The sequence below is a fragment of the Corynebacterium sp. L4757 genome (assembly GCF_043673995.1).
Classification (GTDB): Bacteria; Actinomycetota; Actinomycetes; order Mycobacteriales; family Mycobacteriaceae; genus Corynebacterium.
The window spans coordinates 1-57,671 of the sequence record NZ_JBIMEN010000007.1; the positions used below are offsets into that span (position 1 = coordinate 1).

Sequence of the window (57,671 nt, forward strand, 5' to 3'; positions counted from 1 at the left end):
GTTGTTTGTCTTTTTTAAGTTAGGTTTGGGCTTTTCACTAGCCTTTTTGTGGAGAGTTTGATCCTGGCTCAGGATGAACGCTGGCGGCGTGCTTAACACATGCAAGTCGAACGGAAAGGCCTCTAGCTTGCTAGGGGTACTCGAGTGGCGAACGGGTGAGTAACACGTGGGTGATCTGCCCTGCACTTTGGGATAAGCTTGGGAAACTGGGTCTAATACCGAATATGACCATTGTTTGGATGCGATGGTGGAAAGCTTTTGCGGTGTGGGATGAGCCTGCGGCCTATCAGCTTGTTGGTGGGGTAATGGCCTACCAAGGCGGCGACGGGTATCCGGCCTGAGAGGGTGTACGGACACATTGGGACTGAGATACGGCCCAGACTCCTACGGGAGGCAGCAGTGGGGAATATTGCACAATGGGCGCAAGCCTGATGCAGCGACGCCGCGTGGGGGATGACGGCCTTCGGGTTGTAAACTCCTTTCGCCAGGGACGAAGCGTTTTTGTGACGGTACCTGGATAAGAAGCACCGGCTAACTACGTGCCAGCAGCCGCGGTAATACGTAGGGTGCGAGCGTTGTCCGGAATTACTGGGCGTAAAGAGCTCGTAGGTGGTTTGTCGCGTCGTCTGTGAAATCCCGGGGCTTAACTTCGGGCGTGCAGGCGATACGGGCATAACTTGAGTGCTGTAGGGGAGACTGGAATTCCTGGTGTAGCGGTGAAATGCGCAGATATCAGGAGGAACACCGATGGCGAAGGCAGGTCTCTGGGCAGTAACTGACGCTGAGGAGCGAAAGCATGGGTAGCGAACAGGATTAGATACCCTGGTAGTCCATGCCGTAAACGGTGGGCGCTAGGTGTAGGGGGCTTCCACGTCTTCTGTGCCGTAGCTAACGCATTAAGCGCCCCGCCTGGGGAGTACGGCCGCAAGGCTAAAACTCAAAGGAATTGACGGGGGCCCGCACAAGCGGCGGAGCATGTGGATTAATTCGATGCAACGCGAAGAACCTTACCTGGGCTTGACATGTACAGGATCGGGCTAGAGATAGTCTTTCCCTTGTGGTCTGTATACAGGTGGTGCATGGTTGTCGTCAGCTCGTGTCGTGAGATGTTGGGTTAAGTCCCGCAACGAGCGCAACCCTTGTCTTATGTTGCCAGCACGTTATGGTGGGGACTCATGAGAGACTGCCGGGGTTAACTCGGAGGAAGGTGGGGATGACGTCAAATCATCATGCCCCTTATGTCCAGGGCTTCACACATGCTACAATGGTCGATACAGTGGGCAGCGACATCGTGAGGTGGAGCGAATCCCTGAAAGTCGGCCTTAGTTCGGATTGGGGTCTGCAACTCGACCCCATGAAGTCGGAGTCGCTAGTAATCGCAGATCAGCAACGCTGCGGTGAATACGTTCCCGGGCCTTGTACACACCGCCCGTCACGTCATGAAAGTTGGTAACACCCGAAGCCAGTGGCCTAAACTTGTTAGGGAGCTGTCGAAGGTGGGATCGGCGATTGGGACGAAGTCGTAACAAGGTAGCCGTACCGGAAGGTGCGGCTGGATCACCTCCTTTCTAAGGAGCTTTATTATAAAAAATCCATCTCTTAACAGTTGTTAATGATGGTGGTGATGGTGGTTGATGGCCCGAGTGTGGTCATGCCACGAGATTGAATCGGAGTGGAAACACACCGCCAGTAAAAGATGCTGGTAATAACATCTAAAACATATAACTAAGACTTGAATATGTATGTTGGTGCACTGTTGGGTGTCTGGGACAACAATCCAGTATTTTGGGTTGGTCCTGATGCTCACACACGATAATGGCAGCACGGTACAGCTTTTGCTGGGTGTTGTGGTTGGGTGTGTGGGGTGTTGTGTGAGAACTGTATAGTGGACGCGAGCATCCACCACATAATGATTCTTCCTTTGTGTTGGGTTGTTGTGTGGTGTGTGTAATTTTTCTTATTTTTTCTGTGAGAACGCGCAGCCAGGTGTGAGCCTGGTTGTGTTTAGTATTTTTCTTTAGTTATGGTTGTTCACCCACATAAATAAGATACTGCTAGAAAGGCTGTTGGTTTTTCTTCGCGGTTTGTTTGTGTGTGGTGTGTGTTCGTTATTTAAGGGCGCATGGTGGATGCCTTGGCATACTGGGCCGATGAAGGACGTGTAAGGCTGCGTTAAGCCTCGGGGAGTTGTCAATTGAGCGTTGATCCGAGGATGTCCGAATGGGGAAACCCGCCTGCCGTTATGGGTAGGTACCCACTAGTGAATTCATAGCTGGTGTGGGGGTGATACGTGGGGAAGTGAAACATCTTAGTACCTGCAGGAGGAGAAAATAAATTAATGATTCTGCTAGTAGCGGCGAGCGAACGTGGATGAGGCTAAACCGTGTGTATGTGATACTTGGTAGAGGTTGTGCATGCGGTGTTGTGGGGCCATGATTTTTTGTTCCTACCAGGACAAAGCGCGCAGTATGATGTTAGTCGAAGTAGGTTGGAATGCCTGGCCGTAGAAGGTGAGAGCCCTGTAGGTGAAGACATTGTGGTGTGTGTGTTGTGGTGCCCGAGTAGCAGCGGGCTCGTGGAATCTGCTGTGAATCTGCCGGGACCACCCGGTAAGCCTAAATACTCAGTGTGACCGATAGTGTATGAGTACCGTGAGGGAATGGTGAAAAGTACCCCGGGAGGGGAGTGAAATAGTTCCTGAAACCATGTGCTTACAATCCGTCAGAGCACCGTTTGTGTGTGATGGCGTGCCTTTTGAAGAATGAGCCTGCGAGTCAGCGGCATGTCGCGAGGTTAACCCGTGTGGGGTAGCCGTAGGGAAACCGAATCCTAATGAGGGTGTCAAGTGGCATGTTCTGGACCCGAAGCGGGGTGATCTACCCATGGCCAGTGTGAAGCGATGGTAAGACGTCGTGGAGGCGCGAACCCACGTAGGTTGAAAACTGCGGGGATGAGTTGTGGGTAGGGGTGAAAGGCCAATCAAACTCCGTGATAGCTGGTTCTCCCCGAAATGCATTTAGGTGCAGCGTCGTAGTAGCTTGGTGGAGGTAGAGCTACTGGTTGGTTGAGCGGGACTATCATCTTAGCAACATCAGCCAAACTCCGAATGCCATCAATGTGTTCTACGGCAGTGAGACTGTGGGGGATAAGCTTCATAGTCGAGAGGGAAACAGCCCAGATCGCCGGTTAAGGCCCCTAAGGGTGTGCTAAGTGGAAAAGGATGTAAGATCGCGAAGACAGCCAGGAGGTTGGCTTAGAAGCAGCCATCCTTGAAAGAGTGCGTAATAGCTCACTGGTCGAGTGGTTTTGCGCCGACAATGTAGTGGGGCTCAAGCACACCGCCGAAGCCGCGGCAATAATTTTTGTTATTGGGTAGGGGAGCGTCGTGCATGGGTTGAAGCAGTACTGTAAGGAGCTGTGGACTGTGTGCGAGTGAGAATGCAGGCATGAGTAACGAATTGGACAGTGAGAATCTGTCCCGCCGGATGACTAAGGGTTCCTGGGTCAAGTTCGTCTTCCCAGGGTGAGTCGGGACCTAAGGCGAGGCCGACAGGCGTAGTCGATGGACAACCAGTTGATATTCTGGTACCCGTATATGCGCGCCCGTGGTAAAGCATTGATACTAACCACCCACAAACACCTCACTTAGGCCTTCGGGCCGCGGTGGTGTGTGCGTGCGTGGGGCCTGAAATGTGGTCCAAGCGATGGGGTGACACAGGGAGGTAGCCATGCCACTTATTGGATTGTTGGTGTAAGCGTGTGAACCGGTGTATAGGTAAATCCGTACACTTTTATGGTCAAGGCGTGATGCGTAGCCGTTATGGTGAAGTTGGTGATCCTGTACTGTCGAGAAAAGCCTCTAGCGATGTGTGTATATGGCCCGTACCCTAAACCGACACAGGTAGTCAGGTTGAAAATACTAAGGCGTTCGGGATAACTGTGGTTAAGGAATTCGGCAAAATGCCCCCGTAACTTCGGAAGAAGGGGGACCTGCAATGGTGAGAGGATTTACTCCTTTAGCTGGTGTGGGTCGCAGAGAATAGAGGGAAGCGACTGTTTATCAAAAACACAGGTCCATGCGAAGACGTGAAGTTGAGGTATATGGACTGACGCCTGCCCGGTGCTGGAAGGTTAAGAGGACCGGTTAGCTTTTATGAGCGAAGCTGAGAATTTAAGCCCCAGTAAACGGCGGTGGTAACTATAACCATCCTAAGGTAGCGAAATTCCTTGTCGGGTAAGTTCCGACCTGCACGAATGGCGTAACGACTTCTCTGCTGTCTCAACCACAGGCCCGGTGAAATTGCACTACGAGTAAAGATGCTCGTTACGCGCGGCAGGACGAAAAGACCCCGGGACCTTCACTATAGCTTGGTATTGGTGTTCGGTTCGGTTTGTGTAGGATAGGTGGGAGACTGTGAAGCATTCACGCTAGTGGGTGTGGAGTCGTTGTTGAAATACCACTCTGATCGGATTGGATACCTGAACCTTGGCCCATGATCTGGGTTGGGGACAGTGCCTGGTGGGTAGTTTAACTGGGGCGGTTGCCTCCTAAAATGTAACGGAGGCGCCCAAAGGTTCCCTCAGCCTGGTTGGCAATCAGGTGGTGAGTGTAAGTGCACAAGGGAGCTTGACTGTGAGACTGACAAGTCGAGCAGGGACGAAAGTCGGGACTAGTGATCCGGCACCTACTTGTGGAAGTGGTGTCGCTCAACGGATAAAAGGTACCCCGGGGATAACAGGCTGATCTTCCCCAAGAGTCCATATCGACGGGATGGTTTGGCACCTCGATGTCGGCTCGTCGCATCCTGGGGCTGGAGTAGGTCCCAAGGGTTGGGCTGTTCGCCCATTAAAGCGGCACGCGAGCTGGGTTCAGAACGTCGTGAGACAGTTCGGTCTCTATCCGCCGCGCGCGTTGAAACTTGAAGAAGGCTGTCCCTAGTACGAGAGGACCGGGACGGACGTACCTCTGGTGTGCCAGTTGTTCCGCCAGGAGCATCGCTGGTTGGCTACGTACGGAAGGGATAACCGCTGAAAGCATCTAAGCGGGAAGCCTGTTTTAAGATGAGGTTTCTGTTGAGGTTCCCTACAGACTATAGGGTTGATAGGCCAGACCTGTACGCATTGTAAAATGTTAAGGCTACTGGTACTAATACACCAACAAACAAACACAACCAACACACATAATGATGTGCGGTTTGGTTTACGCAATCGTAACGAGAAAAACACTCACAACATAAGAAAACACGACAAGACACAGTCTTGCCCGTGCCACCGCGTCCACTATGCAGTATCTGACACAACACCCACAGCATCAGAACACTATTGTTCCGATGATTTGTCGGTGGCCATAGCGGCAGGGAAACGCCCGGAACCCATTCCGAACCCGGAAGCTAAGCCTGCCCGCGCTGATGGTACTGCACCCGGGAGGGTGTGGGAGAGTAAGTTACCGCCGACATAAAACAACAACAACTACATACACCAAGAAGAGGCTAGAACCCATAGGGTCCTAGCCTCTTCTTCTGCGTTTTGCAGTCACCAGCTTTTCTCGAGACTCTAGACTATTGAGTTGGAAACTCCGGTTGGCGTTGCGCCAGTCTTCGTTTGATTATTCTCTTGTGCTTATTCAGCACAGTGCCCCTAATGCCTAGAAGCCATCTGAGCCACTTTAGTTCTCGTGGTGAGTTCTTTACGGGGATAAATTGCAGTTGGCCTAATGCTTCGTGAAGGGCTTTTGTCCTATTCGCTTTCTTCGTTCCACGCCCGGATAAGAGCGGGCCTACTTCAGGGGAGCGGAAGGATTCGAGTTAGACAATGGGGTCGGCAATAGCTTTAAGAACAAGGAAGACGACGGTAAAAGTAATCAGTCCAGCAAGGACAATAAGTCCGGTCGAGATATTACGGCTGGTCTTTTCCTTTTGATATGCCAGTCCTAGCCCGGCGTAGAGGGCAAGGGTACCTGCAACAAAAATGGTCGAACCAACCACAAGACCAGGAACCGGTACAGAAATAGCAACGAGGAACGCAATGACAGAGACCGCCAAGAGTCCTTCGAGATTGCGAGATTGAGTCGCGATACTGATATCCATGACGAAGGCGTCCCTTCTATTCCGTCGATGGGATTTATTTATATCGTCGACAGTATCACGGGAACTAGAGCCTGAATAGAGGAGTTTGCGCTAGGCGTTCAGATGCCTCTCGTAAAACATCGTGGCGTTTACAGAACGCGAAACGTACCAGAGGTTTCCAATCTTCAGGATGGTCGCTAAACCCTGCGAGAGGGATAGCTGCGACGCCTTGGAGCTCTGGTAGACCTAAGCAATAATCGGTGCCATCAGCAAAGCCCAAGGGGCGGACATCGGCCACAATGAAATAGGTGCCGGCAGTGTCGTAGACCCTTAGTCCAGCATTGCGGAGACCATCGGCAAGAATTTCTTTGCCCACAGCAAGGCTATCGACCATACGGCGAAGCCATTGACGCTCATTATTGATTGCGTGGGCGACAGCTGGTTGGAAAGGCGTGGCGCCCACATAAGACATAAACTGCTTGGCTTTAATAACACCATCCAGCAGTTCGGGCTGTGCAATAGCCCAGCCGGTTTTCCAGCCGGTCGCGTTAAAGGTTTTCGCTGCTGAAGATGCAGTTACCGTACGGGGCTTCATTCCTGGGAGCTCGCCGACGCGGGTATGGCTGAGACCGTCAAAAATTAGGTGCTCATAGACTTCATCGGAAAGCACCAGCAGGTCATGCTTCACGCAAATGCGCGCGAATTCTTCCATCGCCTGAATACTGAATACCGAACCAGTGGGATTATGCGGGGAATTGATGATGACCATCGAAGTCTTATCAGTAATGGCTGCCTCGAACGCAGCTGTATCTAAGTCCCAAGTGTTTCCCACTTGTCGCAGTGGCACTGAGACGCGCTGCGCGCCCGCGAGCGCGATGGCAGCAGCATAGGCGTCATAGTAGGGGTCGAAGACAATGACCTCGGAGCCGGGCTCAACGAGGCCTAAAACTGTCGCTGAAATGGCTTCGGTTGCGCCAACAGTAATCAGCACGTCATCTATGCTGACATTGCGGGAGGAGGCTACAGCCTGACGGAGTACCTCAACGCCCTTACCGGGAGCGTATTGATTATTGCCGCGGGCAATCTCACGCTGGGCGATCTCCAACATGCGGGGTGGGCCATCGGTGTCAGGGAAACCCTGCCCCAGATTAATAGCATTATGCTTGGCCGCTGCAGCGGACATGGTGAGAAAGATCGTTTCACCAAAGGGCTGCAACCTGCGAACTGTCATGCAGATTAGAGTACCAAGAGGTCGAACTTAGTTGCCTTAACATCGGTGAGTCGCTTACGTGCGCGTTCCAGTTGCTGCCATTCCTCCTGTGGAATGGACTTTCGAGCAATAGACACGACTTCCTGGTCCGGAGTTCCCCATGCAATTGGCATTGGGGTGATTTGCTGCCAGTGGTCACGCTCATTGTTATTGACCTGGCCAGAAACCGCCGCCACAGGAACTTTTGTTCCCACCGTACGGCTGGTGAGGCCTGGAATGCCTGATACCGTACGCAGCGCAGCACCCCGGCGAGGAGGCAACTGCGGGTCAACGTTGGTGTTAACCAACGCCATCAACACCATGTCACGCTCATTGACTTCAACGATGACAGCAGGCGCAAGCGGGTAGCGGTCATACAGCTCCTGCGCCGTACCAACCTTGCGTGCAGCGAGGACGCCGACGATGGCGCACATAATGCCAAAGAGACCGAGGCCAATACCGACGGTGATACGCCAAGCAGCTTCTAAGAACATATATGTTGCTACGCCAGCGATAACCAGCAGCAGACCCATGATCAATCCGGAAAGACGGAGGCGCTGCGAGTCACGCAATAGTTCATTGTGCTTTTTCGCAAAAGCCTCGTCGACCTCAAACTTAAAAATCTTCATCGAGTCTCATTTCTAGGTTCAGTTGCCTCAGTATAAATTTGGATCCGTCGGTGGATTAGAGGTCGCTCGCGTCTAACAAGCGGTAGGCGTAGCCCTGTTCCGCCAAGAAACGCTGGCGGTGCAAAGCATATGTTGCGTCAATACTATCGCGAGTTACCAGCGTGTAAAACGTAGCTTCACCGCCGTCAGCTTTCGGACGTAGCAAACGGCCTAAGCGTTGCGCTTCCTCCTGGCGGGAACCAAAAGTACCCGAAAGCTGAATAGCCACAGCGGCTTCAGGCAGGTCAATGGAGAAATTCGCTACCTTTGATACCACTAAGACTTGGATTTCTCCGTTGCGGAACGCATCGAAGAGCTTCTCGCGCTGCGCATTGGACGTCTTGCCATGAATCAGTGGCGCGTCTAGGCGTGAAGCGATGTCTTCGAGCTGTTCGACATAGCCGCCGATGATCAGCATTTGCTGGTTGTCATGCCGGCTGATGATTTCCTTGACCGCCGTGAATTTCGCATCCGCAGTTGCTGAAATACGGTAGCGGTCACGGGTTTCCGCGGTGGCATACACCATGCGTTCTTCTGCATTCATGTCCACGCGGACCTCAACGCAATCGGCGGTGGCAATGAAACCGGACATCTCCAGCTCCTTCCACGGTGCGTCATAACGCTTGGGGCCGATGAGAGAGAAGACATCGCCTTCGCGGCCATCTTCGCGCACCAGCGTGGCGGTCAGACCCAGCCGACGGCGCGATTGCAGATCCGATGTCATGCGGAATACCGGAGCAGGAAGTAGGTGGACCTCGTCATAGATGATAAGACCCCAGTCGCGGGAATCGAATAGCTCAAGCGCGCGGTATTCACCCTTAGTCTTACGGGTTACGACTTGATAGGTCGCGATGGTGACCGGCTTGATTTCTTTCTTCTCCCCGGAATATTCACCGATTTCATTTTCGGTCAGCGTGGTCCGGCGCAGCAGCTCATCACGCCACTGACGCCCGGCAACGGTGTTGGTCACCAAGACGAGTGTGGTGGCTTGCGCCTTCGCCATGGCAGCAGCACCGACGATGGTTTTGCCTGCACCACAAGGAAGGACAACGACACCTGAGCCGCCTTCCCAGAAAGAATCCGTGGCGTATTGCTGATAATCACGCAGCGCCCAATCAGTTTCATCGAGCGCTATCGGGTGAGCCTCACCATCGACATAACCAGCGAGGTCTTCGGCTGGCCAACCGACTTTGAGCAGCTCTTGCTTGATGCGGCCGCGCTCCGAAGGAGGGACGGACACCGTGTTGTCATCAATCCGGGCTCCCAGCATGCCGGAGACTTTCTTATGCCGGGTTAGCTCCTCAACAATAGGCTGCTCATCAGATTCCAGAATCAAGCCATGGGCAGGGGACTTGAGAATTCGGACGCGGCCATAGCGCGACATGGTCTCAGCGACATCGACAAGCAATGCTTGTGGCACGGGGAAGCGGGAGAACTTTTCTAAAACATCAACAGCCTGCTCTGCGTCATGCCCAGCGGCACGTGCATTCCATAGAGCCAGCGGGGTGATGCGGTAGGTGTGGATATGCTCAGGCGCACGCTCAAGCTCCGCGAAAGGAGCAAGGGCGGCGCGTGCTTCTGGCGCCTGGGGATGATCGACTTCGAGCAACACCGTCTTATCAGACTGCACAATCAGTGGACCATTCATTCGTCCCAGTTTAGGTGAGGTTTCCGCAAAGTTCCTAGTCCATGACGACCGTGGAAATTCGGTGCAGCGGGAAACGAACGGTTTTGGTGCCCACGAGGGCATCAACTTGCCCGGCATCCACGCGCAATGGGGTAGCACTGACCGAGGTAGGCTCACCGTGTTTATTGGCGTAGGTGATTTTTACCTGGTGACTGCCGCGTACCGCAGCGCGTAACAGCGCTGTATAGTCCTCGGCGTTAGCATTAGTTTCGGTGTTCGGCTCAGTTGACGGCGCTGCACCTTTTGCATTGGTCTGGGAAATCAGGTGAGCGACGGCGCGCTCGACATGGTCTTCTCCGACTTCACCCTGGGTGGTGTGTCGTACACGGGATGGTTTGGCTGCAGGCACAAGGGCTGGCTCGGGGCGGACATCAATGGAAACGCCTGAGTCATCCTCAGCAACCGGGCTAAAACCGGCATCACGCAGCTGCTGGAGGATTGTGGCCAGCGGGAGATGCGAGACTGCCACGGTCGGTGCGATGGAACGAAGCTCTGGGACAGCAGCAACAGACTGAGCAAGCAACGCCTCATCATCGCTGCGGACATAACAACTAATCGCTGATGAGCGCAGCGTGCCGTGACTGCGCGCTACATCATCAATGAGAACCGTGATTGCCTGTGGCACCTCACCCCAGGTGTGTGCTTGGAGGAAGTTTTTCATCTCCGATGCAGTAAGCGAGGAGTCGAGCCCACGGCGAATTGAATCATGGTCAAAGCGATACACGCTGGCTAGCCCGGGGGATTCCAAGGTGGCGAAGGAAGACAGAATCTTCTGTAGCTCTGGGGTTAGCGGTCCAGGAGCCATGACAGTGTGGTCAGCTTGGATGATGAATTGCTCGATAGGCTCCGGGCAAAGTTCCTCGGCAGCCGCGAAAGAATCCCGGATGACGGCGGTGGCGCGACCGTGAGAGACAGCGCCTATCCATTGGGCTTCCTGGCGCAACTGAGTAATGGTCTCACCGTGGGTATGCGTGGCGGCTAGCGGATGGAGATAGCTAAAGAGCTTGTTAAAGAGCTCATCATCCAATGCTTGTGCTGCAGCATTAAAGGTGTGGGTGACCATGGCGCGCAGCTCCGGCAGCCGGGCGTTCGTGCTTTCCGGATCAATGCCGCGCTGGGAGGACCACCATGCGGTGTCCATGCGTTCCCAGCCTTCAAGGAGCGCCTGCCAGCGCTCGGAAAGTGGCGCATCCAGCCACTGGATTGCCAGCGGGGTAGGCGCTAAGAAGTTGCCCTCGTGGCCTTCTGGCTCACCGCGACCTAAAAGCCGCGACGACATACCCAAAGCGAGCAGTGCCTGGGCTTCGGATTCTTCGCGCCCAATTTCTTGCGCAATCGATGTCACCTGACGGATTCCCAGCGCTTTATTCTTCAATAGCGCTTGGGGTTTACGTGATAAGGATTCAATGACGCGGTCCATGGCGTACACAACATCCAGTCCGGTGGCTGTACCCGACTGGTCTGCTTTGGTTTCCTGCTCGTCAACATTGGAAGCTGTGCTTGAAGAAGTCGTGAGAGCAACGGGCGCTTCGAGCGGAACAACCACAGGGGTATGGCCCTTCATCGCTTGCAGCACGGTGCGCGGCAAGCGAATCATGCGGCTGCCGTCCTCTATGAGCAGACCCATCTCCAGCAACTCTTGGAGGGCATCACTAGCTGCCATCGTGGAGTGCGTCCCGACGGTAACGATCGAGCCACCCGCACGCGCGATGGTCGCAAGCACCTCACGCTTGTCCTTATCTAAAGCGCGGACTTCATCCACAGTGACATCTGGCTGGTGCAGCAGCATCAAATCCGAGGGCAGGGCCTGCATGATGCGGGGGAGAAGACACCAGCCAGTTTTGGGCTCCGGACCGTTTGCATCGGAGTTATCGTCCAATGGCGCCTGGAAGATGAGGGCTTTGCGGGAAAGGGCGAGAGAGGCATCGGCAGGCGCGAAAGGCATAGCTTGGGCCAGAGCGTCGTCGGATACCGGCGCCATCTCCGCACCGAGTTGCGCAAGGGTTTCAATAACAGCTAGTTCTGCCGCCGTACACGTAGCTAGAGCCCGCGCCAGTGATCCCGGAAGCATCATGCGCGTGGACAATGCAGTGATATCCGGGGGTACCGGAACGGCGGTATCCAAACGATTGGACAGCACGGCATGCAAGTCCTCTTTTGGCAGCGTGGCCAGCCAGTTTCTAAAATCTTGGGCTAAAGTGGTGCCGTGCTTGGGCGAATTTTGGGCAGCAGACATAATAACTTCCAAGTTTAGCCACCATTGAGTTACGTTTTCTCCCCGGGTTTGGCACAATAAGAGGTATGTCGAATGTAGAGAAGAAGGGTCACGTATCCCCTGCATGGCCAAAGGATACGGAACGTGAACACGCTATTACTGAAATCATCGCACCGTGGACCGGCGCACCAAGCCCATGGGGCGATGACACTGTGCTTCCAATGCCATATGAGAAGCTCAACTACGTTCACCCATACACCCGCGTTAACCGCTAAATAGTTTCTATTTACCGGCTTTAATGCCGCTCAGCCTCACACCATTAGGCAGCCATATAGGCGCTATTGGTGTGGGGCTATTTGTGTTTGTGTTGGTCCGTGGCTCTTCGGCGAGATGCTAGCAGCGACGACTTTGTTGGATTCTTGCTGCCGATGCGATCGAAAAAGGGGAACAGTTCACAATGAACTGTTCCCCTTTGTTCTTTGGCCAGTGGTTAGCTTAGGCCGAATGCTTCAAGGCTGTATTACTGAGCCAATGCGACGATTGGGTCAATGGTGCCGCGGTTAGCGCTGTAGAAAGCGTTGAAGTCGCTGCGGTTTGCCTTGTATGCCTCAGTGACGGTGGAAGGAACCTCGACGCCGTAGGAAGCCAAGGTGTCAACAACCAGGCTGTAAACAGCGTCAGAAGCTACTTCATCAGAAGAAGAGTTCTGAGCGGACTGCTGAACTGCCTCAGGTGCGTCAGCTGGAACAGCTGGAGCAGAAGATTCTTCCTGTGCTGCTGGTGCGGTGCGCTCAGTTGCAGCGGAGTTCAAGCCCAAAGAAGCGGAGCAAGCTGGCCATGCGCCCCAACCCTGGCTAGCCAAGGTGCGCTCTGCAATGACGATCTGCTCTTCACGAGAAGCCTGATCAGCGGTTGGTGCGAACTCGCCGCCACCATGTGCCTGCCAGGTGGAAGCAGAGAACTGCAGACCACCGTGGTAGCCGTTGCCAGTGTTGATGGACCAGTTGCCACCGGACTCGCACTGTGCGAGGCGGTCCCAGTCAGAATCTGGTGCGGCAGCCGCGGTCGGTGCCATCAGTGCTGCAGCTGCGCCGAAAGCGACGGTGGATGCTGCAAACTTTGCGCCAACGGAGTTGGTCTTAGCGGAGTGGCGTCCCATTAAAGTGTTCCTCTCTTACCCGCAAGATTTATGTCCGGTTCGAATTGATAGTGTTCAATCTTGAAAAGTCTTTCGCACTTATATCAAAGCCACTACGTTTGAAGTGCAGGGTCGGACTCTTGTGCGGGAGTCCCTGCCATAGCGGCTTTCAAAGTGCCTGCCGAACACTGTAACGCTTTATAACGAAACAGTCACGTTAACTCATCTTTTTGTTACAATTGGGAATTTTTTCTTCACAGCTAACGTTGAGATTGAGTGGATTCCGCCAGTTCAGCGGCATTCAGCAGATTGCCAAAAATTGAACGTGAAATGGATCACTTCATGTAACAGAATTACGTTTTAAAGGCGATTTAGAGTACTTTTAGCTCTCATAATTGCCAGCCATAAGCGCTTATAGGCGATTTCCCGTTATCTACCCATCAAACTTGAGCGGTGGGTTGGGTAAATGCCTGCGCACGCGGTAAAATATCTCTTTCCCTAAACGATTGAAAGTGGTGAGCCCTCATGCCAATTGGCAAAGTTAAGTGGTTTGACGCTGACAAGGGTTTTGGCTTCGTCTCCAACCCTGGTGATGAAGACGTCTACGTCGCGCGAAACGTCCTTCCGGAGGGCGTCAAGGAGTTGGTCCAAGGCCAGCGTATTGAATTCGACTTCGCTGCTGGACGTCGTGGCCCCCAAGCCCTGCGCGTCAAGGTGCTTGAAACCCCCAAGCGAAATAGCAAGCCGGCCCGCAAGCCAGATGAGCTCGCGAGCATGCTCTCTGACGTCATGACGCTTCTGGAGACCCAAGTCCAGCCTGTTCTGGCCCAGGGGCGCTACCCGGAGCGCAAGACCGGGCGCCAGGTTGCAGAAATCTTGCGCGCCATCGCGAAGGACCTCGACAGCTAGAACCAGGCTTTCGCTCCTTTGAAGCGAGTCCTTTATTAATAAGGAATAAGAAAATAAACAAGGTATCCGCCAAGCAGTACACTCTGCTCGGCGGATACCTTGTTTATATTGTTGCTCTTGCTGTTAGCTAGACGTGGTTGCCTGTGGTTGGGAGCTATTCTGCGTCCGACGCTGCGTCTGCGGCTTCGGACGCGGGTGGGCCGGACTCGGCGGCGTCTTGCTCAGCGAGTTCTTCTTCGCTCATGGTGGAAACGGACCAGATGGAGGAGTAGGGGGCTTCTTCGCCCTCATCATCGGTGCCCACGAGGACGGCGGAAACTTCCACCACCATCAGCTGCGGGCGTTCATCGCTACCCGATGCCTCGATTGGGTCCACAGAACCGGGAATTTCAACGGTCTCAGTCTGTCCAGCACCATGCAAGGTCTCATCATTGGCAGCCGGATCATCATAGATGCTCAACACCTGCCACTGGTAGCGGCTGATATCGTTCGGAATATCGAGCTTCAGCGTCTCATCCGGGCCGACCTCAATATTGGGAACTTCGCCCTCGGGGCACTCAGTGCCGGGCATGCAGACAAGGTACGGGGCAACCTCAATTGATTCATCGCCCACGGTTGCGGTGACGCGGATATCCTCCGGTTCTGCACCTGGGCGGTTATTCGCCCAAGATTGAAACAGAACAACGGCGACAACAATGACGACGACGGCGATGAGAAGCGCCAGTACCTGAATGAGCGTTTGTTTTCTTGCCTGCTTGCGAGTGGCCATGGGTTGTGATTCTACAGCAGCTCATCCGCACCACGAACCCCGGCATTCCTGTGACAGGGCAGCTACAGGGGATTTTAAGAAACCGGGTCGAAGCTCACACGGTACATATCCGGCCAGCGCTTGCCGGTTAGATAAAACTCGTCGGTACCTGGAATGTGCGCAATGCCGTTGAGAACGTGGTCGGGGTCTTCTTCAGCATTATTTGCTAGGCCAGAGGCATCCACGATTCCGCTGACTTCACCGGTTGCCGGATCGATGCGCAAGATATCCGTGCTAAACCACACGTTGGCATAAACCTCATCACCAACGCATTCGAGTTCATTAATATTGTCTATGGCTTCACCATTCAAGGTCACCGGAACCCGGTCTTGCTCATCAAAGGTGTCGCCGTCCAGGTGGCGCAGCTCATTGGTACCGTCGGACATGATGAGAGCCGAGGAATCATCCATGCTGCATAGACCCCAGCCCTCACCGGGGTACGTGGCTGTATCAAGTAGCTCATAGGATTCGGCGTCATACTTAAACGCCTGGCCAGAATCCCAGGACAATTGCCAGATGACCGGTCCATCAGCGCCGTCATATTGGGTAATGCCCTCGCCGAAGATTTCCTCATCATTGGCAACGTGCTGGTGCGCGGTATCGCTTCCAACTTCCAGGGTAAACAGGCCCGATTCACCATATTGACCGGTACCTACTAACACCTCACCATTGGCGGTGACCTCAAGTCCTTGGGTAAAGAGGGAGTCATCAAAAGGGGCGCGCTCAAGCTCGGTAGCTTCAATATGCTCCACCGCTGAATCTTTGGATTCTCCGGAAGCTGCGCCGGAGGAATCTCCTGTGGAGCTGCCGGTGGAAGAACCAGAGACAGCGGAGGATTCAGGTGCGGACTCAGTGGAAGAACACGCAACGAGAGCGAGCGGTAGGGCAATTAAAGCCGCCAATGCGGGCGAGGTATGGGAGGGCATGTGTCTATTGTGCAGGAAATGATCCATAATGTGAACGTGTCTTCAAACAATGAAAGCTTCGAGTCGCGTCCTCGCCGCCGCCGAACCAGGAGCTCATCGAAGAGCTCACGAGCGACTGGCGGACGCAACACCTCAACTCATTCGGCGTCACACGCAGCAGATAATGCGCGACATTCCCAGTCGAATAGGAATAGAGGAAGTCAATCTTCTCCCTTGATGGCCACGGAAGCCGTCGAGCGTGCCCGTTGGGCCCTGGAAGAATTTGGTGAAGGCGACATTGGTGAGCACATCGGTATCACTGGCATCAGCGCCGATAGTGCCACGCACCGCTTTGCTGCCGATGTTCCTGGCTACTCCGGCTGGGAGTGGCATGCGGTTGTCGCCTGCCCACCGGGTGAGACTGAAGTAACCGTCAGTGAACTGGCGCTAGTGCCGGCTGCGCAGGCGCTGCAGGCCCCAGAATGGGTGCCATGGTCTGATCGTATTCAGCCAGGCGACTTGGGCCCTGGTGATCTGATGCCGCCAGAGCCCAATGATCCGCGCCTTAACGGTGATGAACTTTCTGACCTCGGATTGGAAGAATCACTGCAGCGCTGGCGAACGGGTGACTATGGACCGAACTCCAAGATGGCAGAAAAAGCGCCTTTGCAGTGCACCACCTGCGCATTCTTTTTGCCCTGGGACCGCGGTTTCGGTGTATGTGCCAATGAATATTCCGCAGATGGCCGCGTGGTGCACTCGCGCTATGGCTGCGGTGCACATTCACGTACCCGCGTGGTTGATACTGAATCCCTGCCGCAGCACAGGCCATTTGATGATGAAGGCCCCATCTTCTAGAAGCTTGAGTACCTACCTCGTGCGAGCTGGAAGTGAAAGTCAACGCGAGGGGTGCGCGAGTGCTGCGCGAAGGGTGCGCGAAAGTGTGGCCCAGGCAACCATGGGTGCAGATAAGTCTGTTCTGACATAAACAACCATTAAAAATGACTGGGGAATTGCAAAAATATTGCTGAGAGGGCCACAATATTGATTGTCCATCCAGCATTATTGCTGCCTACTTTCTAAAGCGCACAAGCGCATGTAGGCAAGTAAGCCGGGCCAACATCGCAGTCGCCACACCGTTAAATGACGAGCCTTTACCCTCATTCCATCGTCATTTGGTGCGCGGGCTGTTAGTAAAATGAATAAGGGGCCACATACGTGAACGACGTACTTGACCGATATTTTAAGATTTCTGACCGCGGGTCCAGCATTGGAACCGAAGTCCGAGCGGGAACGGTGTCGTTCTTCGCCATGGCATATATCATCCTGCTGAACCCGCTGATTATCGGCACAGTAGAAGACGTCAACGGAACCACACTCGGCATTCCACAGGTTGCGGCAGCAACCGCATTGGTTGCCGGTGTGGTCACTATTTTCTTCGGCGCACTGTCCAATTATCCATTCGCTTTTGCGACAGGTTTGGGTATTAACTCATTCGTGGCCGTGACCTTGGTTGCTGGTGAAGGCTTGACCTGGCCACAAGCCATGGGCCTGGTGGTCATTGAAGGTATCATCATCGTCATTTTGGCGATTACCGGTTTCCGCAGCGCTGTTTTCTACGCCATTCCGGCCTCAATGAAGGCAGCGATTGGTGTTGGTATTGGTCTCTTCATCGCCATGATTGGCTTCGTCGACGGTGGCTTTGTCACCCGTGTGCCAGATGCTGCGATGACCACCGTGCCCGTCGGCTTGGGCCAAGGCGGCTCTATCTCAACCTGGCCTGCATTCATCTTCGTCATCGGCCTGATCATCTGTGGTGGCCTGGTAGTCCGGAACGTCAAGGGCGGCTTATTCATCGGCATCGTTGTCACCACCATCATTGCTCTGATTGTTCAGGCTTTCACCGACTCTGAAGATTGGGGCATGGCAACGCCTGCCGTTCCATCCTCTTTGGGCGGTCTGCCAGATTTGTCCATCGTCGGCAAGGTTGATCTCTTTGGTGCATTCGTCAATATCGGTGTGCTTGCCACCGTCTTGCTGATTTTCGCGCTGCTGCTCACCAACTTCTTCGACGCCATGGGTACCTTTACCGCACTGGGTAAAATCAGTGGCTTGGCTGATAAAGATGGCGTGCTGCCAGATATGAAGAAGGCCCTGGTTCTTGAGGGCATGGGCGCTGTTGCCGGTGGTTTGGGTTCGGCCTCTTCCAACACTGTCTTCGCGGATTCCTCGGCAGGCGTGGGCGATGGCGCACGCACGGGCCTGGCTAACATCGTCACCGGCACGCTCTTCCTCCTGGCTATGTTCCTGACCCCGCTCTATGAGGTCGTTCCAATTGAGGCCGCATCCCCAGTCCTCGTCATCGTCGGTGTGATGATGGCAGGCCAGCTGACCTCCATTGAGTGGAATAAGATGGAGATTGCCATTCCATCGTTCCTCACGATCGTTATCATGCCTTTTACCTACTCCATTGCCAATGGCATCGGTGTTGGTTTCATCGCATACGTGGCCATGATGACGTTTAAGGGCAAGGCCAAGGAAATCCACTGGATCATGTGGCTGGTGGCAGCGCTCTTCGTTGTCTTCTTCGGAATGGATCCGCTGCTTGAAGCAATCGGCTAGTGCCATAAAATAGGCTGCATGTTGATTGCAGACCCCACAGACCCTCGCCTGGATGATATTCGGGACTTGAATAAGTCCGATAAATCCGGTGAGGGTCTTGTCATTGCTGAAGGTCACTTGGTGGTCTCACGCCTCGTGGCATCGCGTTTCCCGGTGCGTTGCATCGTTGGATTCGCCTCCAAGCTTGAAAACTACGTCGCTGAATATGGCGATCCGGGCTGCCCCATGTATGAGGTGTCTAGAGAGACGCTGGCTGAGGTCGCGGGTTTTGACATGCACCGCGGGCTGGTCGCTGCAGCCGATCGCATCACGCCCTTAGAGGTCTCTGATGCCATCGCGGATGCCCAGACCGTGGTCATCCTGGAGGGCGTTGGTGACCATGAGAATATTGGTTCGCTCTTCCGTAATGCCGCCGGGATGGACGTCGATGCCGTATTACTAGGCGCAGGTGCGGCAGATCCTCTTTATCGCCGCAGCGTGCGCGTATCTATGGGGCATGTTTTGCGCTTGCCTTTCGCGCGGTTTGATGGCGGATTTACTACGTGGCAGCGCTCTTTAGCATTGCTTGCCGATGCCGGCTTCCACCTGGTTTCTCTTACCCCCGATGAAGACGCCGCACACTTGGCTGATGCCCTGGCGGGTCAAAAGAAAGTTGCGCTCATGGTGGGGGCGGAAGGCCCTGGGCTGACTGAACACGCTATGCGCGCCACGCATGTGCGTGCGCAAATCCCCATGGCGCCGGGAACAGACTCGCTCAATGTTGCAACCGCTGCGGCGATTGCCTTTTATGAACGCCAGCGTTCTTTGCGGAGCTAAGAAATAGCGCGGGGAATATTATCGATTCCGGAAATCTGAAATCGCGTCACGGGCCCTATCCGTGGCATTACGCAGGAAATTACCCGTGCGGCGAGAAGCTTTCTTGGCAAAGTCTGTTGAGGCATGCAAGACCTTCTTGAAGTCCTCACCCGTTGTCGTGGTCGGTTCATCCTCCGGGGTTTCATAGTCATCATAATCGGCATTGGAAGGCCCCATGCCGAGCTTGAATGCCGCATCAGAGGTCATTTGGCTGACGGACTTAATGGGGGCTGCAGAATCCACCTTGGGCTCAGGCCGGCCGTCGACGGCATAGCCCACGACGTGTAGGTCGGGGCCTTCACTGTTGATGCTCACACCCAACCAGTGCGTTTGGGCTGCCTCCATGAGATCGCGGGGTTCAAAAGGCAAGGAGATTCCCCCCAAGGGCTCGGCCTTTTCACCGGCCCAGAAGGGAGTTTCAAAAAATAGGGGGAGCCCGGTATCTTCCATGAGCTCAAAGCGGGTTCCGCTGAATGCTCGTTTGAGCTCATCATTATTCCAGTGGGCAAAACCCGCCCAGCCTTCGTCTTCATTGACCGCGCAAGCATAAACATTCTCACTTGGAACTGCTTGGCGCAGCTTCGGGCTCAGCTCAGCGATGCGAAGGGGTCTATCCTCATTAGCATGGATAACGGTTTGAACCACGGTGATACCTGGGTAGCCGCCGATATAGAACTCATTATCATCGGCCTGTGCCGAACGATTCAGAGGGAATTGCCCAATCGGGGTCACCGGGAAGAGGGGATTGAGCTGGGCTAAGTACTTACGTCCATAACCACGGTCTGCCTTCGGCTCAGTTGCCAACACCGCGGCAGGGTTTTCACAATTGACGTACCAAATGGTCAACACCGCGCGGTTCGAAGGCACCGTGGTCTCCTTAAAAATCGTGGACGATAATTAGCTGCGTGGACGTTTCGTGTTGGCGCGAACACCCAGAAGGACATCTTCCCAATGCGGGGTGACAGCCTTGCGGCGACGCTTAGTTGGCTTCTTTTCTGGATCTGGGTGCTGCAAGAACTCTGGGTCCTCAGAATCAGAAGACTGAGCAGAATCAGCGGTGCCGGCAGAGCTCTTCTCAGCTTCATCGCCGCGCTGCTTTTCTGCAGGGGTGTCCTCGGAGGTCATGTCTACTTCTTGGTCATAGACGCCAGATTCCTCCATCTCACGCTCGCGTTCGCGCTCCAGCGCCTCGGCTGCGTCATAGTCCTCATTGACAGACGCCAGACGTGGACGGGCATCAGCGGGGCCATCAATGGCTTCGTCATAGCGGGAGCCACGGCCAATGGAAGTCAGCGTGCGAACCGGCTGCACAAAATCAGGATCTGTGAGGTCAGCTGCAACAGAGTTGCGCGCCTCCACTGTCGATGGGGAAGACATGGACTGTTTAAAGGTCCACAGAGCTTCATTCTCAGAGAGACCAGCCGTCCAGGTCACCTTGATGACCCAGGGCTGAGCCTGCTCGCGATAAGCGGTCCATTCGGCATCGGAAAGCGAATGCCCACGTGCTGCAAAAGCGGTGGCGAGGATTTCCCACAACGTCAGCTTCGCAGGGCCATCTTCGCGCACTGGGTGCGCCTGCTTGGCCAAATCCGCCATGTTATTGCGTTCCAGCATGACTGGGTACGCAAATGGTTCAACGCGGGACTCTGCCACGCCCATTTCTTCCGCCAAGTCAGCTGCGGAAGCACCAGCTCGCACACGAGCCTGAATCTCAGCAGGGCGCATGCTCATCGCATCAGAGTAAGGGCGAGAGCCTGACTCAGCTGCCGGCTTATTTACCGGGCGTGGTCCATGTGGAGCAGTCATCGGGCGCTGGTCGGTTTCAGCGTCTTCGACGATTTCAGCATCCACGATGTCCTCGTCTGCATCAGTTGCGTGAAGTTCCGAGACTCCTGCGCTTTCCTGCTCGGCCTCGCCGTCATTCTCTTCTGAGCTGTCCCTGACGTCAGAGCTGTTCTGTTCCTCCGATCCGTTCTCGGACTCTGCGGCTGTTGAAGCAGGTGTCAGGGGAGTGATAGAGGACAGTCCGAAATGCGATCCAGAATCGGAGGAACCGTTGATGATGGACTCAAGTTCCTCGGTGACAGCGACGAAGAACTCGTCGCCTTCCTCGGTTTCAAAAACCAGGGAGGTCTTCGTGGAGTCGCTGTAGTTGATGAACAACTCACGCATGATCTTCGCGCTCCTTCAAGCTTGCGGGGGACATCAGGACACATCCACTGTGAAGCAGATAATAACCATCACCTTAACGCAGGAATGCGCCGAAGCTTGGCAGCGACGGCGCATGTTAAACGTCAAACGGGCAAGAAGCGACTGATGTTGCCCTGAGAGATAGTTGAGGGAGGCGCAAGGTAGAACTAAGGCCGCCTCAGAAGTGAACTACTTGTTAGCAACTCCTGCATCCAGCACGGCGTCAATGGCGCGGGTAAGGATTTCAATATCGGTCGGCTCAATCGCAGGGAACATACCAATGCGCAACTGGTTGCGGCCCAGCTTGCGGTAAGGCTCAACATCGAGGATGCCGTTGGCACGCAAGACCTTTGCGATGACAGCTGCGTCAATGGAGTCATCAAAATCGATAGTGCCCACAACCAGGGAGCGAAACGCTGCGTCGGCAACATAAGGTGTGGTCTCCTCACGAGCCTCAGCCCAGGAGTACAAGGTGTTGGAAGAGGTGGTGGTGCGCTCAACCATGCCAGCCAGTCCGCCATTGTTATTCATCCACTTGACCTGGTCTGCGAGCATGAGCAGGGTCGCAACAGCGGGGGTGTTATAGGTCTGGTTCTTGCGGGAATTATCCACTGCCGTCTGCAGATCCAAGAATGCCGGGATGAAACGGCCGGATTCCTTAATGGAAGCGATGCGCTCAATCGCCTTCGGGGACATAGCTGCGAGCCAGAGACCACCATCGGATGCGAAAGACTTCTGTGGGGAGAAGTAGTAGGCATCGGTCTGAGCGATGTCTACTGGCAAGCCGCCTGCACCGGAGGTCGCGTCAATGACCACCAGCTGGTCATCGGAAAGACCTGCTGGGCGTTCAACCGGAACCATCGCGCCGGTGGAGGTCTCATTATGAGCCCATGCCACAACATCGGCATCGGTATCTGCCAGTAAGGAAGGGGAAGGGGAAGTACCGGTTTCACCTTCGTGAACCTCTGGATCTGCCAACCAAGGTGCCTGCTTGGAAGCCTTAGCGAACTTGGAAGAGAACTCGCCAAAGCTCAAGTGCGCGGACTTGTTGTTGATGAGACCGAAGGTCGCAGCATCCCAGAAGGCCGTTGCGCCACCGAGGGAGAGGACGATTTCATAGCCTTCAGGCAAGGAAAACAGCTCTGATAGGCCATCGCGTACTTCACCGACAACGTTCTTCACCGCTGCTTGGCGGTGGGAGGTACCGATGACGGACTGTGCGCCGTTTGCGACGGCGTCAATCTGGGACTGGCGAACCTTTGATGGGCCGCAGCCAAAGCGTCCGTCGGAAGGAATGAGGTCAGGGGAGAGCTTGAAATCCGGGTTAGTCATGGCTGGATTATACGGTTATCAAAATATTATGCGACACCCAAAGTGTCATAGATCATTGATATAGGTCACATGTGAAGTGATGCGCAATATGTAGTAAAGGTGTCAAAAATGGCCGAAACGCGTGTTTCGGTGACGTATCCCCTAGCCACAAATGGGGTTAGGCGTAACGGAAACGGTGCAGGCTAACCGGACGATCGTTCTGCTAGCAACGAGAAATTCGCAAATCTTGCTAGAGTGGTTAAGGAATTACTAGCGATGCACAGTATAAGTGTTATGGCGCAGCTAGTGTTATATGCGGCGAAACGCTTAACAATAAAGTGAAAGGACACCTACGTGGCTTCCGAAGAGAACAAGGTAAAGCTGTCTTACCCGGGCGGCGAGTACGAAATGGATCTAGTCCCTTCTACCGAGGGCGATTCCGGTTTCGACATTTCTAAGCTTCGCAATGAAACTGGCCTGGTCACTTTCGACCCTGGCTACACCGCGACCGGTTCTACCGAGTCCAAGATTACTTTCATTAACGGTGAGGAAGGCATCCTGCGCCACCGCGGTTATGACATCGCTGACCTGGCGCAGAACGCAACCTTCAACGAGGTTTCTTACCTGCTGATCAAGGGCGAGCTTCCAACTGAGGAGCAGCTCAGCAAGTTCAGCAACGACATCCGTCGCCACACCCTCCTTGATGAGGACTTCAAGGCTCAGTTCAACATCTTCCCACGTGATGCTCACCCAATGGCGGTTCTGGCATCTTCTGTAAACATCCTGTCTACTTACTACCAGGATCAGCTGGATCCACTGAATGAAGAGCAGCTGGATAAGGCAACCGTTCGTCTGCTGGCGAAGGTTCCAATGCTGGCCGCTTACGCTTTCCGTGCGTCCCAGGGCAAGCCTTATATGTATCCAGATAACTCTCTGAATGCGCGCGAGAACTTCCTTCGCATGATGTTCGGTTACCCAACCGAGCCATATGAGGTTGACCCAATTGTCTCCAAGGCATTGGACAAGCTGCTTATCCTGCACGCTGACCACGAGCAGAACTGTTCTGCATCAACCGTTCGTATGATCGGTTCTGCACAGGCAAATATGTTCGTCTCCATTGCGGGCGGCATCAACGCGCTGTCTGGCCCACTGCACGGTGGTGCTAACTCCGCTGTTCTTGAGATGCTGGAAGACATCAAGAACAACCACGATGGCGATGCAACCGAGTTCATGAACCGCGTGAAGAACAAGGAAAAGGGCGTTCGCCTGATGGGCTTCGGCCACCGCGTGTACAAGAACTACGACCCACGCGCTGCGATCGTCAAGGACACCGCACATGAGGTGCTGGAGCACTTGGGTGGCGACGAGCTGCTGGATCTGGCGATGAAGCTGGAAGAAATCGCTCTGGCTGATGATTACTTCGTATCCCGCAAGCTGTACCCGAACGTGGACTTCTACACCGGCCTTATCTACCGTGCGATGGGCTTCCCAACTGAGTTCTTCACCGCACTCTTTGCTATCGGCCGTCTCCCAGGCTGGATTGCACAGTACCGTGAGCAGCTGGAGATCAACACCAAGATCAACCGACCTCGCCAGATCTACACCGGTGAGACCGCTCGTACCTTCGTTCCTCGTAACCAGCGATAGGACAATCTGAAGCCAAACATGGCTAAATAGTAGAAATGCGCCGCAGTATAAGCTGTGGCGCATTTTTTGATCTGAAAGTACTTTGGTTACTTATGTAGCCTGATTGATAACATTTGCATTAATAATCTGGTATTTGCCCTAGACGATTAAGCCCAAATGGCTTCCTCCTTTATAATTAGAGAAGCTTGATTCGACTATTTCAATTTCGGGGCGAGTTTTGCGAATAATTTCATCCATTATCAACTTCGGCACAATTACTAAAGACTACGTCCTCGCCTTCAAGCTAGGAATAAAACTGTGCTGTGGTGTTTAACTACTTAACCTGAACGTGTATGTCCCCATGACGTCGTTCAAAAATGGATGAGGCTGTTTGCAAGTCTAAGTTCGGAAAGCCCGGATACGTCAGTTTCTGACGCATTTAGACGTAACGTCAAGGAGATGTTTACTTTATGGATAAGCCAATCATTGAAGCTTCAACTGAGTCAGCGCCAGCAGACCTGGTGATTGAAGATATCGTTGTCGGTGACGGTGCTGAGGCACAAGCTGGCGGAGTTGTTGAAGTTCACTACGTTGGCGTCGAGTACGAGTCCAACCAGGAGTTTGACTCTTCTTGGGATCGTGGCCAGTCCATCGAATTCCCGCTCACCGGCCTCATTTCTGGTTGGCAAGAAGGCATCCCAGGAATGCGTGTTGGCGGTCGCCGTCAGCTGACCATTCCACCAGAAAAGGCATATGGTCCAGCAGGTGGCGGACACCCACTCTCTGGTCGTACCTTGGTTTTCGTTATTGACCTGATTAACGCAGGTTAATTCTTCCTTCGGAGCAAGATTTCCTCTCCAGCCCCCACAGCAGCACTTCATTAAGAATAGTGAAGCTCGCAAGCACGTAGGGCAGGGGAGGATTTTTGATCGCTCTGCCCAGTGACTTTTGCCCCTTTGTTCTCAATGCAGCAACATGAACGATGATTTCAAGGCAGAATGGGAATCATGAATTCTGATTCTCACAAAGTATCCGTGCCATCTTTGACCATGAATGATGAGCGTGAGATCCCGCAGATCGGCTTGGGAACCTACAAACTCCGTGATGATGAATGTATCCGAGTTGTGCGTGAAGCAATTGAGGTTGGCTATCGTCACTTTGATACCGCGACGCTATATAAGAATGAAGAGGCTTTGGGTAAGGCCCTCAATGATGCAATCGCCGCCGGCGATGTCACCCGTGATGAACTGTTTGTCACCAGCAAGGTCTGGCACGATAGCCACGGTGCTGACAATGTCCGTGAAGCATTCCAGACGTCCTTGGGCAAGCTCGGTTTCGATTATCTCGACCTATACATGATCCACTGGCCATGGGAGCAGGGCGGAAAGTACCTCGAGACGTTTGAAGAGATGGCTCGCCTGCAGGGGATGGGACAGATTGCCAGCATTGGCGTGGCCAACTTCTATGAAGAAGTCTTGGAAAATCTCATTCAGGAAACTGGAATCGTTCCAGTGGTGAATCAGGTTGAGCTTAATCCTTCCTTCCAGCAGCCGGAGCTGCTTGAGTTCCACAAAAAGCACGGTATCTTGACCCAAGCTTGGTCGCCTCTTGCTCGTGGCCGTGTTCTGACTAACCCAGATATCAAGGGAATTGCCGCGCAGCTGGAACGTCCCGTAGGGCAAGTCGTGCTGCGCTATTTACTGCAGAAGGGCATCATCGTCATCCCGAAGTCTGCACGCCGCGAGCGCTTAGAGGAAAACCTCGGGTCTTTAGAATTCGAACTTTCCCGTGCACAGATGGAGATTATGGAATCTCTGCATTCTCCAGACGGTCGTAGCGGTAATGACCCACGAATCTGGCCAGGCGAAGACGCCTAGATACTCCCTTATTGCTTCAACCCCGCAATGCACATCAGGTGTGTATTGCGGGGTTCTTTGCTGCCTTGTTGGGAGTCGCCGAACTCTTGGCAGAAGCCTGAGAGGAAGGTGTCAAAAGCTTCATGGAAACCCTTGGGAAAGTTTGGAAATCCGTCAATTTGTGGTGATCTCCAATGTGAAAGCGCTATTAACAAAATTGGCAAAGTGTTATATCTGGCCATTCGGGGGTGATTTGCTAGTTGTAACAATTGCAGGTGACAGCGCTTTTCGGGGGTGTAATTTTCTGTTAAGGGTAATTAGCCTAACTTTCTCTTCACCCTAACAAGTCTTGTTCGGTAGTTTACTTAGGAGGCCGGATTGTGACCCCTGGCATAAATGGGTGTGACGAATTCGACTAAATGAGAAAGCCTATCTAGTCGCTGGCTAGATATGACTAGATGAAAGTTCAAGGAGAAACCAATGACTGGTGCTACAGCCTCTCCGCGCAAGCGCCGCGAGCCATCAGCTGATGAGTTCGTCGCTATGCAAAAGAGCCCGCAGTTTGAGAAACTGCGGAGTACTTACCGTAAATTTACTTTCCCAATGACCGTGGCCTTCATGGTCTGGTATTTGCTTTACGTGGTAACCGCAGTTTTCGCACATGATTTCATGTCGATTGAACTCGGCGGCGGATTTAACGTTGGCCTGGTCTTTGGCCTGCTTCAGTTCGTAACCACATTCCTAATTACCTGGCTGTACATCCAGTACGCCAATAAGAACATTGAGCCTCAAGCGGCTGCAATCCGTGAAGAAATGGAGGGTTAAGAACAATGAACCCAATTATTCTTGCCCAAGAGGCTGAGGAGTTCTCGACCGGTAACCCGATTCTTAATATCTCGGTCTTCCTAGTATTCCTGATCGTGACTATGTGGTTGGTTTTGCGAGCAGGTAAGTCTACCAAGGAAGCATCTGACTTTTACACCGGTGGCGGTACATTCACCGGACGTCAGAATGGTCTTGCTATCTCCGGTGACTACCTTTCTGCAGCATCATTCCTTGGTATTGTAGGCGCTGTCGCCCTCAACGGCTATGACGGATTCCTTTACTCCGTAGGTTTCTTCGTGGCCTGGCTTGTTGCTTTGATGCTCGTCGCTGAGCCACTGCGTAACGTCGGTCGCTTTACCATGGCGGACGTTCTGTCCTTCCGTTTGAAGCAAAAGCCAGTCCGCGTGGCTGCTGCTTTGGCAACCATGTTCGTGTCCCTGTTCTACCTGATTGCTCAGATGGCCGGTGCCGGCTCCCTGGTTTCCGTTCTCTTGGATATCCATGAGTTCGTATGGCAGGCAGTTGTTGTTGGTGTCGTTGGCGTCGTCATGATTGTCTACGTTCTGATCGGCGGCATGAAGGGCACCACTTACGTTCAGATGATTAAGGCAGTTCTCCTGGTTTCAGGTGTTGTTGTCATGGGCATCTTAGTCTTCGTCGCAATCAAGGGTGGCTTTGGCGCCCTCTTCGAAAAGGCGATTGAGACTCACGCGAATTCTCAGGCAATTGTCGATGGTGGCTACGAGGCCTCCCAGATTATGGAGCCAGGTCTGAAGTACGGTGCTACCACCACCACCAAGATTGACTTCATCTCCCTGGGTCTGTCCCTGGTTCTTGGTACCGCTGGTCTGCCACACGTGCTGATGCGCTTCTACACGGTCCCGACTGCTACTGAAGCGCGTCGTTCCGTTACCTGGGCTATCTGCATCATTGGCTTGTTCTACCTGATCACCTTGATCCTGGGCTACGGTGCAGCAGCATTGGTTGGTCCAGACCGCATCCTGGCAGCACCTGGTGGCGCCAACTCGGCAGCTCCACTGCTCGCTTTGGAAGTTGGCGGCACCGTATTCATGGCGATTATTTCCGCAGTGGCATTCGCTACCGTTCTGGCTGTTGTGGCAGGTCTGGCAATTACCGCTTCTGCTTCGATTGCACACGACATCTACGACGCAGTTCTGCGTGACGGTCAGGCTTCTGAAGAAGAGCAGGTTCGCGTTTCTCACATCACCGTGGTCATCCTGGGTATTGCATCCATTATCCTGGGTATCCTCGCGATGACTCAGAATGTGGCGTTCCTGGTCTCCCTGGCATTCGCTATTGCGGCTTCCGCAAACCTGCCAACCATCCTGTACTCCCTGTACTGGCGTCGATTCAACACCACTGGTGCTGTCGCGTCTATTTACGGTGGTCTGATTTCCTGTCTGTTGCTCATCTTCCTGTCCCCAGCAGTCTCCGGTGCGCCAAACGCGATGTTCCCAGATGCTGACTGGTCCATCTTCCCATTGACCTCCCCAGGTCTGGTTTCCATCCCAATGGGCTTCCTGTGTGGTTACATCGGCACCCTGTTGGGTAAGCCAGATAACCTCGAGGCACTGGCTGCTGAGATGGAAGTTCGTTCTCTTACCGGTGTTGGTGTTGAGGCTCCAGTCGATCACTAATTACCGAACCTAGCCTAAGGGCAAGCTATTCAAGGCACCGCATGCACACGGCATGCGGTGCCTTTGTAATATCTAAGAGGTGTCACAATCTTCTGGCTCTTCCACCGCAGCGCGGCGGCTCAAGCTCATCGCCGGCGTGCTGGTTGTTATCATCGCTGTCACGGCAACCTGGATAATCGCTCGCGCCACAGCGCCTAGTTCTCAAGAGTCAGCGAGTGGTGCCTCGAATACGGCGGAAAGCCACAGCGATGGGGAATCGGCAAGCGAAGCTCAATCTGACTCCGATGGCTCCACCGGCATTACTGAGTCTGATTTGAAATCTCTGGGTAGCGGTGCTGAAGAGATTGTCATGGATGAAGGAAAATCTCAGCTGACCTATGTGCGCCTGAGCGACGGGATGCATTTGGGCACTGCGAATGAGAAGCTAGCCCGTCCCGCGTTGAGCTTGTCCAAGCTGTATATCGCTGAATATGTTTTGGCGGAAGGCAGCGAGGAAGAGAAATTCCAGGCCCTCAACATGATTTCGACGTCCTCGGACGATATCGCCGAAGAACTCTTTAGTGCCTATCCCGAATCAATCGACGAAGTTGCCGCCGAGTACGGGTTGGAGTCCACGGAGTCAGCAAATCATTGGGGTAATTCGGTGACTTCTACCTATGACATAGTGAAGTTCATTGCGGCGATTAAAGATGAAAATCCAACGCACCCGATATTGGTTGCAATGTCACAGCCGGATGAGATTGCGGCGGATGGATATGACCAAGATTTTGGCACCGCAGATATGAATAACGTTATTGGTACCAAGTGGGGCTGGTCCAATAACCGCCAGGTGCACTCATCGGTGTCGTTTGGGCACAACTTTATTGTTGCTGCATCCGTTAATGGCTCTGCGCGCGACCTCACGCGATTGGTGCGCACGCAAGTATCAGGCAGCAAGCTCAAGGAAGCCACCACGTGGTTCCTTGATGACCCGGATGCTGAACCTTCCGAGTTACTTCCCGGTGAAACTTTTATCATCGATAACTAGTTAAACTTTTGGGGTAAATCATGCAACGCCCAGTTTAGGGCAGGGTATAGCATGTATTGGGCTAGAATGAAGCGTTAGAAGTATTCCCTTTTCGGACCCCTTTAAAAGATTGGATGAGACTGTTGAAGAAGATAGTTTCTGGTCTTGTTGCTTTTGCCGCTACGATGACCGTTGTTAGCCCTGCGCATGCAGTTTCCCACGAATTCGTTGGTGAAAACTGCAGAATTAACTTAACAATGACTGAAATGCAGATACTTAATATCTACAACCCTCTTCTGTTGGCGCCCGATGAAGTTGAGGAAGCTAGGGTTTACCAGCAGGAACAGCATTCTGAAGCTGAGTGGCGCCTTGAGAACTGGTCAGGTGAGGCTGTTGACGAAAATGGAATCCCTGTAAATGGTGGAATTTATGAATTTGATAAGGAAGCGCTTGAAAAGTACATCCAGATAAATGACGACTTTCTGAATGAGCTTGAGGCCTGTGGGGCTGGGCCAACAGAGGAAGATGACAAGGAGCAAGCTGAGAGCGTCAGTTCCTCAAGTGGGGAGGGCGCTGTTATTGCGGCGTTGTCTGGCCTGATGGGAGTTCTGGCCGGTGTATTCCTCGCGCAGTTGCCCCAAATTGCAAAGTTCTTGCGTATATAGGATTCAGGCAACGGATACTTATTGTTTGCTGAAAATGACGTAATCCTTCACAGGTGCAAGCTTTTGTGAAGGATTATTCCTATATTAACGTGATTTAGCGGCCGATGAGACCGCCAATCTGCTGCGCGACCTGGGTGGCTTGGTTAATTTGATCAGGGGTGACTGAAGAACCGCCAAGCTCCGTGCCGGAGACGGCGGAGCTGAGACCGTTGAGTAGTTCTGCCCCTGCGTTTGTGCCAGAATTTCCGCCGGTGACGGGGCCGCCGGCTTGGCCAGGTGTCCACTGGCCCCAGTCTTGGGCGTAAACGTTATTGATATCGACAACGACACCATCGATAGTGCGCTGCTGGCTTTGCGGCAGCTGGTGGATGGTGGTGCGCGGGTGAATACGTCCGCCGGAGCCCCAGTCATGCATCCAGTAGAAGGAACCGATGCCATCTTGGATGGCCCAATCAATCACGTTGTAGTTGCCATAAATACCGGTGCTATAGCCTGCAGCATGCAGAGCAGTCTGGAATGCAAGGAGATTATGGCTTGATGAGTGAGTCATATTGCTGTCGTGATGGATTGTCATCGATTGCGATATAGATTGGGCGTCCAGTAGGCCCGCCGGCAGCGCGGTGAATAGCAATCGCCTGTGGCGCGTGAACCGCAGCGCCCGCCGCACCCTGCTTCCAATCGGCGCTGTCAGCGCGTCCAAATTGGTATACGGAGGCCGTAGCTAGTCCCTGCGCTGACATCGCTTGGGTTTCCTTGAGTGTCACTGGCTTACCAGCCATCCATTGGGCGCCCGGACGCTTTTCAGAGACATAGCGTACTGCACCCAGGTGACTGGCGGACTTGATGGCTGTCGCATTTGGTACGCCTGCAGCATAGTCCACCACGGTGCCGAGAACTGGCCCCAAAGCCGAAGCACGGGAGGCATTTGTTGCGCCAACGCCAACGGCGAGGGTTCCTGCGGCGGCAGCGAATGCGCCGACTTTCATAATATTGCGGCGCGAATAGCGCGCGGCGCCCTTCGATGAATCCATACCCGACACGTTAAAACTCCTCACGCACCAGTGTGAATTCACTGGCATCACTTTAGAAACTTCCGTAACAAAACTTACCTTAAGTCCATGACATGCGAAAGGGGAGCGATAGCAGTACTTGATGTTGCGCGAAGGGAGGTGCTTTGCTGACGTGACAATAAAGTTTGTTTTGAGGGAACAGAACTGATCAGCTGGGCGTTGCAAATGGCAGAACCATTCTTATAAAAGATGGGAAGAAGATGACCAACAAAGACAATATTGATAACCATCCAGCAGCTAATGCTGCGAGCACGATGGGCGAATTAGAAGCACAAGAAACGCCACAACCTTTCGCTTTTCTTCAACCATTCGGTGAAGAAGGCGTAGGCGTATGCGATGTGGAAGGAAATTGTTCATGACCCAGGAAGAAGCCAACACCACTCCCGTAACCGTTGACATCTGGTCTGATGTCATGTGCCCATTTTGCTGGATGGGTGACCGTCATCTGGAGCTGGCGCTCGCGGAATTTGCCCACCGTGATGACGTGAAGATTACTTACCATAGCTACCAGCTGATGCCTGATTATCCGGAAGGACAGCCTTTGCCTTCTTCTGAAGCTGTGGCCAAGCAAAAGGGTGTTCCGGTAGAGCAATTTCAACAGATGAATGCTGGCGTTGCTGCACGAGGCGCGGAGGTCGGGTTGGACTACAACTTTGATCAGGCCTTGACTGTTAACTCTCGCCGTGCGCATCGTCTTTCGCACTTTGCTGAAAGCAACGGCGTGCAACACGAGGTTATCCAAAACCTATTTAAGGCACACTTCGCTAACGGTCAGAATGTTGAAGACCGCGAAGTGCTGGCTGATTTAGCTGCCGATGCCGGTCTTGACCGTGAAGAAGCTCTTGCCCACATGGACAATGAAGAACTCGACCGTGCCGTCCAAGCGGACATCAACCGTGCTCAGCAAATTGGGATCCAGGGCGTCCCATTCTTCGTTTTCAATAATAAGTACGCCGTCTCCGGAGCACAGCCGAAGGAAGTCTTCCAGCAAGCCCTGGATACTGTGTGGAACGAGCATGAGCAGGCGAGAGACACCGCCCAGTAATTCTTAGAAATTCCAACCATTGGGTGGCAGACGATCCGAATTTTCGCCTGCCACCTTTGGTGTTCCGAATATGCGTTATTTATTTTACTGGGACGATGAGGGCGACGGAAAGTTAGTATTTACTACGTCGGCTTTCAACACGTCCGCCGGAACGGGCCCGTACCGACGACATACCGCCTTCTTGGCCAAGATCGTCGTTTCCCCATGATCCCTCACATTTGATGGCGTAATCATCTCTCCAGTGGGGGCGGCGATTTCGGGGGTCGCTTGGTTGTTTGGCGCGCCCTCGGGAGGCTTTCTTTTTTGGAGCTTCCTCAGCTACGTGAGTTGATTGGACTTGCATGATGCCGGGAACTGGAGCATTGGGATCCAATCGCAGCTCGAGGTCCCATTTCGTAGCAGGGCATCTAGTTCCCGGTGACCGCGGGAGATCATGTAGAGATACTCGTTTCCGTTCTGCGCGATAATCTACGATCGCCGCACAGTTTGGGCAAAAGTACTTGTCTTTGCCTAATGCCCTCGTGATGACTCGTTCCATGTTGAAAATCTTAGAAAAATATGGGCACCTCTGCATGGGGATTCAGCTTTTATTACCCAAATATTTTTTAAGTTTTTGAAGGCTGGATAATAGAGCCCTTGGAAGGGCGTGCAACGTGAGAAGTTAACTATGCTCAGTGCACGCAGAATCCATTGTGTGGAGCAGATACCATTTCTTAATGGAGTGGTAACTGTCTGTTTCGTGGCCTAAGCCACGACCATTTCCCCAAATGGGAATTTGTGCCCCGGATAGGAATCGAACCTACGACACCGGCTTTAGGAGAGCCGTGCTCTATCCACTGAGCTACCAGGGCAGGGCCGTTCACAGCTGTTTGCGCGTAAAACGCTGCAGGACGCTGTGAACGTCTCTAGATTACCCGAGGTCCATTGCGAGGCTAAAACCGGGATACAAACATCGAGGAAATATCGTCTGCTGTTGCGTCAGAGGGGTGTGATATTTGGCGGCAGGCATACTTCGGGCTTGAAAATTAACGTATCAATCACGCAGGTGCGCTAGGTTGATGGGTATGACACAACATGACACCACGGGCGGAAAAGAACCACGGTTTATCGACGTACAGCGTCGCGAAATTTCGGTTCGGACTGTCTCAACAGCCGATGGGGTGGAGACCCTGGCAATCGAAAAGCTCATGCCAGGAGAAGAGCCAAAACGACTAATGCTGCTGAACAAGTTTGATGCTCAGCAACTCAAAGACACCTTGGATGAATATTTGAAGACCATCTACTCCAAGGAATTAGCAGGTCTTAATACCACGCTGTCCCCGAAAGATATGGTGGAACTGTTTGGGGAAGACGAGAATTAAAGTATTAAATCTCGTGGGGTGGAAGTGGAAGAAATCGTCCTAGGAGTTGAGTTCTTCTAGCTTTGCGCGGACGGCATCCGCTGGTGGATTGGTGGCATGAGTACCATCCGAAAACAGCACGGTTGGAACAATGCGGTTGCCATCATTGACGGACTTAATCCACTCATTGAGTTCCTCGTTGCCCTCAGCGCCGTTATCAACGTCAATTGCGGCATAAGGGGTGGAGGAAGAATCTAAATCAGCGCGTAGACGAGCGCAGAATGGGCACCAATCAGCAAAGAAAACGGTGACGTGTTCGGTGGTTTCAGGGGTTGCGATAGCCATTTAAGCGGCATCCTTTCGTTCATATCTAATAAATCGGTATTTCATTGGCAGCTCACTCGCCGGCTGATTCGGGATGGTCAAATGTCCCTTGTTAGAGGTTAACCACCCAGAATCCGCGGTTTGGCTAAACGCCTCGGGGATTTGCGGCGCATAAACTGCCTCTTCACCATACGCTTCGGCCACATTTACGCCCATGAGGGTGACTTCCAAAACATCAACATCATCAAGCGTGGAGGCATATAGCTGCCCGCCGCCCATAATCCAGCCTTCGTGGATTTCTGGCAGATGATTGAGCAACGTGGCACCCTCCGACCAAGAACCAGCGTCACGGGTGGAGAGCACGAAATTTTCACGACCCGGCAGGGGACGGAATTTCTCCGGCAGTGACTCCCACGTGCGGCGGCCCATGATGACGGGGCTGCCCATGGTTACTTCCTTGAAATGTGCCAAATCTTCGGGAACATGCCAGGGCATTACTTCGCCGTCGCCGATGATTCCGTCGAGGGACTGCGCCCAAATCGCACCGAGAAAACTCATGGGTTAATTCTAGACCGAGACTGGCGCCTTGATGGTCGGATGGGGATCATAACCTTCCAGCTCGAAGTCATCGAAGGTGTAGTCAAAGATGGACTTAGCCTTGTTGAGCTTCAACTGTGGGTAAGGGCGTGGCTCACGCGTAAGCTGTTCTTTCACCTGCTCAACGTGGTTATCGTAGATATGTACATCGCCGCCAGTCCAGATGAGTTCACCGACTTCCAAGTCTGCTTGCTGCGCGAACATGTGGGTTAGTGCGGCATAAGAGGCGATGTTGAATGGAACACCCAAAAACATATCTGCGGAGCGCTGGTAGACCTGCATGGAGAGCTTGCCATCAGCGACATAGAGCTGGAAAAGCAAGTGGCAGGGCATAAGCGCCATCTTGTCCAACTCAGACACGTTCCATGCGGAGACCAAGATGCGGCGGGAATCAGGGTTATTCTTCAGCTGGTCCATAACCCCCTGAATCTGGTCAATGTGCTGGCCATCCGGGGTAGGCCAGGAACGCCACTGCACGCCGTAGACCGGGCCGAGTTCACCCTTGTCATCAGCCCACTCATTCCAGATGCGGATCTTGTTTTCCTGCAGCCAAGAGACGTTGGATTCGCCGCGCAAAAACCACAGCAACTCACCAATGACGCCATGGAAGTAAACCTTTTTGGTGGTCAGCAGTGGAAAAGACTCACTCAAGTCATAACGCAGCTGGTGGCCAAAAAGAGAGCGGGTGCCAGTTCCGGTGCGGTCAGATTTTTCAGCACCGTTTTCTAAAACGTTTTTGAGCAGGTCTTCATATGGTGTTGCGATGGCAGCGGCAGAAGTCATGGGTGCCAGTTTAGAACCCAGAATTCGTTGCCGCGAACTGCGCTGCGTGGCTCAGTATTTCATCAGCCAATTCTGGGCGGCACACGACCAGATCTGGGATGTAGGTGTCCTCATTATTGAAGGTCATCGGGGTGCCATCCAGGCGCGAGCAGTGCAGCCCTGCGGCGAGGGCTACACCAACGGGTGCTGCTTGATCCCACTCATACTGGCCGCCGGCATGAATATAACCGTCATAATCACCGAGCAACACGTGCATGGCTTTCGCGCCTGCGGAGCCAATGCCGACGGCTTCATAGCCCATCTGATTGGTGATATATTCCGCCACCTGTGGTGGACGGTTGCGCGAAACCACGAATTTCCTTGATAGTGGACCTTTGACCGCGCGAACATCAGAAGACTTAAAAGTCACGCCTAAGTCAGGCAGACCAACCGCGGCATGAGCGGGCTTGCCATCAATGACCAGAGCGATGTGTACAGCCCAGTCCTGGCGGCCAGTAGCAAATTCTTTGGTGCCGTCGAGCGGATCCACAATCCACACGCGCTCCTTGCCCAGTCGGTCGAGGTCATCAACGGCCTCCTCAGATAAGAAGCCATCATCGGGGCGGTGTTGCTCCAGTACACGTGAAATCCATGATTGTGCGAGTTCATCTCCAGCATCACCTAATGCCAAGCCGCGGAGGAGGCCGCCTTTACGGACGCCTTTAAGAATTTCACCGCAACCTTCGGCGATCATATTGGTTAAGCGAGCATCAGAGAGCTGGACTGTCATAATTCCTAAGACTACCCATCGCGATACAGTAAGGCATGGCCAATAACATCCTGACGAAGTTCAAGCCCGCGGTTGCAGGCTGGTTTGAGGATGTTTTTAGTGCCCCTACGGATGTTCAAACCCAATCATGGGACGCTATTTCCCAAGGTAATAACGCTTTACTGGTCGCACCCACCGGTTCTGGTAAGACGTTAGCGGCATTTCTCTGGGCTTTGAATAACCTCATTGAGCGTGAGGGACAAACAACACTTTCGCTGCCTAATCAGGGTGAGAAATCTAGCACAGGCAGCGCGCAGGGCACCTCACATGGCGGAGTAAAAGTCCTCTATATCTCGCCGCTGAAGGCCTTGGGCGTGGATATTGAACGTAACTTGCGGGTGCCGCTGGCGGGTATCTCGCGGGTGGCGCAGCGCTTGGGAGTGGATGAGCCGGATATTTCCATCGGCGTGCGCTCCGGCGATACCCCGCAGTCTGAACGCAACCGGCAGCTGCGCAATCCACCTGATGTTCTGATCACCACGCCTGAGTCAGCGTATTTGATGCTGACTTCGAAAGCCGCGGGCATCCTAGCCTCCGTAGACACGGTCATCATTGACGAAATTCATGCGATTGCCGGTTCCAAACGCGGCGTTCACATGGCGTTGACTTTAGAGCGCCTGGCGCAAGTAGCAGGGGAGTTCCAACGCATTGGACTTTCTGCCACCGTGCGGCCTTTAGAAACCGTTGCTAATTTCCTCGGTGGCGGGCGACCCGTTGACATCATCGCGCCGCCAGCGAAAAAGAAATGGCAGCTTGATATCCACGTCCCCGTGGAGGATATGTCGGACCTGCCCACACCTGAACCCGGCTCCACCATTGGGGAGATGACCATCGATGATCCGCTGGGCATTACATCCACGGACCCGGGTACAGCAGCGGATTCGGCGCTGCCGGTGGCAAGTTCGATTTGGCCATTCATTGAGCAATCGGTCTATGAGCAGGTGATGGAGCATCGCTCCACACTGATCTTCGTCAATGCCCGTCGCACCGCTGAGCGCTTGACCTCACGCCTGAATGAGATTTGGGCATCCATCCATGATCCGGAGTCACTGTCCCCGGAAACCCGGCGTGACCCGGCACAGCTGATGAAGCAGACCGATGTCGCCGGTAAAGCACCCGCGGTCATCGCGCGGGCACACCATGGTTCGGTGTCTAAAGATGAGCGAGCCATGACAGAGTCAATGCTCAAAGAGGGATCGCTGCGCGCGGTAGTTTCCACCAGTTCTTTGGAACTTGGCATCGATATGGGCGCTGTGGAGCTAGTCATCCAGATTGAATCTCCACCGGCGGTGGCATCGGGCTTGCAGCGCATCGGGCGCGCCGGGCACGTAGTTGGTGCCACCAGCCATGGTGCTTTCTATCCCAAGCACCGCTCAGATCTTCTCCAAACCACGTTGGTGGTGCAGAAGATGGTGGAAGGCGGAATCGAAAAGCTCCATATCCCTACCAACCCGCTGGATGTGTTGGCGCAGCACACGGTAGCTGCTGTCGCCGCTGCGCCCGAAGGGCTGAAAGCTGATGACTGGTATGACACCGTCATCAAGGCCTGGCCTTACCGGGATCTGGCGCGCGAGGTCTTTGATTCCGTCATTGACCTGGTCTCCGGGGTTTATCCATCAACTGATTTCGCAGAATTGCGTCCCCGCGTGGTTTATGACCGCATCACGGGCATGATGACGCCACGCCCAGGTGCCCAGCGCGTGGCGGTGACTAATGCCGGCACCATTCCGGACCGCGGCATGTTCGGAGTATTTATCGCCGGAGGCGAAGGTGCTCCACGGCGCGTGGGTGAGCTGGATGAAGAGATGGTTTATGAATCGCGCGTGGGCGATGTATTCACCCTGGGCGCGACGTCCTGGCGGATTGAGGACATCACGCGCGACCAGGTCATCGTCACGCCCGCGCCGGGACATACCGGCCGGTTGCCTTTCTGGTCCGGTGATTCAGCGGGCAGGCCTTATGAACTTGGCCAAGCCATCGGGTCTTTTCGGCGCGAAGCGCATGCGAACCCGGAGCTCATTCACCACACCGATGCGTGGGCAAAGGATAATCTGCGCGCCTTCTTGGACGAACAACATGCAGCGACCGGTTCCATTCCTGATGATAAAACCCTGGTCATGGAAAGGTTTAAAGATGAGCTAGGGGATTGGCGCATCGTGCTGCATTCGCCTTTTGGCCGTGGCGTGAATGCACCGTGGGCACTGGCTGTGGGCGCACGGGTGGCAGAACGCACCGGCATGGATGCCCAGGCCGTAGCCGGCGATGATGGCATTGTGCTGCGACTGCCCGAAGGAGAATCTGAGCCGGATGCTTCTCTCTTCGCCTTCGACCCGGATGAGATTGAAGATATTGTCACCGAGCAGGTCGGCGGCTCCGCACTCTTTGCTTCCCGCTTTCGCGAGTGTGCTGCCCGCGCGTTGCTGCTTCCGCGCCGCCATCCGGGCAAGCGCTCACCCCTATGGCAGCAGCGTCAGCGAGCGGAGCAATTGCTGGATGTCGCACGCAAGTATCCGTCTTTCCCCATCATTTTGGAAACCGTGCGCGAATGCCTCCAGGATGTCTATGACGTCCCCAGCCTGGTCGACGTCACCCGCGACATCACCCACCGAAAGGTGCGAATTGCCGAGGTCACCACGGAGCAGCCTTCGCCTTTCGCGTCCTCGTTGCTGTTTAATTACACCGGTGCCTTCATGTATGAGGGCGATAGCCCGCTCGCCGAAAAGCGTGCAGCGGCCCTGGCGTTGGACCCCGCCCTTTTGGCCAAGCTTTTGGGCACCGTTGAGTTGCGTGAGCTGCTCGATCCAGAGATTATCGCTGAGGTGCATGCGCAATTGCAGCGTACCGATGCCTCCCGTCGCCCTCAGACCAGTGAGCAAGTCGCTGACATGTTGCGGGTGATTGGCCCAGTACCCCTTGATGAACTTGGTGAGCACACCGATGTGCCACTGCCGACGCTGCACCAGCAACTTGGCCACCGCATCATGGAAGTACGCATCGGCGGGCGTATGTATCTTGCCCAAGTCCAAGATGCCGCATTGCTTCGCGATGGCCTTGGCATTCCCGTCCCACCGGGTATTCCTGCGCAGGTTGAGACCATTAATGACGCCTTGGATCAGCTTGTGTCACGCTGGGCACGTACCCGCGGCCCGTTCATCGTGCGTGAGCTTGCCGATGCCTTTTCTCTCTCCATGTCCATTGCCCACACCACGCTGACCCGTATGGATTCTGTGATTGAGGGACGCTACCGCCAGGGCGTTGATGAAGTGGAATACTGCGCCAATGAAGTTTTGCGCGTTATTCGCTCACGTTCTTTGGCGCGTGCCCGCGCGCAAACCGAACCGGTCTCGCCCGCGACCTTCGGGCGTTTCCTACCGGATTGGAATAATGTCGCTCCGGTGATCGAAGGGGCCACCGGCAATATGCGCCGACCCACCTTGCGCGGTGCTGATGGCGTATATGCGGTATTAGAACAGTTAGCTGGCGTGCGCCTTCCGGCCTCTGCCTGGGAATCCATGGTGTTGCCCTCACGTGTGGGCGATTATTCACCGATCATGCTTGATGAGCTGACCTCCAATGGTGAGGTGCTCATTGTCGGCGCTGGTAAAGCTGGCTCTTCCGACCCGTGGGTGATGCTGTTGCCTGCGGACTACGCCGCTGGCCTGGTCCCCATCCAGGATGATGAGATTTCAGGTCTGACGGGCTTACAAGAATCCATCCTGGCGCTATTATCACGCGGCGGGGGATTCCTCTTTGCTGATATTTACCGGGATATCTCCCGCGGCAGTGGCGATGTCAGCACGAGCGAGCAACGCGGACTCGATGTCGGCGTCGCGCCGGGCAGCGATGCACCAAGCACTGACCAGGTGCGTGAGGCACTGTGGGGTTTGGTGGAAATGGGCCTGGTCAGCCCTGATTCCTTCGCGCCAATCCGCACGCGCCTGTCAGCGCATGGTTCAGGACGCACTGCGCACCGGGCCAAACGCCGTCCGCAGCGCTCCCGCTTGCGCATGGGGCGTACGTCCTTTGCCCAAACCCAGCGGGCGAATCCAACTCCGCCGGATATGAATGGCCGTTGGGCACTGACTATCCCTGCGTCTCATGATGCAACAGCACGTTCGGCGGCACAGGGTGAGGCCTGGTTGGACCGCTATGGCGTGGTCACGCGCGGTTCAGTGGTATCCGAGGACGTGCTGGGCGGGTTCGCGCTGGCCTATAAGGTGCTCTCTGGTTTTGAGGAATCCGGTAAAGCAATGCGCGGCTATGTTATCGATGGTTTGGGCGCCGCTCAATTTTCCACCCCGGCCGTGATTGATCGTTTGCGCGGGCTTTCCGATTCCCCAGATATCTCCGGCTGGCCATCGGGAACCACCACGCCCGATACGGTGGTGCTGGCTGCCTGCGACCCAGCGAACCCTTATGGTGCTGCGCTCCCGTGGCCGCAACAAGGACCTTCGCGTGCTGCGGGCGCACTCGTTGTACTCATCGATGGCCTGTGCATAGCCCACCTCACCCGCGGCGGCAAAACTTTAACAACGTTCTTCGACCAGCTCCCTGAAGGAATCGATCACGCCCAAGCACTCGAGTACACCTACCGCGCGCTGATGGCCCTGATTTCCGCCGGACGGCTGAGCCCACTGGTCATTGAAAAAGCTAACGGTGCTTCCATCTTTGACGCGGCGATTGCCAACCAGCTCCGTGCATTCGGCGCCGGCATCAGCCCCCGCGGAATTCGCCTGGCCGCCAAAGCCGCCGCACCACGCACCCCGATGAACTCCAATACCCCCGACACCCCGCACTGGGATACCCCAAGCTGGGGTGCCGAAGACCCCGGTGGCTCCGATGACACGGATGCCACCGATGTCGCCGATGAGCATGATCTCGCTGAACACAAGGCCGAACGCGAAGCCCCACGCCGCGGCAGGAGTCTTAGCGAAGCCCTCGAAGAACTCAGCTTCGATGACCCGCCGAGCGAGGAGAGCTCCCAGGGCTCAGGCCCGATGCGCCCGCGTCGGCGCGGTCCCATGCTACCTCGTGGGCGGGGCAGGCGATAGCTAGAATGATTAGTTATGCCTGAGGGAGATTCAGTCCTACAACTGTCCAATAAGATGCAGTTCATGGTCGGGCGCGAAGTCATTCACACCTCTATCCGTGTGCCACGCTACGCCACCGCCACGTTTACCGGCGATCACTGTGAAAATGTGTGGCCCTATGGCAAGAACCTATTCATGCAATTCGGCGAGCAGATTCTGCACACGCATTTGAAGATGGAAGGGCAGTGGACTATTCACTATGCGGGCGATAAGTGGCGCAAACCTGGGTTCAGCGCCCGCGTCGTGCTGCGTCTAGCTAATAGCCCGCGCGATATTGAAATAGTTGGGCACACCTTAGGTCATGTCGAGGTGTACCCGATAGAAAACTATTATGACCGCATTTCTGATCTTGGGCCAGATATCTTGGATGAGCAGTGGGAATCAACCGGCCGCGATGACGCAATCGCACGGATCCTTTCTCGGCCAGAACGCTCGATTGGCGCGGCACTGCTTGATCAAAAGAACGTGGCTGGCATAGGCAATGAGTATCGCGCCGAAGCCTGCTTCATCGCAGGGCTTCACCCAGCAGCCCCCGTGCATCTCATCGGCCCAGAGCAGGTAGAGAAAATCGTGGACATCTCTCATCGCATCATGTGGGCGAATAGAAACTCGTCGGTGCGAGTAACCACCGGTGTGCGGCGCGCCGGGGAGACCACCTACGTCTTCGGACGCAATAACAAACGCTGCCGACGCTGCGGAAACATCATCTATACCGATCGACTTGGCGGACCTGATGCCGGCGGTGAAGAGGGGGAGCTGGAGCGCATTATCTGGGTTTGTCCGCATTGCCAGCCGCGGCGCAGCGTTTAGCGACGACATCCTTGACGCGGCGTTTAAACGCCGCGTGGGAGTAGTCCGAGGTGTGGGGATTAGTCTTCGGACTTTTCCTTTTCTTCTCGGCTGAGCTTTGCTATCCGTCTCAGATTTTCTTCAGCATAGAATCTTTCATTAATGGCCCGCAGGCGGTCGAGCTCTGCGCGGCGTCTTCTTTGCTTGAATTCCATATACAACAAGGCTGCGAGCACGATGGACATGATGATGATCGCGGAAATGATGAGCACGCCAGTCCAACTGAACAATTCTTCAGTAGTAAACACTGAATACCCCTCCTTGCATGAACGCCTCGAAGTGAACCGCCTCACCTATTAAGTTTGAGATTAGCCGTGCGGGAAAAGATGCAAGGGGTTAGAAGAAACTTGGTACGAAAGTTCCTACGATGACGACGGGGCAGGCAGGAAATCTGGGTGAACATCCCTGATGTCAGCAGGGAGATTATTGGACTAGATTGGAAAGCATGAAAACGATTCTTAATATCATCTGGTTCATCTTCGGTGGGTTCCTGCTGGCCTTAGGTTATTTCTTGGCTGGCATTATTGCCTGCATCTTTATCGTGACTATTCCTGCCGGTGTAGCTTCCTTCAGAATGGCGAGTTACGCCCTGTGGCCATTTGGTCGCAGCGTTGTTCAGCCCACCACCGGTACCAGCGGATTTAGTGCCATCGGTAACGTTATCTGGTTCGTTATCGCTGGCCTGTGGTTGGCGATTGGCCACATCACAACTGCAGCGGCGCAGGCCATCACCATTATCGGCATTCCTCTGGCCATTGCCAATATTAAGATGATTCCGGTAACCTGCTTCCCATTCGGACGCAGCATTGTCCCAACCGATGCCATCCCATTTGGCTACGAGCCAATGGTTAAGCTTTAAAGCGCGCGATGGCGGAATGAGCCGCGTGCATGCCCGGCATGCCGTGAACACCGGCGCCAGGAGGGGTGGCGCCGGATGCCATGAAGGTTTTCTCCCCAATGCGATAGGGGTGTGGGGTGAGCCCTGGTCGCAACAGAACTTTGAGACCAGCCATGGTGCCACCGGCGATATCGCCGCCAATGAGATTCGGATTCCACGCCTGCAATTGGGCGGGACTCGACGAGCGTTTGTTGACAATCGTGTCTCGGAATCCAGGTGCAAAGCGTTCAATCTGCGCTTCAATGAGCGCGGACACCTCACCGGGTGAGGTTTCTTCATAGCCGTGCGGGACATGCGCATATGTCCACAACACATGGCCTGAACGTGCGCGCGTGGGGTCAGCCACTTGCTGTTGGCAGACCATCACAAAAGGCTTCTTGGGAAGGGCTCCGGCGCGGGCTTGCTTTTCCGCGGCATCGATTTCATCTACCGTGCCGCCAACGTGCACGGTGGTGGCTTCGCCAACCCGGGGATCCGTCCACGGCACAGGCTCAGAAAGCAAATAGTCCACTTTGAATACTCCCGTGCCATAGCGCCACTTATTAAAACGCTTGCTCGTGATTCGACTGAGGTCCGTTCCGGGGAGACTGAGTATCTGGTGTGGGGTGAGGTTTAATACCGCAGCATCATGGGCGGGAAGTTCACGCATATCAGTGATTTCAGCATTCAGGTGAATACGCACGCCGTGAGCCTGAGCAGCGCTTACTAAGGCATCAGAAATGGATTGGGTTCCACCGACTGCGACAGGCCAGCCACGACTCATACCGAGGGCACTAAAGAGCAGGCCAAAAGCCGCAGTTAGTGGCTGGCTCGGCGGCACAATCGCATGGACAGCGCTGCCCGCCAGCAACGCGCGAGCCTGTGAACCGCGAAAAAGAGCTTTACCCAGTCCGCTCGCAGAAAATAGTGCTGGAAGCCCGAATCGCGCCATGCGCAGAGGATGAGCAGGTACGCGCAGCATAGGGCCGAGGAAGTTCTCTAGGTGCTCATCGATATTGTCCACAACGTGGCCATGAAGGCGGCGCCACATGTGGGCGTCTCTCCCTAATCCATAAGCGGTATCGTCTAGCGAAGGCTGCAGCAGGGCGGCTGGAGTGTTCTCGAGCGGATGGGCCATCGGAAAGCGTGAATGCGCCCAGCGCAGACCGTGATCCTCTAAGTCGAGCTCGCGGAAAATGGGGCTGGCAACACCAAAAGGATGGGCGGATGCTCCGAAATCGACAATCGAGCCATCGCCAAATTCATCCCCCGAAGTAGCGGCTCCACCGGGGTGGGAGGAGCGCTCAAAAACATCGACCTCCCAGCCAGCGCGGGCGAGCACAATAGCTGCGGTCAAGCCATTATGCCCTGCGCCAACGACAACGGCCCGGGGAGGTCGAGTCATTTTAATTTTCGCTGATACGAGAGGACTCGGTGTCCTCGGTGTCATTGTCTTGGCGTTCAGTCTTGCGCTTGGAATTGCGGCGGATCAGCAACCCAATGACCACAACGACAGCAAGGATAATGATGGCGTAGATGACAGTCGAGTACTGGTCCACGTAGTCCGCGACGATTGTATAAGACTCACCGAGCCACATTCCTAAGACAATCAGGAGCGCATTCCAACCGGCAGAACCGAGTGCGGTACAGACAGTGAACTTGATCGGGCTTAAACGGTCAATACCCGCCGGAATGGAAATGAGAGATCGAATGCCTGGAATGAAACGTCCAAAGAATACGGAGGCGGGGCCGTACTTGTCGAACCAATGCAGGGAATTATCAACATCTGATGACTCAACCAGCCACATCCAATCCGCAATCTTGCGCAGGCGTTCAGCGCCAATAGCGGCGCCGATACCGTAAAGAATCCATGCACCGACGATAGAACCAGCGGTGGCCCAAATAAAGGTGGGCCAGAAAGTCAGGCTGCCCTGGGAGATAGTGAAACCAGCCAGTGGCAGCACAACCTCAGAAGGGATGGGAGGAAAGAGATTCTCCAGCAAGATGGCGATACCGACGCCAGGGGCGCCGAGTACTTCCATCAGTGAGATGATCCAATCAATAATTCCCTGCACGAATTTCTATCCGCCTTCCTATTTTTTACGCAAGCTAACAGCTACATTCTGCCTGTTTATTTTGAAGGTGAACGCGGTAAGTCCTGAATGAATCCTGGGGCCATCCTGTAAAATTCTAGTGGCGTTTAGTCCTTTGCGTGCGGCAAGGAATTACTTATAAGAGCGGTACCATTTCACCAGTTCATCGGTAGAAGAATCACCGGTTGCAATATCGGCGTCACCGGAGACAGCTGGTGCTAGGTCATTGGCTTGTTGCTTGCCCAATTCCACGCCCCACTGGTCGAATGAATTAATGTCCCAGATGGCGCCTTCGACAAATACAATGTGCTCGTACAAAGCAATCAGGCTGCCCAGGATAGCTGGGGTGAGCTCTTCAGCCAGGATCGTGGTGGTTGGACGGTTACCCGGCATGACCTTATGCGCAACGAGTTCCTCGGCAACGCCTTCGGCGGAAATTTCTTCAGCAGTCTTGCCAAAAGCTAGTACCTTGGTCTGCGCGAAGAAATTACCCATCAGCAGATCATGCATGGAACCCGATCCATCAGCGGTAGGGAAGTCTTCCTTGGGGCGGGAAAATCCAATGAAGTCTGCGGGAATCAGGTGGGTGCCCTGGTGGATGAGCTGGTAGAAAGCGTGCTGCCCATTGGTGCCGGGCTCACCCCAGTAAATCGGGCTGGTGGTAGTGCTGACCTGTGAGCCATCATGGCGCACAGACTTGCCATTGGATTCCATGGTTAGCTGCTGCAGATACGCAGGGAAGCGGCCCAAATCTTCCGAATATGGCAGTACAGCGTGGGATTGCGCGCCGTGGAAATTGGTGTACCAGATGCTCAACAGTGCCATGAGCGCTGGGACATTAGCTTCCAGTGGGGCAGTACGGAAGTGCTCATCCATGGCGTGGAAGCCTTCGAGAAAACGCATGAAGTCCAGTGGACCAATGGTGCACATCAGCGATAGGCCAATGGCGGAGTCGACGGAGTAGCGGCCGCCGACCCAATTCCAGAAACCAAACATGTTATTGGTGTCGATACCGAATTCGGCAACCTTTTCCGCATTGGTGGACACTGCTACGAAGTGCTTGGACACCGCAGATTCATCGCCATCGAACTGCTCCAGCAGCCAGCGGCGCGCAGCATGCGCATTAGCCAAGGTTTCCTGGGTGGTGAAGGTCTTGGACGCGATGATAAAAAGCGTGGAGCCGGCATCGAGACCATCGAGGGTCTTGGACAGGTCAGATGGATCGACATTGGAGACAAACTCCGCGGAGATGCCAGCGACTTCATAGCTGCGCAGTGCCTGCGCCGCCATTGCTGGGCCGAGATCGGAGCCGCCGATGCCGATGTTGACGACCTTCTTGATGGTGTGGCCGGTATGGCCCAGCCACTTGCCTGAACGTAGTGCAGTTGCGAAGTCACGCATGCGGCCGAGAACCTCGTGGACATCGACAGCAATATCTTGCTCATCGATAACCAAGTCATCTTCAACAGGGATACGCAATGCGGTGTGAAGAACCGCGCGGTCTTCAGTGGTATTGATGTGCTTGCCAGCAAACATATCGGCGCGGTGGTCTTCTACGCCTGCTTGCTGAGCCAGTTCCAGCAACGCGCTGAGAATTTCTGCGTCAATGAGGTTCTTCGACAAATCCACATGCAGGCCTGCTGCATCGAAGGTGAGTGCGGAGGCACGGTCGGCATCGGCAGCAAAAAGCTCCCGAAGAGTAGTGCCCTGGGATGAATCAAAGAGCTGTTGGAGCTTCGTCCATGCAGGTTGTTGCGTGATATCCATGATTGACCTTTCAAGTACCAGCAAAGCAGGTGTTTGTTTTTGAGCTAACTCTAAACTAGTCAAAATATTGCTTGGATGGGCAAAACTATTAAAAGACCCCGCCACCAGCAGATGACGAGGTCAGAATTTTCAGACCTATGCGCTGTATTAGAGCACCATTGCGGCAATCCAGCCCGCAATCAACAAAGGAATGTTGAAGTGAATAAAGGTAGGGATAACGGAGTCGCGAATATGGTCATGCTGACCGTCCGCATTCAGACCGGCAGTGGGGCCCAGTGTGGAGTCAGATGCCGGTGAGCCTGCGTCACCGAGAGCGCCGGCGGTACCAATGAGGGCGACGGTTGCCATTGGACTGAAGCCTAAGGACATGCATAATGGCACGAAGATGACCGAAATAATGGGCAGCGTGGAGAAGGAAGAACCAATGCCCATGGTGACGATGAGGCCAACAATGAGCATGGCGGCTGCAGCGGCAGCTTGATTGTCACCGAAGATAGAACTGACATTATTTACTAAGGATTCGACCTCACCGGTTGCGGTCATGACGGCCGCAAATCCCTGGGCAGTAATCATGATGAAGCCAATGAGCGCCATCATCTTCATACCGGAGGAGAAGACATCATCGGCCCTTTTCCAATTCACTGCACCAGTCAGCAGCAAGATAGCAAGACCCGCGAGTGCACCGACCAAGAGGCCATCGGATTCGAATTCCATGGCCTGCATGACAATCTGCACGGCGAAGGTCGCGACAATCGCAACGAGCGCCACTGCGATCTTGTAGGAGGAGATTTCCTGCTCCTCCGGCTCTTCTGCCAGCGGACGATCTTCATATACACGTGGCTTGCGGTAGCTAATGAAGATGGCGATGAGCAAGCCAATCAACATGCCCAGAGCTGGGATGGCCATGACCTGCATGATGTTGATACCGGCGGTATCCAGACCTGCTTCATTGATATTGAACAACAAAATGTCATTCAAGAAGATCGAACCAAAACCCACCGGAATGAACATGTAGGTGGTGACCAAGCCGAAGGTCAAGCAGGATGCAATGAGACGGCGGTCGATGCCGAGTTTATTAAACACTGTCAGCAGCGGTGGGATGATCAATGGAATGAATGCAATGTGAACAGGGATGAGGTTCTGGCTCATCACCGCCATGGCGATAAGTCCCACCACGATGAGATACTTGGTGGCAGTGACGGCTTTTTGATTGACTGGCGCTGATTCAGCAGCAGCTCCGGCGGCATCAGTACTGGAGCCGGTTTCATCGGAGCCACCAACAGTGACAGCCTGGTTCGAGCCAACGCGAGAAAGTAGCAACTTTGCCAGAACTTGCGGTAAGCCAGTTGAGGCAACGCTCATGGCAAAAGCACCCAAAAGCGCGTAGCTGAGGGCGACTTTGGCGCCGCCGCCGAGACCATCTTGGAAAGCCAGCATGGTGCCATCCAGCCCCATACCGGAAAGTAAGCCGCCGACGATCGCACCTAAGAAGAGTGCTACCACGACATGCACGCGGGCAAGGGCCAGCACGAGCATGACCACGACAGCAATTAATACAGCATTCATAAGCCTTAAGAATATTAGCAGGATCCTCTTATAGAAAAACAGATCCCGCCCAGTTGAATGCTATTTCATGGAATGGGATGAAAAAGGGTTTGAAATGCGAGCTGGCCTAGCCTAATTTTCCACGGCCCATGCGCAGCAGCGCGGAGGCGATCGCGGGGCCTTCTTCACCGAGCTCATCACGGAATTGGTTCAAAATAGCGATCTCGCGGGTATGCACCAGGCGCGTACCGCCAGAGCCTAAACGAGTCTTACCGATTGCTTGTGACACCTTGGTGCGGCGCTTCACGGCATCTAAGATGACGCGGTCCATGCGATTAATCTCTTCGCGATACTTCTGAATCTCCGCATCAGACAAAGGGTCATCGGTACCAGAAGGCATACGGATATCAGCGTTATTGGCGTCATTCAATGACTCATCCGGCGCTTGGTTATGTGCTGCGCCTGAAAAGCCAGATTCAGAAGAGGTGTCCATAGCTACAACATTGTGCCACTAATGAGGGGAAACTGAAATCACAGACCCCCTTTATTCACCCGAAATATGGAACGCGTTGCCCACAACCTGGGTCTGAATCATTAAGACTCGAAAACGCTGTTTTAGAGAACATGATTATGGCTTCAGAGTTTTCGAACATAAGAAAGACATTTGATTGCTCAGGCAGTCGTGGCATTTTAAGCTCTGTCTGATGGAGAAGGTAGGTTGGTAGACATTATGCGCAGCAAATCCAATAACTCATCTAATAATGAAGCCGACAATAGCCAGCAGGATATCTTTGGCGATTCTGACCAGCTTCCTCTTCCTCCTTTAGAACCTGAACCAGAATTCGCCCCTCCTGAGGAAACGGATCAGCCGCCGGATGATATCGCGGCTCTTTTTAACCAGCCTGCACCTGATTCCGCACCAGCATCGAACCCATTTGCGGCATCGGGTAAGAAGTCTTCGGCAAATCCTTTTGATAATGCGTCTTCTCATGGGGGCAGTTCTGCTCCTAAGCAGTCGCCTTTTAGCAACCCTGCACTACAGCGCGAGCGTAGACCGCAACCCCGGGTTGATCCGAGCACGCTGACCGAGGGCTTGAATCCTGAACAGGTGGCCGCAGTCGAGCATTCTGGTTCACCACTGTTGATCGTGGCTGGTGCGGGTTCCGGAAAGACGGCCGTGCTGACGCGCCGAATTGCCTATCTTATGGGTCATGGCGGGGTAGCACCATGGGAGATTTTGGCAATTACCTTTACTAATAAGGCCGCAGCTGAAATGAAAGAGCGCGTTGGTCAATTAGTAGGTCCTGTTGCTGAGCGCATGTGGGTCTCCACGTTCCACTCCATTTGCGTGCGTATTTTGCGGCAACAAGCGCAGTTGGTCCCCGGCCTCAATACCAACTTCACCATCTATGACGGTGATGATGCCCGCCGGCTGTTGTCCATGATTGCCAAGGATATGCAGCTCGATATCAAGAAATTTACCTCGCGAGTACTCGCGAACCAGATTTCTAACCTTAAAAATGAGCTCACGTCTCCTGAGACCGCGCAGGCGGAGGCAGAAAAGACGAAGAATCCATTTGAGCTCACCGTCGCGCAAGTATTTGCCGAATATCAGCGTCGTCTGCGCGCAGCCAATGCTGTGGACTTTGATGACCTCATCGGTGAAGTCGTGCGCATCTTTGTGTCTTACCCACAGGTAGTTAACTTTTACCGCCGCAGGTTTAAGCATGTGCTCATTGATGAGTACCAGGACACGAACCACGCGCAATACTCCCTTGTGGCAGCACTGGTGGGCCGTGATGAAGAAGACGGTCCGGAGCTATGCGTGGTGGGTGATTCCGACCAGTCCATTTACGCATTCCGCGGTGCAACCATTCGAAATATTGAAGACTTTGAGCGTGATTACCCAGGCGCGCGCACGATTTTGCTGGAGCAAAACTACCGTTCCACGCAGACCATTTTGAGCGCGGCCAATGCCGTGATTGCACAGAATGAAGGACGCCGGAAGAAGAACCTGTGGACTGACCACGGTGAAGGCGAAAAAATTATTGGCTACGTGGCTGATAATGAGCATGATGAGGCACGCTTTATTGCCAATGAGATTGATGCGCTTAGTGATAAAGGACGTAACTACTCTGATATCGCGATCATGTACCGCACCAATAATGCTTCACGCGCATTGGAAGATATTTTTGTGCGTTCCGGCATTCCCTACAAGGTAGTTGGTGGCACAAGATTCTATGAGCGTCGGGAAATCCGTGATGTCATCGCATATCTGCGTATCTTGGACAATCCCGATGATTCAGTGAGCTTGCGTCGCATCATCAACGTGCCCAAGCGCGCTATTGGCGATAAAGCACAAGCGCAGATTGCCACGCACGCCGATAATCTCGATATCAGCTTTGGCAAGGCACTATTTGCTGCCGAAGCAGGGGAGGTGCCTGGACTGGGCACCCGTGCGGTCAATGCGGTCACCAAGTTCAACGAGATGATGGCAGGCGTTCGCGAGCAGATTCCTTCAATGACCAATGAGGTCACCGCGCAACCAGACTTGGGTGAATTGGTCAGCGCTATCTTGGATGCTACCGGTTACAAGGCGACGCTGGAGCAATCCAATGACCCGCAGGATGGCGCGCGCCTAGATAACCTCAATGAGTTGGTATCGGTTGCGCGAGAATTCTCATCAGAGGCAGCAAACCAATTGGCCTTCGATGGATCGGACTCTGACCTTGAGCCTGAATTGACTGAGGGTGAAGCCGCGCCGGGCTCATTGCAAGCCTTCTTGGAGAAGGTCTCTCTAGTTGCTGACGCTGACCAGATCCCTGAACATGAATCCGGGGTGGTGACGCTGATGACCCTTCACACTGCGAAGGGGCTGGAGTTCCCAGTCGTCTTCCTCACCGGCTGGGAAGAGGGTCAGTTCCCTCATATGCGCTCACTCGGAGACCCAAAGGAGCTAAGTGAGGAACGCCGTTTGGCGTATGTGGGAATCACTCGTGCCCGCGAGGAGCTTTATCTCACTCGTGCGATTCTTCGTTCCTCATGGGGCAATCCATTGACGAACCCGGCCAGCCGCTTCCTCGCGGAGATCCCGGAAGATCTCATCGACTGGCGCCGTGAAGAACCACAAAGCTCAACTGGCTCCGCGTGGGACTACGACGATTCCTATTCATATGGTCGTTCTTATGACTCAAGCTGGTCTGGTTGGGGCAGGGGTTCACGTTCCGCCGCGACATCCCCTTCGCAGCGAACTTCGTCATCCCGTGCCACCGAAAGCTCAGGTAATAAGAACAAGAAATTGGATTTAGTTGTGGGCGACCGCGTCAATCACGACAAGTACGGACTGGGCACGGTCATTGCAGCAGATGGTTCCGGAATGCGTGCAACCGTCACCATCGACTTTGGTTCCGCAGGAAAAGTCAGGCTCATGCTCGTTGGCGGCCTGCCCATGGAGAAACTCTAAGCAGATTAAGGCTTAGAAGTTAATTCCATTCTGCGCGAACCATTGCTGCGGGTCGGTGGCTGTTTGGCCATCTGGCCAGATCTCAAAGTGGAGGTGAGGGCCAGTGGACTGGCCTTCACTACCAATCGATGCAATCTGTTGACCAGCGGTCACCCGCTCACCGACACCGACTAGCAGGGAAGAAGCCTGCATGTGGCCGTAGACGGAGATTTCTCCGTTATCGTGACGGACACGGATCCAGTTGCCGTAGCCCTGTGCCGGTCCGGAGGAGATGACTTCGCCATCCATGACAGACACGATTGGTGTGCCAATTGGGTTAGCCACGTCAATGCCGTTGTGGTTGGTTCCCCAACGCTCACCATAGGTTGAAGTCAACTGGCCTGTGGTCGGGAAGACCACCGTGCGACCATCTGGGGTGGAACCCTGCATTTGCGTCAACTGTGATGGGTCTGCAGGAGCGAATTGTTCGGCGAGACCAGGAATAGTGCTTGGGTCCATGACGATGGAGACACCGTACTCGGTGCGTTCTACCGTTGGGACTACTCCGTTATTTAGCACGCCGTCAATACTTTGAACGAAGCCAACTGCTGCGTTGACCAATTCCGAACCATTGACACTGTTTACCTGCGGTGTGGAAGAGCCTTCTGCGACACTGAGGCTAAGCGCCGGCGTGTCCGCGGTGGCGCCTGAGACGGTGGCTAGGCCAACGCCCGAGGCAGCTGCCACTGCGAGAGCAGCTTTGACTGCGCGTGGAATGCGCTTCATAGATAAAAGTCCTTTGCTAAACGCTGTACTTCAGTGTTTGAGGTTTAGCCACAACATCCAAGCATCAAAAGAAAAACCTTCTATAAACTCATGCGAGTTTAGGGAGAAGAGTGATTCGTTATGCGCCTGTGACTGTCTTGTAGCAACGAGGTTAAAGTTAATCTGAGTTTTAGCACTTCGCAATGGGTAAACACTCTGGTGGCAGCAGCTCGTTTTCGATAGAAATTCGAACATGCCAGGGTGTTGCGCATGTTGCAGATGTTATTAAAGTGACAACTTTAAACTAGTGGTTTAGGTTGCGGGGGTAGGGTTCGGGGTTGAATGATTATCCCTTGGGAATGCAATTTCCGCGTGTCGCATGAAGGAATTTCAAGCAAAAGTTGTATTTTATTTGGTTTCCTTCATCCCGTGAGGCATCTTTCTTTACACAGGTTTAGACCGTAATGAGACGAGAAAAGAACCGGAAAGAACGACGGCATGAAGTGTCGGCGCAGTGGGTGGGCTGTAGGGCGCGCCTGAAAAAATGGGGTTCAATGGGCGCGGCACGCATGTAACGTTCAGGAGTGTCTCAGCGATGTCCTAGTTAGCGTTACGTTTATTACCAACACTTTCCCGAGCGTAACTCACGCAGCGACCCTGCCCCTACGTGAAGGCAGTGTCGCCGCGGACTGCATCCTAATTGAAATTTAGGCCCGGTGAATTTTCTTCGGGTCATTTTGGCGTCCCCTTTGCCATTGTGTGTCCGCGAATGTCGCGCTGCGTATCCGAATGTTCCGCAATGCATTTTGTTGTTCTAGTGCGGCAGGGAAGACCTAGCGGTACGTGTAAAGAATTGGTTGGCCAAGGGCTCTCGGGTGAATTCTTATGGATTGCATGAATGTGCGCCTATGGCGTGCACAAGGGCTACTGAGCGAATTATTGTGCGGGTTGACCGTTATAGGGTGCCTGGCGTCGAAATAGCGCTGATTTTAGGCATGCGAAAAGCCCTTCGGCACAGCGTCTACCTGAAGAACTTGTTGGTATGAGGTAGAAGCTCCGCCCAAGGGCTTTTACTTGGGGGGGGAATTAAGAGATGTTAACGCCGCGGCTAGCAAACCAAGGGATTGGGTCTACTGCGTTGGTGCCATCTGGGTGAATTTCGAAGTGCAGGTGGGTACCGGTGGAGAAACCGAGGTTGCCCATGCCAGCGATCTTCTGGCCTGCGGTGACCTGCTGACCGACTGCAACGTCGAGGGATTCCATGTGGCCATAAACGGATACGGAACCATCTTCGTGCTTGATGCGGATCCAGTTGCCGTAGCCAGAAGCTGGGCCGGAATCGATAACGGTGCCATCCATGACCGCAAGAATTGGGGTGCCATTGGAGTTGGCGATATCGATGCCAGCGTGGAAGGAGCCCCAACGTGGGCCGAAGCCTGAGGTGAAAGCGCCTTCAGCTGGGCGAGCAACGGATGGTGCGCGAGCAGCCTCATCGGCAGCAGCACGAGCCTCAGAAGCCTGAACAGCGGTGTTGAGCTGCTCACTCAGGTTCTGGACTGGCTTGGTTTCTGCAACAGTCAAGATCTGTGGAGTGGTAGCAACTGCGGAGTCGACAGCGTTCTGTGCATCTGCAACAGCGCTATCAACCTGGGCGGAAGCCTCATCCAGTGGGGAGAAGTTTGTGGTCTGCTTGAAATCAACCGTTTGAGTCTTGGTTGAATCTTCAGGGGTGGTCTGAACCTGAGCTGCAGCAGCTCCGCCAACGCCAGCTGTAGAAACCGCGCCAGCAGCGACGGTTACTAGAGCAATGCGTCCCTTAGCTGTCTGGGAGGTAGTCACCTTGCGGTGGCGACCTGCACCAGAGCGCTGAGAAATGCTTTGCATACGAATTTTCTTCCCTTGTTTGCCCAATCCTTTGGCCGTGTGCATCTTTTTGATGCGGGAGGGCGTTACATCTCGCCCTGGCTCTTTATCGGATTGTGACCTTACTGTTACCAACGAAAGATAACAATAGCGTCTCGGCGAAACTCGAGCAAGCTGTTTCGGGGTTTCGATCCCAGTTATCAGTATTTTTTAAGGAAATGGAAATTAGGATTACCCAAGTAAGTCCAGTACACGCTATCAAGAAGTAGTTTTATACGGCAAAAATTTATGCTCTTGACATAGATGTGATTAGGGACACGTGTCTCATTTTCGATTATTTTCTGCCCCAGCTGTCTCACACAGTGACAAATTCCCGTGCGGCTATCTCTCCCATTGGGAGAGCCGGCTTTAGGGATTTGGGCTAGTCCGCGTCTTCAGATAACAATTTTGGATGCACCCTGAGTTGAGTGCTATTTGATCCTTTCCTTATATATAGGGCGTATTTTAACTGTCTGGTTGAGATTGAGGGTTTGCTGCAAGCGGCTGATGTTATTGATGTGAGCTGGAACTTGGCTGTGGGTCCGTCGTGCCATCACTAAAACACCCCATCGTCGTGGCAATGTGTATATCTGATGAGCAAAAATACTAGTCCCCAAACGCGGTCGTCTTCGGGCCCGCGCAGCTCGACGCGCGGACGCGGTAGAACTAAGGCCGCCTCGCCTTCAGCAGCGCGCGTTGCGTCGACAGTGGGAAAGGAAGTTAAGGCCCGTCGAGACCCAGGTCCAGTGACGTGGGGCTCGCGTATTCGGCGCATGCTCTTCGTTGTGGCTGTGCCGAACCTGGTCGCATTCTTCTCACTCGTTGTTATTGCACTTGCAACAGTATTGTTGACCAGCTCGCCGTCGGCATGGTTGCCAACAGCGATTGCCGAATCATGGGTGGTCGCCAACCTGGCACCGGTTGAAGCCGGAGGCATCGTTATTTCTGCCATGCCTACGCTTCCCGCTCTCATCCTGGGATGGATGGTCGCTGCCAATATTCACCGTGCTGTGAAAGATAAAGTCAGTATTAATGACCTATTAGTTCTACTGGCGTGGGTCATTGTTATTCCGCTGGTTCTTATTTTCATTGCATGGTTCATGCTCTGGGATGCTTCGCAGGTCTATGACTTATCCCCGCCAGCACTCGGGCCAACCATCGCGCGCACTTTAGTACTGCATCTCACAGCGTTAGTCATTGGCATGGGACCACGCTTGTGGCGGGCTTTGGCAAGACGTTACAAGGTGCCGCGGGCTGTTGTTGATGGCGCAGTTCTCGCCATCCGTTCCTTAGTGGCTGTATTGATTGTGGCAGCCGTAGTGCTGCTGGCACTGTTCATCTTCAACTGGGATAACCAGACTCTCATCATGGACAGTTACCCGCAGCTCGCCGGCCTGGGTATTTTCTCACTTATTGGCCTGTCCATTCTGTACCTTCCCAATGCACTGGTCGCCGCCGGCAGTGTCTTGTTGGGCTCGGAGTTCCATATTGGTGATGCCAGCATCAGTCTCTTCAGCGTGCACCTGGTGCCTTTGCCGCCGCTGCCGCTATTAGGCGTGATCCCGGCTTCTGTTTCTCCATTGGCTATTGGTTTGCTGGTTCTGACCGCAGTAGCCATTGGCTATGTGGGCGTGAAAGCCAAGCCAAACTTTATCCAGGCAGCTAGTGCAGGTATTGCGGCTGGCCTGCTTGCCCTAATTTTTGGATACTTCATCTCCGGACAGCTGGGATATTACGAGTCTGTGGGTACCATGCTGCTCATGTCTGCTGGTCTAGCCATCCTGTGGGTCGGTGGCATTAATCTCGCGGTTTCCGCGGGTTATTTCATTAATACTCGCCGCAATGCGCCTGCCATTCCAGCAGAGCCTGAGGCTAGTGCACAAGGAGTCGGCGTAGAAGCCACCGGACAAGCCGAGGCAGAAGCTAACACAGAGACCACTGCAGCAGATAATGAAGCAGCAGACTCAGATAGTGCTGCTGAGATCGAAGAAGCAGCCGAAGAGGTAGCCGTGCAAGAAACCGAAAGTTCGAACGCCGAGAATGCTGCTCCTGGAGAAGAACAGGAAAATACGCCAGATACGGAGCATACGGTTGTTCAAGAGTCTGAGGCTTCTGAAGAACTCTCGGATGATCTGAAAGACAACCTTGAGGACGGTGCATTCCCAGATTCTGCGCTCGGGGATGATGACATTGATGGCCGCTTCGAAGATGAATCAGCTGCAGATAATACTGACCAAGAGCGCACTTGGGACAGCACAGAACCTGAGGGAGAGGGATTCCAGGCAGAGCAGCGTCACAACGCAGGTGCTCTCAATGGTGACCGCAATAGTGATCTCAACGCGGATTTCAATGAATACTTCGACGAAGAGAATATTATTGACGGCGAAGTTGTTGAGGATGAATCAGAGCCAGACACTTCGGTGAATGATGAAGCCGCTGGTGGAAGCGTTGACGATTCTGCAGAAGATGATGAGAAGAATCGCTAAATCCCCAAGCGGGGGATAGGGAGCTGCTGCTAAGTTTCGTAAGCGAAAGGGCAAAGCATTAGTCTATAAGGCGTGACTGAATCGCCTTCGCAAGCTTTAAATGAAAGCCCATTAGAAGTTGTGGTGCTGGTTTCCGGCACCGGCTCTTTGCTCCAGAACATCATTGACAACCAGGACGGCTCATATAAGGTCGTCAAAGTTATCGCTGATGTGGACTGTGTGGGAATTGAACGTGCCCAGGCAGCAGGAATTGCCACTGAGGTGGTTCGCTTGGGCGCTGACCGCACACAGTGGAATAAGGACCTTGTTAAAGCAGTCGCACAGCCAGACATTGTGGTGTCAGCAGGATTCATGAAAATTCTCGGAGCTGATTTCTTGGCTGCTTTCGAAGGCCGCACTATTAATACGCATCCCGCACTCTTGCCCGCTTTTCCAGGCGCGCATGGAGTCCGGGATGCGTTGGCTTATGGCGTGAAAGTCACCGGCTCTACCGTCCATTTTGTGGATGCGGGAGTCGATACCGGCAAGATCATCGCGCAAGAACCTATCATGATTGCGCCCGATGATGATGAGGCCAGCTTGCATGAGCGCATTAAAAGCGTCGAACGTGAGCTTATCGTGCGGGTATTG

The 57,671-nt window shown here is 54.1% G+C and carries 44 protein-coding genes, 1 tRNA gene, 3 rRNA genes and 1 pseudogene (1 of these 49 running past the window's edge); 24 read left to right on the forward strand and 25 right to left on the reverse strand.

What is annotated here, in order from left to right; all coding sequences use genetic code 11:
- Nucleotides 1-45: 45 nt before the first annotated feature.
- From ACG98I_RS09335 to rrf, 3 genes are all read left to right on the forward strand, one after another.
- Nucleotides 46-1,568: ribosomal RNA gene (locus ACG98I_RS09335) — 16S ribosomal RNA — on the forward strand.
- A 533-nt stretch (nucleotides 1,569-2,101) separates the two neighbouring features.
- Nucleotides 2,102-5,171 (forward strand): 23S ribosomal RNA (locus ACG98I_RS09340).
- A 166-nt stretch (nucleotides 5,172-5,337) separates the two neighbouring features.
- Nucleotides 5,338-5,455: ribosomal RNA gene (gene rrf / locus ACG98I_RS09345) — 5S ribosomal RNA — on the forward strand.
- The 16S, 23S and 5S rRNA genes sit together here, the layout of an rRNA operon.
- Before the next feature lie 349 nt (nucleotides 5,456-5,804).
- Here rrf and ACG98I_RS09350 read toward each other — a convergent pair.
- The 5 genes from ACG98I_RS09350 to ACG98I_RS09370 all read right to left on the reverse strand — a co-directional run bounded on the left by ACG98I_RS09350 (nucleotide 5,805) and on the right by ACG98I_RS09370 (nucleotide 11,905).
- Complete coding sequence (locus ACG98I_RS09350; protein ID WP_394720272.1) at nucleotides 5,805-6,086, reverse strand: hypothetical protein; 282 nt, start codon at nucleotides 6,084-6,086, stop codon at nucleotides 5,805-5,807.
- Between the two features lie 64 nt (nucleotides 6,087-6,150).
- Nucleotides 6,151-7,296 (reverse strand): pyridoxal phosphate-dependent aminotransferase, encoded by a 1,146-nt coding sequence (locus tag ACG98I_RS09355; RefSeq protein ID WP_394720274.1) that lies wholly within the window; start codon nucleotides 7,294-7,296, stop codon nucleotides 6,151-6,153.
- Nucleotides 7,297-7,301: 5 nt separating this feature from the next.
- The gene (locus tag ACG98I_RS09360) at nucleotides 7,302-7,943 is read right to left on the reverse strand and encodes a DUF3239 domain-containing protein (RefSeq protein WP_394720276.1); all 642 of its coding nucleotides are present in this window, start codon (nucleotides 7,941-7,943) and stop codon (nucleotides 7,302-7,304) included.
- Between the two features lie 55 nt (nucleotides 7,944-7,998).
- Nucleotides 7,999-9,630, reverse strand: a complete 1,632-nt coding sequence (locus tag ACG98I_RS09365; RefSeq protein WP_394720278.1) for a DNA repair helicase XPB — start codon at nucleotides 9,628-9,630, stop codon at nucleotides 7,999-8,001.
- A gap of 34 nt (nucleotides 9,631-9,664) precedes the next feature.
- Nucleotides 9,665-11,905 (reverse strand): helicase-associated domain-containing protein, encoded by a 2,241-nt coding sequence (locus tag ACG98I_RS09370; RefSeq protein ID WP_394720279.1) that lies wholly within the window; start codon nucleotides 11,903-11,905, stop codon nucleotides 9,665-9,667.
- A 65-nt stretch (nucleotides 11,906-11,970) separates the two neighbouring features.
- Between ACG98I_RS09370 and ACG98I_RS09375 the strand changes: the two genes are divergently transcribed.
- Complete coding sequence (locus ACG98I_RS09375; protein WP_394720281.1) at nucleotides 11,971-12,159, forward strand: hypothetical protein; 189 nt, start codon at nucleotides 11,971-11,973, stop codon at nucleotides 12,157-12,159.
- Between the two features lie 245 nt (nucleotides 12,160-12,404).
- On the opposite strand, the gene ACG98I_RS09380 is transcribed toward ACG98I_RS09375, so the two are convergent.
- A complete protein-coding gene (locus ACG98I_RS09380; RefSeq protein WP_394720283.1) occupies nucleotides 12,405-13,043 on the reverse strand; it encodes a resuscitation-promoting factor Rpf1 domain-containing protein in 639 nt (212 codons plus the stop codon).
- Nucleotides 13,044-13,547: 504 nt separating this feature from the next.
- Here ACG98I_RS09380 and ACG98I_RS09385 point away from each other — a divergent pair.
- Nucleotides 13,548-13,931 carry a cold-shock protein gene (locus tag ACG98I_RS09385; protein ID WP_394720284.1) on the forward strand — a complete coding sequence of 128 codons (384 nt, stop codon included), beginning with the start codon at nucleotides 13,548-13,550 and terminating at the stop codon, nucleotides 13,929-13,931.
- Between the two features lie 154 nt (nucleotides 13,932-14,085).
- Here the strand turns inward: ACG98I_RS09385 and ACG98I_RS09390 are convergent, their stop codons facing one another.
- The gene (locus tag ACG98I_RS09390) at nucleotides 14,086-14,700 is read right to left on the reverse strand and encodes a DUF2771 domain-containing protein (RefSeq protein WP_394720285.1); all 615 of its coding nucleotides are present in this window, start codon (nucleotides 14,698-14,700) and stop codon (nucleotides 14,086-14,088) included.
- Between the two features lie 74 nt (nucleotides 14,701-14,774).
- A complete protein-coding gene (locus tag ACG98I_RS09395; protein ID WP_394720287.1) occupies nucleotides 14,775-15,665 on the reverse strand; it encodes a glutaminyl-peptide cyclotransferase in 891 nt (296 codons plus the stop codon).
- Nucleotides 15,666-15,881: 216 nt separating this feature from the next.
- On the opposite strand from ACG98I_RS09395, the gene ACG98I_RS09400 reads away from it, so the two are divergent.
- The 3 genes from ACG98I_RS09400 to ACG98I_RS09410 all read left to right on the forward strand — a co-directional run bounded on the left by ACG98I_RS09400 (nucleotide 15,882) and on the right by ACG98I_RS09410 (nucleotide 19,082).
- Nucleotides 15,882-16,502 carry a DUF3027 domain-containing protein gene (locus ACG98I_RS09400; protein ID WP_394720288.1) on the forward strand — a complete coding sequence of 207 codons (621 nt, stop codon included), beginning with the start codon at nucleotides 15,882-15,884 and terminating at the stop codon, nucleotides 16,500-16,502.
- Between the two features lie 360 nt (nucleotides 16,503-16,862).
- Nucleotides 16,863-18,266 carry an NCS2 family permease gene (locus ACG98I_RS09405; protein WP_394720290.1) on the forward strand — a complete coding sequence of 468 codons (1,404 nt, stop codon included), beginning with the start codon at nucleotides 16,863-16,865 and terminating at the stop codon, nucleotides 18,264-18,266.
- An 18-nt stretch (nucleotides 18,267-18,284) separates the two neighbouring features.
- On the forward strand, nucleotides 18,285-19,082 hold the full coding sequence (locus tag ACG98I_RS09410; protein ID WP_394720292.1) for a TrmH family RNA methyltransferase: 798 nt from the start codon (nucleotides 18,285-18,287) through the stop codon (nucleotides 19,080-19,082).
- Nucleotides 19,083-19,100: 18 nt separating this feature from the next.
- Here ACG98I_RS09410 and ACG98I_RS09415 read toward each other — a convergent pair whose 3' ends face one another.
- The 3 genes from ACG98I_RS09415 to serC form a co-directional block, all read right to left on the reverse strand.
- Entirely contained in the window at nucleotides 19,101-19,988 is an 888-nt protein-coding gene (locus tag ACG98I_RS09415) for a DUF6928 family protein (RefSeq protein WP_394720294.1), read from the reverse strand.
- Between the two features lie 30 nt (nucleotides 19,989-20,018).
- Nucleotides 20,019-21,293: a septation protein SepH gene (gene sepH, locus ACG98I_RS09420; RefSeq protein WP_394720296.1), complete on the reverse strand. Its 1,275-nt coding sequence runs from the start codon at nucleotides 21,291-21,293 to the stop codon at nucleotides 20,019-20,021.
- Nucleotides 21,294-21,500: 207 nt separating this feature from the next.
- A complete protein-coding gene (gene serC, locus ACG98I_RS09425) occupies nucleotides 21,501-22,643 on the reverse strand; it encodes a phosphoserine transaminase (RefSeq protein WP_394720298.1) in 1,143 nt (380 codons plus the stop codon).
- 333 nt (nucleotides 22,644-22,976) lie between these two features.
- On the opposite strand from serC, the gene ACG98I_RS09430 reads away from it, so the two are divergent.
- From ACG98I_RS09430 to ACG98I_RS09460, 7 genes are all read left to right on the forward strand, one after another.
- Nucleotides 22,977-24,269 (forward strand): citrate synthase, encoded by a 1,293-nt coding sequence (locus ACG98I_RS09430; protein ID WP_394720300.1) that lies wholly within the window; start codon nucleotides 22,977-22,979, stop codon nucleotides 24,267-24,269.
- Between the two features lie 449 nt (nucleotides 24,270-24,718).
- Nucleotides 24,719-25,078: an FKBP-type peptidyl-prolyl cis-trans isomerase gene (locus ACG98I_RS09435; RefSeq protein ID WP_394720302.1), complete on the forward strand. Its 360-nt coding sequence runs from the start codon at nucleotides 24,719-24,721 to the stop codon at nucleotides 25,076-25,078.
- A 177-nt stretch (nucleotides 25,079-25,255) separates the two neighbouring features.
- Entirely contained in the window at nucleotides 25,256-26,125 is an 870-nt protein-coding gene (locus ACG98I_RS09440; RefSeq protein WP_394720303.1) for an aldo/keto reductase, read from the forward strand.
- 459 nt (nucleotides 26,126-26,584) lie between these two features.
- Nucleotides 26,585-26,929, forward strand: a complete 345-nt coding sequence (locus ACG98I_RS09445) for a DUF485 domain-containing protein (protein WP_394720305.1) — start codon at nucleotides 26,585-26,587, stop codon at nucleotides 26,927-26,929.
- Between the two features lie 5 nt (nucleotides 26,930-26,934).
- Nucleotides 26,935-28,587, forward strand: a complete 1,653-nt coding sequence (locus ACG98I_RS09450; protein WP_394720306.1) for a cation acetate symporter — start codon at nucleotides 26,935-26,937, stop codon at nucleotides 28,585-28,587.
- Between the two features lie 79 nt (nucleotides 28,588-28,666).
- A complete protein-coding gene (locus tag ACG98I_RS09455) occupies nucleotides 28,667-29,614 on the forward strand; it encodes a hypothetical protein (RefSeq protein WP_394720308.1) in 948 nt (315 codons plus the stop codon).
- A 122-nt stretch (nucleotides 29,615-29,736) separates the two neighbouring features.
- Nucleotides 29,737-30,258 (forward strand): hypothetical protein, encoded by a 522-nt coding sequence (locus tag ACG98I_RS09460; RefSeq protein WP_394732559.1) that lies wholly within the window; start codon nucleotides 29,737-29,739, stop codon nucleotides 30,256-30,258.
- 94 nt (nucleotides 30,259-30,352) lie between these two features.
- Here the strand turns inward: ACG98I_RS09460 and ACG98I_RS09465 are convergent.
- Nucleotides 30,353-31,289, reverse strand: a pseudogene (locus tag ACG98I_RS09465) (DUF1906 domain-containing protein).
- A gap of 239 nt (nucleotides 31,290-31,528) precedes the next feature.
- On the opposite strand from ACG98I_RS09465, the gene ACG98I_RS09470 reads away from it, so the two are divergent.
- Nucleotides 31,529-31,687, forward strand: coding sequence for a hypothetical protein (locus ACG98I_RS09470; RefSeq protein WP_394720311.1), 159 nt, complete (start codon nucleotides 31,529-31,531; stop codon nucleotides 31,685-31,687).
- Nucleotides 31,684-32,373 (forward strand): DsbA family oxidoreductase, encoded by a 690-nt coding sequence (locus tag ACG98I_RS09475; protein WP_394720313.1) that lies wholly within the window; start codon nucleotides 31,684-31,686, stop codon nucleotides 32,371-32,373. Before ACG98I_RS09470 ends, ACG98I_RS09475 begins: the two co-directional genes overlap by 4 nt.
- Before the next feature lie 778 nt (nucleotides 32,374-33,151).
- On the opposite strand, the gene ACG98I_RS09480 is transcribed toward ACG98I_RS09475, so the two are convergent.
- Nucleotides 33,152-33,224 (reverse strand) — tRNA-Arg (locus ACG98I_RS09480).
- A 213-nt stretch (nucleotides 33,225-33,437) separates the two neighbouring features.
- Between ACG98I_RS09480 and ACG98I_RS09485 the strand changes: the two genes are divergently transcribed.
- A complete protein-coding gene (locus ACG98I_RS09485; RefSeq protein WP_394720314.1) occupies nucleotides 33,438-33,734 on the forward strand; it encodes a hypothetical protein in 297 nt (98 codons plus the stop codon).
- Between the two features lie 39 nt (nucleotides 33,735-33,773).
- Here the strand turns inward: ACG98I_RS09485 and ACG98I_RS09490 are convergent, their stop codons facing one another.
- The 4 genes from ACG98I_RS09490 to ACG98I_RS09505 are packed head-to-tail and all read right to left on the reverse strand — an operon-like array spanning nucleotide 33,774 to nucleotide 36,186.
- Entirely contained in the window at nucleotides 33,774-34,058 is a 285-nt protein-coding gene (locus ACG98I_RS09490; RefSeq protein ID WP_394720316.1) for a glutaredoxin domain-containing protein, read from the reverse strand.
- Nucleotides 34,059-34,595: a dihydrofolate reductase gene (locus tag ACG98I_RS09495; protein WP_394720317.1), complete on the reverse strand. Its 537-nt coding sequence runs from the start codon at nucleotides 34,593-34,595 to the stop codon at nucleotides 34,059-34,061.
- Between the two features lie 9 nt (nucleotides 34,596-34,604).
- Nucleotides 34,605-35,417 carry a thymidylate synthase gene (locus tag ACG98I_RS09500; RefSeq protein WP_394720318.1) on the reverse strand — a complete coding sequence of 271 codons (813 nt, stop codon included), beginning with the start codon at nucleotides 35,415-35,417 and terminating at the stop codon, nucleotides 34,605-34,607.
- A gap of 10 nt (nucleotides 35,418-35,427) precedes the next feature.
- The gene (locus ACG98I_RS09505; protein ID WP_394720319.1) at nucleotides 35,428-36,186 is read right to left on the reverse strand and encodes a 3'(2'),5'-bisphosphate nucleotidase CysQ; all 759 of its coding nucleotides are present in this window, start codon (nucleotides 36,184-36,186) and stop codon (nucleotides 35,428-35,430) included.
- Between the two features lie 35 nt (nucleotides 36,187-36,221).
- Between ACG98I_RS09505 and ACG98I_RS09510 the strand changes: the two genes are divergently transcribed.
- Together ACG98I_RS09510 and ACG98I_RS09515 are read left to right on the forward strand one after the other, a co-directional pair.
- Entirely contained in the window at nucleotides 36,222-41,276 is a 5,055-nt protein-coding gene (locus ACG98I_RS09510; protein WP_394720320.1) for an ATP-dependent helicase, read from the forward strand.
- A gap of 15 nt (nucleotides 41,277-41,291) precedes the next feature.
- On the forward strand, nucleotides 41,292-42,125 hold the full coding sequence (locus tag ACG98I_RS09515; RefSeq protein WP_394720322.1) for a DNA-formamidopyrimidine glycosylase family protein: 834 nt from the start codon (nucleotides 41,292-41,294) through the stop codon (nucleotides 42,123-42,125).
- 59 nt (nucleotides 42,126-42,184) lie between these two features.
- Here the strand turns inward: ACG98I_RS09515 and ACG98I_RS09520 are convergent, their stop codons facing one another.
- Nucleotides 42,185-42,412 (reverse strand): hypothetical protein, encoded by a 228-nt coding sequence (locus tag ACG98I_RS09520; RefSeq protein ID WP_394720323.1) that lies wholly within the window; start codon nucleotides 42,410-42,412, stop codon nucleotides 42,185-42,187.
- Nucleotides 42,413-42,609: 197 nt separating this feature from the next.
- Between ACG98I_RS09520 and ACG98I_RS09525 the strand changes: the two genes are divergently transcribed.
- Nucleotides 42,610-43,023, forward strand: a complete 414-nt coding sequence (locus ACG98I_RS09525) for a YccF domain-containing protein (RefSeq protein ID WP_394720325.1) — start codon at nucleotides 42,610-42,612, stop codon at nucleotides 43,021-43,023.
- Here ACG98I_RS09525 and ACG98I_RS09530 read toward each other — a convergent pair.
- The 5 genes from ACG98I_RS09530 to ACG98I_RS09550 form a co-directional block, all read right to left on the reverse strand.
- Nucleotides 43,013-44,446, reverse strand: a complete 1,434-nt coding sequence (locus ACG98I_RS09530) for a phytoene desaturase family protein (protein WP_394720326.1) — start codon at nucleotides 44,444-44,446, stop codon at nucleotides 43,013-43,015. The two genes, ACG98I_RS09525 and ACG98I_RS09530, sit on opposite strands and share 11 nt — an antisense overlap.
- A gap of 1 nt (nucleotide 44,447) precedes the next feature.
- Complete coding sequence (locus ACG98I_RS09535; RefSeq protein ID WP_394720328.1) at nucleotides 44,448-45,116, reverse strand: DedA family protein; 669 nt, start codon at nucleotides 45,114-45,116, stop codon at nucleotides 44,448-44,450.
- A 150-nt stretch (nucleotides 45,117-45,266) separates the two neighbouring features.
- The gene (pgi, locus tag ACG98I_RS09540; protein ID WP_394720329.1) at nucleotides 45,267-46,901 is read right to left on the reverse strand and encodes a glucose-6-phosphate isomerase; all 1,635 of its coding nucleotides are present in this window, start codon (nucleotides 46,899-46,901) and stop codon (nucleotides 45,267-45,269) included.
- Nucleotides 46,902-47,048: 147 nt separating this feature from the next.
- The gene (locus ACG98I_RS09545) at nucleotides 47,049-48,467 is read right to left on the reverse strand and encodes a Na+/H+ antiporter family protein (protein ID WP_394720331.1); all 1,419 of its coding nucleotides are present in this window, start codon (nucleotides 48,465-48,467) and stop codon (nucleotides 47,049-47,051) included.
- A 106-nt stretch (nucleotides 48,468-48,573) separates the two neighbouring features.
- Nucleotides 48,574-48,939: a chorismate mutase gene (locus ACG98I_RS09550; protein WP_394720333.1), complete on the reverse strand. Its 366-nt coding sequence runs from the start codon at nucleotides 48,937-48,939 to the stop codon at nucleotides 48,574-48,576.
- A gap of 237 nt (nucleotides 48,940-49,176) precedes the next feature.
- Between ACG98I_RS09550 and pcrA the strand changes: the two genes are divergently transcribed.
- The gene (pcrA, locus tag ACG98I_RS09555) at nucleotides 49,177-51,909 is read left to right on the forward strand and encodes a DNA helicase PcrA (protein ID WP_394720334.1); all 2,733 of its coding nucleotides are present in this window, start codon (nucleotides 49,177-49,179) and stop codon (nucleotides 51,907-51,909) included.
- Between the two features lie 12 nt (nucleotides 51,910-51,921).
- Here the strand turns inward: pcrA and ACG98I_RS09560 are convergent, their stop codons facing one another.
- Together ACG98I_RS09560 and ACG98I_RS09565 are read right to left on the reverse strand one after the other, a co-directional pair.
- On the reverse strand, nucleotides 51,922-52,674 hold the full coding sequence (locus ACG98I_RS09560) for a M23 family metallopeptidase (RefSeq protein ID WP_394720336.1): 753 nt from the start codon (nucleotides 52,672-52,674) through the stop codon (nucleotides 51,922-51,924).
- A gap of 1,065 nt (nucleotides 52,675-53,739) precedes the next feature.
- Complete coding sequence (locus ACG98I_RS09565; RefSeq protein WP_394720338.1) at nucleotides 53,740-54,537, reverse strand: M23 family metallopeptidase; 798 nt, start codon at nucleotides 54,535-54,537, stop codon at nucleotides 53,740-53,742.
- A gap of 611 nt (nucleotides 54,538-55,148) precedes the next feature.
- Here ACG98I_RS09565 and ACG98I_RS09570 point away from each other — a divergent pair.
- Nucleotides 55,149-57,041 (forward strand): DUF6350 family protein, encoded by a 1,893-nt coding sequence (locus tag ACG98I_RS09570; RefSeq protein WP_394720340.1) that lies wholly within the window; start codon nucleotides 55,149-55,151, stop codon nucleotides 57,039-57,041.
- Nucleotides 57,042-57,113: 72 nt separating this feature from the next.
- Nucleotides 57,114-57,671: the 5' portion of a phosphoribosylglycinamide formyltransferase gene (gene purN / locus ACG98I_RS09575; RefSeq protein ID WP_394720341.1), read on the forward strand. The gene runs 45 nt beyond the window's last position; 558 of the gene's 603 nt are visible here — the first part of the coding sequence; its start codon is at nucleotides 57,114-57,116; its stop codon lies off the right edge, out of view.

Coding starts and splice junctions, on each gene's coding strand:
- ACG98I_RS09355 (WP_394720274.1), bottom strand. CDS start 7,296: ATGACAGTTCGCAGGTTGCAGCCCTTTGGTGAAACGATCTTTCTCACC.
- ACG98I_RS09395 (WP_394720287.1), bottom strand. CDS start 15,665: ATGCCCTCCCATACCTCGCCCGCATTGGCGGCTTTAATTGCCCTACCG.
- serC (WP_394720298.1), bottom strand. CDS start 22,643: ATGACTAACCCGGATTTCAAGCTCTCCCCTGACCTCATTCCTTCCGAC.
- ACG98I_RS09350 (WP_394720272.1), bottom strand. CDS start 6,086: ATGGATATCAGTATCGCGACTCAATCTCGCAATCTCGAAGGACTCTTG.
- ACG98I_RS09495 (WP_394720317.1), bottom strand. CDS start 34,595: ATGAGTTTTCTCGGTGCGATTTGGGCGCAGTCCCTCGACGGAATCATC.
- ACG98I_RS09445 (WP_394720305.1), top strand. CDS start 26,585: ATGACTGGTGCTACAGCCTCTCCGCGCAAGCGCCGCGAGCCATCAGCT.
- ACG98I_RS09530 (WP_394720326.1), bottom strand. CDS start 44,446: ATGACTCGACCTCCCCGGGCCGTTGTCGTTGGCGCAGGGCATAATGGC.
- ACG98I_RS09410 (WP_394720292.1), top strand. CDS start 18,285: ATGTTGATTGCAGACCCCACAGACCCTCGCCTGGATGATATTCGGGAC.
- ACG98I_RS09570 (WP_394720340.1), top strand. CDS start 55,149: ATGAGCAAAAATACTAGTCCCCAAACGCGGTCGTCTTCGGGCCCGCGC.
- sepH (WP_394720296.1), bottom strand. CDS start 21,293: ATGCGTGAGTTGTTCATCAACTACAGCGACTCCACGAAGACCTCCCTG.
- ACG98I_RS09370 (WP_394720279.1), bottom strand. CDS start 11,905: ATGTCTGCTGCCCAAAATTCGCCCAAGCACGGCACCACTTTAGCCCAA.
- ACG98I_RS09515 (WP_394720322.1), top strand. CDS start 41,292: ATGCCTGAGGGAGATTCAGTCCTACAACTGTCCAATAAGATGCAGTTC.
- ACG98I_RS09560 (WP_394720336.1), bottom strand. CDS start 52,674: ATGAAGCGCATTCCACGCGCAGTCAAAGCTGCTCTCGCAGTGGCAGCT.
- ACG98I_RS09550 (WP_394720333.1), bottom strand. CDS start 48,939: ATGGACACCTCTTCTGAATCTGGCTTTTCAGGCGCAGCACATAACCAA.
- ACG98I_RS09470 (WP_394720311.1), top strand. CDS start 31,529: ATGACCAACAAAGACAATATTGATAACCATCCAGCAGCTAATGCTGCG.
- ACG98I_RS09380 (WP_394720283.1), bottom strand. CDS start 13,043: ATGGGACGCCACTCCGCTAAGACCAACTCCGTTGGCGCAAAGTTTGCA.
- ACG98I_RS09510 (WP_394720320.1), top strand. CDS start 36,222: ATGGCCAATAACATCCTGACGAAGTTCAAGCCCGCGGTTGCAGGCTGG.
- ACG98I_RS09450 (WP_394720306.1), top strand. CDS start 26,935: ATGAACCCAATTATTCTTGCCCAAGAGGCTGAGGAGTTCTCGACCGGT.
- ACG98I_RS09360 (WP_394720276.1), bottom strand. CDS start 7,943: ATGAAGATTTTTAAGTTTGAGGTCGACGAGGCTTTTGCGAAAAAGCAC.
- ACG98I_RS09545 (WP_394720331.1), bottom strand. CDS start 48,467: ATGAATGCTGTATTAATTGCTGTCGTGGTCATGCTCGTGCTGGCCCTT.
- pcrA (WP_394720334.1), top strand. CDS start 49,177: ATGCGCAGCAAATCCAATAACTCATCTAATAATGAAGCCGACAATAGC.
- ACG98I_RS09390 (WP_394720285.1), bottom strand. CDS start 14,700: ATGGCCACTCGCAAGCAGGCAAGAAAACAAACGCTCATTCAGGTACTG.
- ACG98I_RS09525 (WP_394720325.1), top strand. CDS start 42,610: ATGAAAACGATTCTTAATATCATCTGGTTCATCTTCGGTGGGTTCCTG.
- ACG98I_RS09485 (WP_394720314.1), top strand. CDS start 33,438: ATGACACAACATGACACCACGGGCGGAAAAGAACCACGGTTTATCGAC.
- ACG98I_RS09365 (WP_394720278.1), bottom strand. CDS start 9,630: ATGAATGGTCCACTGATTGTGCAGTCTGATAAGACGGTGTTGCTCGAA.
- ACG98I_RS09500 (WP_394720318.1), bottom strand. CDS start 35,417: ATGACTTCTGCCGCTGCCATCGCAACACCATATGAAGACCTGCTCAAA.
- ACG98I_RS09490 (WP_394720316.1), bottom strand. CDS start 34,058: ATGGCTATCGCAACCCCTGAAACCACCGAACACGTCACCGTTTTCTTT.
- ACG98I_RS09505 (WP_394720319.1), bottom strand. CDS start 36,186: ATGACAGTCCAGCTCTCTGATGCTCGCTTAACCAATATGATCGCCGAA.
- ACG98I_RS09400 (WP_394720288.1), top strand. CDS start 15,882: ATGGCCACGGAAGCCGTCGAGCGTGCCCGTTGGGCCCTGGAAGAATTT.
- ACG98I_RS09385 (WP_394720284.1), top strand. CDS start 13,548: ATGCCAATTGGCAAAGTTAAGTGGTTTGACGCTGACAAGGGTTTTGGC.
- ACG98I_RS09435 (WP_394720302.1), top strand. CDS start 24,719: ATGGATAAGCCAATCATTGAAGCTTCAACTGAGTCAGCGCCAGCAGAC.
- ACG98I_RS09375 (WP_394720281.1), top strand. CDS start 11,971: ATGTCGAATGTAGAGAAGAAGGGTCACGTATCCCCTGCATGGCCAAAG.
- ACG98I_RS09475 (WP_394720313.1), top strand. CDS start 31,684: ATGACCCAGGAAGAAGCCAACACCACTCCCGTAACCGTTGACATCTGG.
- ACG98I_RS09440 (WP_394720303.1), top strand. CDS start 25,256: ATGAATTCTGATTCTCACAAAGTATCCGTGCCATCTTTGACCATGAAT.
- pgi (WP_394720329.1), bottom strand. CDS start 46,901: ATGGATATCACGCAACAACCTGCATGGACGAAGCTCCAACAGCTCTTT.
- ACG98I_RS09565 (WP_394720338.1), bottom strand. CDS start 54,537: ATGCAAAGCATTTCTCAGCGCTCTGGTGCAGGTCGCCACCGCAAGGTG.